Here is a 54,371-nt window from a genome sequence, read left to right as displayed (position 1 = left end):
TCTGCGCCGAAGGCCGGCACATGGCCAACCAGCTCGCCGTTGGCGGGGTTATGGATGGCGATCGCGTGGCCTGCTTTGGCCGGCAACCATTGCCCGTCGATATAATTGGCCTCGCGGAACAGCGTGGGGTCCTTGAGGGTAGCGCTGATGCTGGTGCTCATTGGTCTCTTCCTTTGCTGAGTTCAATAGAATGGTCTATCCCATACGGCTACCCTTTACCCTAGCAAACTTTGCCGTCGTCGTTTGCCAGCGTGGCGACAAGATGAGCGTTTTCTTTATGCGCACCTTCTGTACAAAAAATATCCGCCGTCGGGCCGATACTGAAAGAGCAGGCATATGACCCTTTTCGATGTGATTAAAAGGAGTGTGCGAATGATGAAATCAGTGGACAGACATCTCGCGGCCTACGGCAGCGAAATGGATTTTTTGGCGTCGAGTATCGCCCTGATGGAATGGCAAGGGCGGCAGATTGACGCCGGGCAGGTGGCCGGCAATATGTCGGAACAGCAAAGCCGCCTGTTCTTTGCGCGGTTGAGTTATTTTCGTCAGCTTTATCAGGCCGCAGCGGCGGCCGAACACAGCCTGTAATTTCCCGATTCAGCCCCGCCGCAGCGGGGCTTTTCATTTCAGCGGTGCCACACCCCGGTCGCCAGCGTCGCCGGTGAATACTCCAGATCGCGTCCCCGCCACGGCAGCGCCGCCGCAAAGCGCCAGGCGCGGTGAACGTCAAACCGCCAATAGCGTTCCGCCCCTTCAACGCCGGGATCCCCTTGCGCCTGCCAGAGGATCTGCGTTTTTCCTTGCAGGTGCAGCACGTCGCCGCGATCGAAATCGATGAACAGCAGCGCCGCCCGCGGTTCGGCCAGCAGGTTGCCCAACGTATTCATATAGCGGTTGCCGCGAAAGTCCGGCATCCACAGCGTGTCGCCTTCCAGATGGATAAAGCCGGGGCGCCCGCCGCGATGGGAAATATCGACGCCGCCCTGCGTCAGTTCCAGGTGCGCACCGCTGGCGACGAAGCTGGTGTCTGCGGTGCGGATCAGCGCCTGCGCCGCCGCATCGAGCGTCGCTAAATGCTCAACCGGCTGTGGCCGGCTCTCCACCGGGTAGAGTTCGCGGCGCTGAATGTACTGCGGGCAGTTGCCGAAGCTTTGGTGAACGACGATCTCCACCCGGTTTTTATCGGTGCGGCCGACGGTGCCGTTGGCGCGGTTGCGCCGCCGGTTGCTGAAGTCGAGCCCGAGCGCGCCGACCGGTTTGCCGGGCAGCAACAGCGCCTGGGCGGGATCGTCGCTGCGGCGCGGCGCGCTGATGCGCAGGTGCGTGTCGTCCGGCGTGCGTAAAAATCCGGGCGGGCCGCTGAACAGGGTGGCGATGGGCCAGCCCTGGTCGTCCAGCGTGGCGACGAACAGGTAGGGCAGTGCGGCGAAAAACGCGCGGTGCTGATCCGGCATCGCGGGGTAGATGCCACCGCTCACGCGATCGAAACCGGCCAGCGTCTGCGCGCGCAGCTCATCGGGGTGGAACCGTTGCGGGATCATGGCGTCAGCTCGCCGCCGGTGCCGGCAGGGCCGGCATGGCGAAGAAGCCGGGAAGCGTCGCGATGCTCGCCACCCAGCGCCGTATGGCGGGGTAAGGCGCCAGCGAAATGCCGCCTTCGGCCGCGACCGCCACATAGCTGTAGCAGGCCAGATCGGCGATGGTCGCCTGTTCACTGGCCAGATAGCCGCGCTCGCTCAGGTGCTGTTCCATCTGCGGCAGAAAACGATCGCTGATTGCCCGCGCCGCCTGATAATCCTCCGGCACCGCGAACTGGGCGATCAATCGGCAGGAGGCCGGGCCGTAGCGGACTTCGCCGGCGGCTTTGGAAAGCCAGGCCTGCACCCGCGCCGCCGCCGCCGGCTGTTCCGGCAGCCAGTGGCTGTCCGGTGCATAGCGTTTCGCCAGATAAACCAGAATGGCGTTGCTGTCGGCCAGCGTCAGATCGCCGTCCTGCAAGACCGGGATCTGGCCAAACGGGTTGAGCCGGCGAAAGGCCGCGCTCTGCCGCACCTCCGCCGAGGCTTCTACCCATTCATAAGGCAGCGCCAGCATGCGCAGCAGCAACGCCACGCGGTGAACGTGGCCGGAAAGCGGGGTGCCGTAGAGGGTGATGGTGGACATGGCGTTTCTCCTCAGTGCTTTTTTTTCAGCATACTCTTGCGTTGAATGAGCGGAATCCGGCAATGTGGAAATTGATAATTTCACTTATCGGAAGAGTCTATGGATCGGTTAGACGAGTTGACCATCTTCGTGGCGGTGGTGCAGCAGGGCAGCCTGGCGGCCGCCGGGCGCAAACTGCGGCGCTCGGCGCCGGCGATCACCCGGGCGATCGCCGCGCTGGAACAGCGGTTCGGCACCCGGCTGGTGGAGCGCACCACCCGGCGGCTGGCACCCACCGAGGCGGGCGTGCGGTTGCTGGAGCGCGCGCAACAGCTGCTGCAGGATTATCAGGCGGTGGTGCAGGATACCGCCGAAGCGCAGCTGAGCGGCTTGCTGCGCGTTACTTCGCCGGTGCAGTTCGGCCGCCGCTACGTGGCGCCGGTGGTGATGGCGTTTCTCGATGACTACCCGCAGATGCAGATCGAAATGGTGTTGAACGATCGCAATCTCGATCTGATCGACGAAGGGCTGGATATCGCGGTGCGCATCGGCCATCTGCAGGACTCTTCGCGCGTGGCGCGGCGGCTGGGGCAGGTCAGCCGGGTGACGGTCGCCAGCCCGGCTTACCTGGCGCGCTGCGGCGAGCCGCGCTCACCGGCGCAGCTGGCGGAGCATGCCACCATCGTCGGCACTCAGCGGCCGTCGCTGCGTGAATGGCGCTTCGGCCCGCAGGAAAACGGCGAGCGGGTGCGCTTGGCCCCCCGACTGTTGCTCAACGATGTGGAAGCGCAACTGCTGGCGGTGCGCGCCGGCAAAGGCATCGCCCGCCTGCTCTCGTATCAGGTGGCGGACGATGTGGCCGCCGGTACGCTGGTGCGGCTGCTGGCGGACCATGAACCGTTGCCGATGCCGGTACAGCTGGTGGCACAGCAGGCGCAGCGCATGCCGCTGAAGGTACGTGCCTTCTGGGATTATGCGTTTGAGCGGCTAAGCGCATTGCCGCAAATTCAGCCGGACGTGCGGGGAAAATAAGCGCAAAAAGTTTCATGGGTTAAACTTTTTCGCTGCCGGTGTTGTTTTATTTTACCGGGCGCGCATTGCTGATAGACCCGTCTTGACAATAATGTTGCCGGTGCTAATAGTTAATTCATATTTTAAATAATAAACGAAGTTTAATATATGAAACAACTTGCGGGGAGCTATGACAACGGCGCTGCGGTGGATAATGAAGACGCTATTTTGGCTTCATTTCAGACCCGCAGTGCGGCTATTTATCATCAGACGAAACATGAAAAGAATATTGCGTATGGCGAAAGCGAACGCGAGACGATGGATTGGCTCTATTCTGCAAAGCAGCACCAGGGGACGTTAATTTTTATTCACGGCGGCTATTGGCAATTCTGCGATAAGGCGGATTTCGCCTTTATCGCTGCCGGGCCGTTGGCGTTGGGTTTTGACGTGGTGCTGGTGGAATATGCGCTGGCGCCGGCGGTTAATCTTGACGCTATTTGTCGCCAGGTGGGGGCGGCGCTTGATGCTATTCAGCGCCGTCTGCCGCCGCACTATGCCCATCCGGTGCATCTGTGCGGCCATTCCGCCGGCGGGCATCTGGCGGCGTTTTGGCAGCAGCATGCGTTGGTGGAGGCGGTCTTTCCCATCAGCGGCCTATTCGAACTGGCGCCGCTGCAAGAGAGCTATGTGAATCGGGCGCTGCAGCTGACCGCGCGGCAGATTGAAACGCTAAGCCCGGCGCGCCACCCGCCAGCGCGCAGTAAGCCGCTCACGCTGTATTACGGCGCAGCTGAGCTGCCGGAGCTGATCGGTCAGTCGCAACACTATCACGCGGCGCTGCGCCAACGCGGGTTGCCGGCCGAACTGGTCGCGGTGCCCGGCGCCAATCATTTCACCATTCTGGATGCGTTGTTCGCCGCCGACGGCGCGCTGCTTCGCCAACTTGACCACCACGGGAACCACTGACATGCGCGAGATCGTAGAAACCGGGCTGCCGGACATCGGCCAGCCTTTTTCCTGGGCCACCCGGGGCGGCGGCATGCTGTTTACCGCCCATGGCCCGGTGCGGGCGGATGGCAGCATCGAGACCGGCGCGCCGGAGCAACAGATTGCGTTAACCTTCGATAACCTGGCGCAGACGTTGAAGGCGGCGGGCAGCCACAGCGATAAGGTACTGCAGGTGATCGTTTATCTTACCGACGTCAACGACGTTAAATTGCTCGATGATATTTACCGGAAATACTTTAATTATCCTTATCCCAATCGTTCCACGGTTATTGTCGAAAAACTGGTGGTGCCGGGAATGAAAATAGAAATCACCGTCAGCGCCACCGCCTGATTTAATTTTTATTAAGTCTGTCTTCATATTAATTCAATAACGAGTTAAGGATGCGTCATGTTTAAACAGATTGCACCTTCTGCAGCCGATCCTATTATGTCGCTGATGGAAGCCTATTTGCAGGACCCCAATCCGAAAAAAGTGAATTTAGGCATTGGGCTCTATTACGACCGGCAGGGGAATATTCCGCTGATGCAGGCGGTGGAGGCCGCCGAGCAGCGGTTGCTGGCGTTGCGTCGCCCGCACGGTTATCCGCCGATCGAAGGTTCGCCGCAGTTCGCTCGCCAGGTGCAGGCGCTGCTGTTCGGCGAGCAACAGGCGGCCGAGATCGCCACAGTGCAGACCGTCGGCGGCTCCGGTGCGCTAAAGCTGGCGGCGGATTTTTTGCGCCACTTTCTGGCGCGCGGTGACATTTGGGTGTCCGATCCCACCTGGGCCAATCACTGGGCGATATTTGAAGGCGCCGGGCTGCGGGTGAATACCTATCCCTACTTTGACGAAGCGGCGGGCGGCCTGCGTTTCGCCGCCATGCTCGACGCGCTGGACAGCCTGCCACCCGGCAGCGTAGTCCTGTTGCATCCTTGCTGCCATAACCCGACCGGCACCGATCTGACGGCGGAGCAGTGGCGCGCCACGCTCGCCGTGCTGCAGCGGCGTAAGCTGCTGCCGCTGTTCGATCTCGCCTATCAGGGCTTCGGCGACGGGCTGGAGGAGGACTGCTTTGCGTTGCGCGAAGCGCTGAAAACCGATCTGCCGTTTTTGGTCTGCAACTCATTTTCCAAAAACGTGGCGCTGTACGGCCAGCGGCTGGGCGCGCTGTCGGTGCGCTGCGCCGATGCGGAAAACGCCGCCAACGTCAAAGGCGCGTTAAAAACGCTGATCCGCCGCAGCTACTCCTGCCCGCCGACGCACGGCAGCCAGATCGTGGAGACCCTGCTCGGCGACGCCGAACTCGGTGAGCTTTGGCGCAATGAGCTGGCGGAAATGCGCGTGCGCATCAAGCAGATGCGTGAGCAGCTGGCCGCCGGCCTGGCGCGGGGCGGCTCTTCGCTGGAACACCGGCGCATACGCGATCAGCGCGGCATGTTCAGCTATACCGGCCTGAACGAAGCGCAGCTGCAGACCCTGCGGCAGCGCTACGCCATCTATCTGGTTTCGCCCGGCCGCATGTGCCTGCCGGGGCTCAACCCCGGCAATATCGACTACGTGACCGCCGCCATTCTCGACGTCACCCGTACCGCCTAACTTCGCTCGGGAACACAGCCATGCCACAGATGAATGATTTTGAGCATATCGCCCGCCGTCAGGGCGGGTTGAACAAGCATCTTACCGCCGGGCAGATGTCGATGCTGGCGATCGGCGGCGCCATCGGCACCGGGCTGTTTCTCGGCAGCGCCTACGCCATTCAGATGGCGGGGCCGTCGGTATTGCTGAGCTACCTGATCGGCGGCGTTATTGCGCTGCTGTTGATGGGCAGCCTGGCGGAAATGACCTCCGAACACCCGACGCCCGGCTCGTTCGGCGACTACGCCGAATTCTATCTTGGCCCGCTGTTCGGTTTTCTGGTGCGTTATTCCTACTGGTTTTGCGTGGTGCTGGCGGTGGGCACCGAAGTTACCGCCATCGGCATGTACATGCAGTTCTGGTTCCCGGCGACGCCGACCTGGCCGTGGGTGCTGCTGTTCTCGGCGGCGGTGATCGTCATCAATGTGATCGGCGTGAAGTCGTTCGGCCAGGTGGAATACGCGCTGTCCACCGTCAAAGTGACGGCGATCGTGGCGTTCATTCTGATCGGCATCGGCATTCTGGCGTTCTCGGGCAACCCGGCCTACGGCCTGCGCAACCTGACCGCCGGCGGCTTCATGCCGTTTGGCGTCAAGGGCATGTGGTTCGCGGTGATCGTGTCCATCTTCAGCTACCTGAGCATTGAAATGATCGCGGTGGCCGCCGGCGAGGCGAAAAATCCGGTGATTGCGGTGAAGGCAGCGTTCAAGGGCACCATCGTGCGGCTGTTTATCTTCTACATGCTGTCGATCGCCCTGATGCTGGCCATCGTGCCCTGGCGGCAGTCCGGCACCGGCGAAAGCCCGTTCCTGATGGCGATGAACGTGATCCATCTGCCCGCCGCCGCCGGTATTTTCAACTTTATCGTGCTGGTGGCGGCGCTGTCGGCGATGAACAGCCAGCTGTATATCACCACCCGCATGATGTTCTCGCTGTCGCGCGCCGGGCAGGCGCCGGCGGCGTTGGGGCGCGTCAGCCGGCGCGGCATTCCGGTCAATGCGCTGGCGATGTCGTGCATCGGCATCGTGGTGTCTATCGTGCTGAGCCTGGTGGCACCGGAAACGTCGTTCGCCGCCATGATGTCTATTTCGGTGTATGGCGCCTGCTTTACCTGGCTGATGATTTTCGTCACCCACCTGTTCTTCCGCCGCCGGCACCGGCAGACCCACCTGAAGTTCCGCATGTGGGGGTTCCCCTATACCACCTTGCTGGGCGCCGGGCTGATGGCGGCGCTGATGATCTCGACGGCGTTTACCGAATTTTTCCGCATGACGCTGTGGTTCGGTATTCCGTTCACCTTGCTGCTGGTGGTGGCTTATCACGTCCAGAGCCGCCGCGCGGCCGTGCCGTCGCCGTTCAAGGCGCCGGAGGTGGAGTAATAAGGGAAGGGGCTGAGGCGTTCCTCAGCCCCGGGGATTACAGCTGGCTTTTCGGGATCAGGTGGTCGCCGAAGCTCAGGCGTTGGCGGCCCGGTTCGATTTCGGTCAGCGGCGCCACTTCGTGCAGCGAGGATTTGCAGCGCTGTACCAGATCCTGATACTCGCGGGTGCCGGCGATCTTCCAGGCCAGCTCCTGTTCGGTCAGATCGCGCAGCACGCGTGCCGGGCTGCCGACCACCAGCTTGTTGGCTTCGATCACCGCCGCGGCTTTGACGAATGCCATCGCACCGACGATGGTGTTCTCGCCGATCTCCGCGCCGTCCATCACCACCGCGTTCATGCCCACCATCGCATTGCGGCGAATGCGGCAGCCGTGCAGGATGGCGCCGTGGCCGATATGGCCGTCTTCTTCCACCACCGTGTCCTGCTGCGGGAAGCCGTGCATCACGCAGTTATCCTGAATGTTGGCGCCGTCACAGATCACCAGGCGGCCAAAATCGCCGCGCAGGCTGGCATTCGGGCCGATGTACACGTGCTTGCCGACGATCACGTCGCCGATCAGCACCGCCGTCGGGTGCACGTAACTGCTGGGGTCGACGACCGGCGTCAGGCCGTCAATCTGATACACAGGCATAGCGTGAGTTCCTTAAAATGTAGGGTCGCGCGGCAGGCCGCCGAAGCGCCGATAGTAGCCGGCGGCCGGCGCGGGCAGGGCGCCGATGGTGGTTTCCGCCAGCGCGCTGACGTACTCCGTCGCGGCGCGATCGACCTGCTGATAAAGATTGATGCACAGGTTGCGGGCGATCTGGCCCTCCCACTGCGCGGGCAGCAGCGCGTCCGGCAGCAGCGGATCTTTCAACACCACGCGACGGAAGAAGTGAATCAATAATAGCTTAATCTGGAAACAGCGCAGCGGCGTCAGCGCCGCCGGGTCGACTTCGCGCAGCAGCGCCATCAGCGGCCGGAAGGAGACGATAAATTCGTGATAGCCAGCCGCCACCTCGTTTAGCGACCAGCAGTCGGCCACCAAGTTCTGCAGGGTTTGCTCGGAGCGGTTATAGGGATAATCGGCGCGGAAGTAAATCACCTGCTCGCTGGCGTTCAGCTCGCCGAGCAGCGCCGTCACGTCGGTTTGCGCATGGGTGGGGGCGGCCATCAGGTTGCTGGCGATTTGCCCGAACCCGAGCCAGCCCAGCTCTTTTTTCAACCGCGCGCGCTCGTTTTTTTCGGCGCTTTCCAGCAGCAACAGCTCCCACTTGCCGTCCCAGGCGGGCTGCTCGCGCAGATAGATTTTCGATTCGGCGTGGCGGAACTGGCGCATCCCTTGCTCGGTCACGCGGTAGAAGCTGCGGCGGCCTATTTTCTCCACCGCCAGCCAACCCTCTTTCTGCAGGCGGAACACCGAGGTGCGCACGAAGCGATCGCCGAAGCCGAAGGCCTCCAGCAGCGCGCTCAGGCTGCCGAGCCACACTTCGCCGCCGCGGTGGCTGAGCGCGTCGCCGTACAGCGAAATGATCAGCGAGGTGCCGCTGATCGGCTGCGCGTCGACGGCATGGCGAATGAACTCATCCAGTTTATGTTCCATATTTTTCCATGGGTTAGCCTTCGATGAGCCATAACATTACGCCTAATTTGGGGCGGCGTCATCCGTGACGCCGTGCGCCTCAGCGCGGCCGCAAATCGACCACGCGCTGCGCTTTGCCTTCCGAGCGCGGAATATCGCCGCAGTTGGCGATGCTGACGTCGGTGCTGACGCCCACGATCGATTTGATGTGGTGGCGCAGCTGGTGGCAGATGTCGCAACGCTGCTGGTGGCTGAGGCTGAGCGCCGACTCCTTGAGCTCGACGCGCACCGCCAGCGTGTCCAGGTGCCCGCTGCGGCTGACCTGCAGCTGGTAGTGCGGCGACAGCTGCTCGAACTGCATGATCTGCTCTTCCACCTGCGACGGGAAGACGTTGACGCCGCGGATGATCAGCATGTCGTCGGAGCGGCCGGTGATCTTGCCCATGCGGCGCATTTGGCGCGCGTCGCCCGGCAGCAGCCGGGTGAGATCGCGGGTGCGGTAGCGGATCACCGGCAGCGCTTCTTTGGTCAGGGTGGTGAACACCAGTTCGCCGTGTTCGCCGTCCGGCAGAGCAATGCCGGTTTCCGGGCAGATGATCTCCGGCAGGAAGTGGTCTTCCCAAATGGTAGGGCCGCCGCCGCTCTCCAGACACTCCATCGCCACGCCCGGCCCCATCACTTCCGACAGGCCGTAAATATCCAGCGCCTTGATGCCCATGCGGGTTTCGATCTCGTGGCGCAGGGCTTCGGTCCAGGGTTCAGCACCGAACACGCCGAGCCGCAGCGAGCAGCCGCGCGCGTCGCCGCCCATCTTGCGCTCCAGCTCGTCGATCAGCGTCAGGCAATAGGACGGCGTCACCATGATGATGTCGGGTTTGAAATCGAGGATCAGCTGCGCCTGGCGTTCCGTCTGGCCGCCGGACATCGGGATCACCGTCGCGCCGAGCCGCTCCGCGCCGTAGTGTGCGCCCAGGCCGCCGGTGAACAGGCCGTAGCCGTAGGCGACGTGCACCTTGTCTTTGGCGGTGGCGCCGCCGGCGCGCAGACAGCGGGCGACGATATCGGCCCAGTTATCGATGTCGCGCTGGGTGTAACCCACTACCGTCGGGCGGCCGGTGGTGCCCGAGGAGGCGTGGATGCGCACCACCTGTTCCATCGGCACCGCGAAGGTGTCGAACGGGTAGTTGTCGCGCAGATCCTGCTTGGTGGTGTAGGGGAAGCGCGCCAGATCGCTCAGCTGTTTGAGATCGTCGGGGTGCACGCCGGCCTGGTCAAATTTGCGTTTGTACATCGGCACATTGTCGTAGGCGTGGTGCAGCGTCCACTTCAGACGCGTCAGCTGCAACGCTTCAATCTCATCGCGCGAGGCGAATTCGATCGTTTCGAGGGGCTGTGGATTTATTGTCATGGTTAGCCTCAGGGGTCAGACACGCTCAATGATCATGGCGATGCCTTGGCCGACGCCGATGCACATGGTGCAAAGCGCGTAGCGGCCGGCTCGCCGTTCCAGTTCAAACAGGGCGGCCAGCGCCAGGCGCGCGCCGCTCATGCCCAGCGGATGCCCCAGGGCGATCGCGCCGCCGTTGGGGTTGACCTGCGGGGCATCGTCCGGCAGGCCAAGCTGGCGCATCACCGCCAACGCCTGGGCGGCGAACGCTTCGTTCAGTTCGATAACGTCCATCTGCGCCAGGTTCAGCCCGGCGATTTCCAGCACCTTGCGGGTGGCCGGCAGCGGGCCGATGCCCATCAGCCGCGGCTCCACGCCGCAGGTGGCGGTGGCAACGATGCGCGCGCGCGGCGTCAGCCCCTGGCGCGCCGCCATCGCTTCGGAGGCGACGATCAGGGCCGCCGCACCGTCGTTCAGGCCCGAGGCGTTGCCGGCGGTGACGCTGCCGGGCTGACGGAACGGGGTTTTCAGCGCTTGCAGCTGATCAAAGGTGGTGTCGGGGCGCGGGTGTTCATCCAGGCTGAACAGCGTCACCGCGCCTTTTTTGCCGGTGAGGCTGACCGGGGCTATCTCCTGCGCAAGGTGGCCCAGCGCCTGCGCCCGGGCGGCGCGCTGCTGGCTGCGCAGCGCAAAGGCGTCCTGATCGGCACGGCTGATGTTGAACTGCGCCGCGACGTTTTCGGCGGTCTCCGGCATTGAATCGGTGCCGAACTCGGCCTGCATCCGCGGGTTGACGAAGCGCCAGCCGAGGGTGGTGTCGTACAGCTGCGCCTGGCGGCTGAAGGCACTGTCTGCCTTGCCCATCACCAGCGGCGCGCGGGTCATCGATTCCGCGCCGCCCGCCAGCAGCAGCCCGGCGTCACCGGCCTTGATGCTGCGCGCCGCCATCGCCAGCGCATCCAGGCCCGAACCGCACAGGCGGTTCACCGTGGTGCCGGACACGCCGACCGGCACGCCGGCCAGCAGCAGCGCCATGCGTGCCAGGTTGCGGTTGTCTTCCCCGGCCTGGTTGGCGCAGCCGAGGATCACGTCGTCCAGCTGCGCCCAATCGACCTGCGGATGGCGTTCCAACAGCACGCGCAGCGGCAGGGCGGCGAGGTCGTCGGCGCGCACCTGGGCCAGCGCGCCGCCATAGCGGCCGATCGGGGTACGCACGCCGTCGCAGATAAATGCCTGATTCATGCCTGATCTCCTAAAATGCTGTGGCCGAGGCGGTGCGCGCGGCCGCGGAACCAGGCGACGGTTTTGCCCCGTTGGTTAACGATTTCGACGTCATACAGCCCGGTGGCTTTGCCCTGATGGCGCATCTCCGCGCTGGCGGTGAGGCGATCGCCGGCCAGCGCCGGGCGGACGAAGTCGATGCTGCAGCCGGAGGCCACCGCCGCCAACCCCTGGCTGTTGCAGGCGTAGGCGAAGGCGGTGTCCGCCAGGCTGAACAGCTGGCCGCCGTGGCAGGTCTGGTGGCCGTTGAGCATCTGCGGGCCGACGGTCATGCTGACCTGAGCGTACCCGGCGTCGACGGCATCGATGTGCATCCCCATCGCCTGAGCGCAGGTATCTTGTTGGAACATCTGTTCGGCGCAGCGCTGAGCCAGCGCGCGTGGCGTATTGGCGTTCATCGTTCGGCTCCTGGGAAAGAGGCGGGGGAAGCGTAGCGGCGCAGCAGCGGCATCGGGCGATAGCGCGCTTCGCCGTAATAGCGTTGCAGGTTTTCCAGCGTAGTCAGAATGTGGCGCCAGCCGAGCGCGGCGCCCCAGGCCAGCGGCCCGCGCGGATAGTTGACGCCGCGCAGCATCGCCAGATCGGTATCTTCGGCGCTGGCGACGCCTTTATTCACCACGTCGAGCGCTTCGTTGGCCAGCATGGCCAGGGTGCGCATCGTCAGCAGGCCGGGGTAATCCGGCAACGGAATGACCTGCTTGCCGAGGGACTGCAGCAGGCGAATCGCTTTGGCATTGTGTTGCGCATCGTTTTGCGCCGCGCAGCTGATGGCGATGGCGGAGGCGTGCGCATAGTCGGCACAGAGATCGAACAGCACCACGGGCGTTCCACGTTCGTCGGCCAGTTGGCCGGCGGTTTTACCATTGGTTAACATCAGTGTAACGTCGTCGATCGTGACGTGTGGGCTGGTCTGGCCAGGTTGTTTGATCGCCCCCGCATTTTCGCTTAACAGCTGCGCCAAATCGGCCAGCGAAGACCAGTCGCCGTGCAGCGTAACGCGTTGCGGCAGTGCGCCCTGCGCCGGTGGCGCAAAGGCGATCGCGGCGGCGGATCGCGGCGCGTCGTAGCGGTAGAAACCGCGGCCGGATTTACGGCCGAGGTGTCCGGCGGCCACCAGCTCCTGCTGCACCAGTGAGGGCGTGAAGCGCGGATCCTGATAGAAGGCCTGATACACCGATTCGGTCACGGCGTAATTGACGTCCTGGCCGATCAGATCGGTCAATTGCAGCGGGCCCATGGCGAAACCGCCGGCGTCGCGCAATACCGCATCCAGCGTGGCGGCGTCGGCCACCTGTTCCTCCAGCGCGCGCAGGGTTTCGGCATAGAACGGCCGCGCCACGCGGTTGACGATAAATCCCGGCGTCGAGCGGCACACGACGCTCTGCTTACCCCAGCGCTGTGCCAGGGCCTGCAGCGCGGCGAGGGTCTCGGCGCCGGTCTCCAGGCCGCTGACGATCTCCACCAGCTTCATCAGCGGCGCCGGGTTGAAGAAGTGCAGCCCGGCCATGCGGGCCGGGTGTTGCAGTGCCCCGGCGATGGCGGTGATCGACAGCGAAGAGGTATTGCTGGCGAACAGCGTCGTGGGCGAGCAGAGCGCCTCCAGATCGCGGAACAGACCCTGTTTGATCGCCAGATTTTCCGCCACCGCTTCAATCACCAGCGTGCAGTCGGCCAACTGCACGAGCGAGTCGGCGCGTTCGAGGCGCGCCAGCAGCGCTTCGGTGGTCGTGGCGTCGGCCTTGCCGTCGTCGACCCGCTGGCGCAGGCGGCGAGCGAGATCGTCGATCGCGTGCTGGGCGGCGGCGGGCGCGATATCGAACAGCCGCACCGGGTGGCCGGCGGCGGCGGCCACCTGGGCGATGCCGATGCCCATGGTGCCGGCGCCGATCACCGCCACCTGGCCGTTAAGAAGGGGCGCGTTCATGGCTATTTCCCGCTGAAGTTTGGCGTGCGTTTGGCAAAGAACGCGCTGACGCCTTCGCGATAGTCGTCGCTGCGGCCGCCCAGGCGCTGCAGATCGCGCTCCAGATCGAGCTGCTGATCGAGGCTGTTGGTGGCCGAGCTGTAGAGGGCTTTCTTGATCAGCCCCAGACCGTAGGTCGGCTGGGTGGCCAGATGGCGCGCCAGCGTTTGCGTGCGGTCGGCCAATTCATCCGCCGGCACCACCTGCCAGATCATGCCCCACGCCAGCGCCTGTTGGGCGCTGATTTTGTCACCCAGCATGGCCATGCCCATCGCGCGGGCGTGGCCGGCCAGCCGCGGCAGGAACCAGCTGCCGCCGGAGTCAGGTACCAGCCCAAGACGGCAGAACGACTGAATGAAGCTGGCATTGTCGGCGGCGATGACGATATCGCACGCCAGGGCCAGCGCGGCGCCGGCGCCGGCCGCCACGCCGTTGACCGCGCACACCACCGGCTTCGGCAGGGCGGTCAGGCGACGGATCAGGGGGTTGTAGAAACGTTCGACCGACAGGCCGAGATCCGGCGCCTGTTGATCGGCGCTGACGTTGCGATCGTTGAGATCCTGCCCGGCGCAGAAACCGCGCCCGGCGCCGGCGATCAGCAGGCAGCGCACGCTGTCGTCGCGCTCGGCTTGCGTCAGCGCTTCACTCAGCTGGCGATGCATCTCGTCGTTAAAGCTGTTGAGCCGATCCGGCCGGTTGAGGGTCAGCGTCAACACGCCGGCGTCGAGATGGCTGAGAATCAATGCGTTATCCATAAATCAGCGCCCCTGATAGTTTGGCGTACGTTTTTCGAAAAAGGCGGCGATGCCTTCGCGGCGATCGTCGGTGGCGGCCAGGGTGACGAACTGCTGACGCTCCATCGTCAGCCCCTGGCTAAGGCCGATTTCCTCGGCCTGTTTCAGCGCCTGTTTGGCGGCGCGCAGCGCAAGCGGCGCCTGACGGCTGATGCGATCGGCAATCTGCTGCGTGCGTTCCAGCGTCAGGGCATCGACGCACACTTCGCTGATAAGGCCGGCCTGCAGCGCGGTGCGGGCGTCGATGGGCTCGCCGGTCAGCACCATCTGGCTGGCGCGCGACTTGCCGACGCAGCGGATCAGGCGCTGGGTGCCCCCGGCGCCCGGCATCAGGCCGAGGGTGATCTCCGGCAGGCCGAAGCGGGCGCTTTCGCCGCCGATGACGATGTCGCAGGCCAGCGCCAGCTCGCAGCCGGCGCCCAGGGCATAACCGTTCACCGCCGCCAGCAGCGGCTTGCTGAACTGCGCCAGCCGCTGCCACAGCTGCGGACGGCGATCCGCCAGTGCGGCCGGCAGATCCTGCTGTTGCAGTTCGCGCAGATCGGCGCCGGCGGCGAAGAAGCGCGCCGCACCGGCGATCACCACGGCGCCCACGCCGCTGTCGGCGTCGGCCTGCTCCAGGCGAGCAACCAGATGTTCTAGACACGGCGTGCTCAGGGCGTTGCGCGCCTCCGGGCGATGCAGCGTCAGCGTGACCACGCGGTGCTGCTGCTGATGCAAAATAAAGGGGGTGTCCATCGCGGCTCCTAGACGTCGAAGTCCAATACCACGCCGTCGCCTTTCGGCCACGACTGGCAGCTCAATACGTAGCCTGCCGCCAGCTGATCCGGCTCCAGGCTGTAGTTAACGCCCATCTCCACCTGGCCGGCCTTCAGACGGCATTTGCAGGTGGCGCATACGCCGCCTTTGCAGGCGTAGGGCAGGTCGGCGCCCTGGCGCAGCGCGGCGTCGAGAATGCTGTCGTCCTGTTCGCCGACCTCGATATCCAACCGGCGGCCGTCGAGCAGGATCGCCACTCGGGTGGCGTTGCGATCGCCGCTGCTTCGCGGGCGGACGACCAGGCCGCTGGTGTTGAAGCGTTCACTGTGGATGTGGTTGGCCGGGACGCCGGCCTGTTCCAGCACGGTTTGTGCGTCGTCCATCATCGATTCCGGCCCGCAGATAAAGGCGTGGTCATAGTCGCGGAAATCCAGCAGCGCGCCGCCGATCGCCGTCAGGCGTTCACGGTCGATGCGGCCGCTGAGCAGCGGGCTGTCGAGACTTTCCTGGCTGAACAGATACAGCTGCTGAAAACGCTGCGGGTAGCGATTTTTCAGATCCGACAGCGCCTCTTTGAACATCATCGTACGGCTGTTGCGGTTGCCGTAGATCAGGGTGATGCTGCTGCCCGGTTCGAGCAGCAGCGTCGCCTTGATGATCGACAGCATCGGCGTGATGCCGGAGCCGGCGGCGATCGCCAGGTAGTTGCCGTGGCGCTCTGCCTGCGGCTGGTAGCCGAAGCGCCCCTGAGGCACCATCACCTCCAGCGCGTCGCCGACCTTCAGCATGCGGTTGACGAAGCCGGAGAAGCGCCCCTGGTCAATCGCCTTCACGCCGATCTGCAGCAGGCCTTCCTGCGGCGAACTGCAGATGGAGTAGCAACGCCGCAGCTCTTCGCCGTTGACCAACGCCTTGAGCGTCAGGTGCTGGCCGGGGGTATAGCGGTATTGGTTTTGCAGCTCTTCGGGCACCCGCAGGGTGATGGCTACGGCGTCCGGCGTTTCGCGCTCGATGGCGGCGACGTTCAGGCGATGAAAGACCGTCATGGTGTCAGCGCTCCTATATGCATTTGAAATAATCGAACGGTTCCCGGCAGTCGCAGCAGCGGTACAGCGCTTTACAGGCGGTGGAGCCGAACTCGCTGATCTTCTCGCTGTGGGTGCTGCCGCAGCGCGGGCAGGCTACCGGGCCGTGGGCGTGCGGCCGATCGCAGGTGTGGCCCTGCGGTGGCGCTACGCCGTATTGCCGCAGCCGCTCGCGGGCGTCGGCGTTCATCCAGTCGGTGGTCCAGGCCGGGCTGAGGCGAATGTCCACCTGCACCGGGCTGAAGCCGGCGGCCGCCAGCCGCTGCTCGATGGCGTTGAGCAGAAATTCGGTGGCCGGGCAGCCGGAGTACGTCGGGGTGAAGGTCACGCGCCAGCCCGCGCCGTCGCGCGCTACGTCGCGCACCATGCCCAAATCGGTGATCGACAGCACCGGCAGTTCGGGATCGCTGATCTGCTGCAGGCAGTGCCAAATCTGCGGGATTTCGGCGGGTTGCAAACGGGTGACGTTCATCGTGGCCTCCTACCATTGACCGTTTGGATAGGCGCGCTGCAGGAACTGCATTTCCGCCAGCAGAGGGCCGAGGTGTTCGCTGTGCCGGCCTTGCTTGCCGCCGTGCCGGAACGCCTGCTCGGCAGGCAGCGCCAGCGTCGCCTGGCGCAGCGTCTCTTCCACCTGCGCTTGCCAGGGGGCCTGCAGTTCGCGCGGATCGACGGCGATGCCTTGTTCTGCCAGTTCCAGCTCCAGCGCGTCGGCGTGGAACAGCTCGGCGGTGAACCGCCACAGGTTATCCAGCGATTGCTGGATCTTGCGGTGGCTGACGTCGTTGCCGTCGCCCAGGCGGATCATCCAGCCGTGGCTGAAGCGCAGGTGATAATCGGCCTCCTTCAATGACTTGGCGGCGATGGCGGCGATCTGCGCATCGCGGCTGCGGCTCAGCGCCTGGTGCAGCTGTACGTGGTAGGCATCGAGCAGGAACTGACGCACCAGCGTGTCGTTGAAACCGCCGTTCGGCTGCTCCGCCAACAGCAGGTTATGAAACTGGCGCTCGTCGCGGCCGAAGGCCAGGCTGTCTTCGCTGCAGGGCGGGCCGGCCAGTTCGGCGGCGTAACCCAGAAAGTTGCGCGCCTGGCCGAGCAGATCGAGCCCGATGTTGGCCAACGCCAGATCGATTTCCAGCTCGGGCGCGTGGCCGCACCAGGCGCACAGGCGCTGGGCGAGGATCAGAGGCGTGTCGCCCTGGCGGAGCAAATAGCTGATGCGCGGATCGTTAACCGTCATGGTCGCCTCTACATGTTCTTGATGCCGTCGGGAATGGTGTAAAACGTCGGATGACGGTAGATCTTGTCTTCGGACGGATCGAAGAACGCGCCGCGATCTTCCGGCTGCGAGGCGATCAGATGGCGCGACTGCACCACCCAGATCGAGCAGCCTTCGTTGCGGCGCGTATAGGCGTCGCGGGCATTTTCCAGCGCCATTTGGTCGTCGGCGGCGTGCAGGCTGCCGACGTGGCGATGCGCCAGCCCTTGTTTGCTGCGGATAAACACTTCATACAGCGGCCATTCAACGTGGCTCATGATCTCGTTTCCTTATGTTGGCTATGCGGCGGAGGCGGCGTTTTTCGCGGCGTGGGCCATGGCGCCGTCGCGTACCCAGGCGCCGTCTTCCCAGGCGCGGCGTTTGGCCTGCAGGCGTTCGTGGTTGCATTGACCGCGCCCTTTGATCACCTCATGCAGTTCGCTCCAGTCGATCTCGCCGAAGCGATAGTGGCCGGCGGCCTCGTCCCAGGTAAGGCTCGGGTCCGGCGCCGTCATGCCCAGCGCCTCAAGCTGCGGCACGGTGTTGTCGACGAATTTCTGCCGCAGCTCATCGTTGCTGTGGCGTTTGATTTTCCACGCCATGCTCTGGGCGCTGTGGGGGGAGTCGGCGTCGCTCGGGCCAAACATCATCAGCACCGGCCACCAGAAGCGATCGATAGCGTCCTGCAACATGGCGCGCTGCGTGTCGCTGCCGTTGGCCATCGCCATCACCGCCTCGTAGCCCTGGCGCTGGTGGAAGCTTTCCTCTTTGCAGATTTTCACCATCGCCCGCGCATAGGGGCCGTAGGACGCGCGGCACAGCGCCACCTGGTTGACGATGGCGGCGCCGTCGACCAGCCAGCCGATCACGCCGATATCCGCCCAGTTGAGCGTGGGGTAATTGAAGATAGAGGAGTACTTCATCTTGCCGTCGAGCATCTTTTGGTAGATGTCCTGGCGCGAACAGCCGAGGGTCTCGGCGGCGCTGTAGAGGTACAGACCGTGGCCGGCTTCGTCCTGCACCTTGGCCAGCAGCACCGCCTTGCGGCGCAGCGTGGGGGCGCGCGTCAGCCAGTTGGCTTCCGGCAGCATGCCGATGACTTCCGAATGGGCGTGTTGGCCAATCTGCCGAATCAGGTTCTGACGGTAGGCGTCCGGCATCCAGTCTTTGGCCTCAATGGCGATGTCCGCCGCGATCTTGTCGTCGAAATGCTGCTGATACTGTGCGTCAGTTGTCATGCTTGCCTCTTGGTGATTCGTATTTTTCACATTGAACATAAAAATGTGAATCACTTTAACTAACCATAAGGCTACAAACTGATAACAAAAAGATCAAACGTAATTCATGTGGTTTTGCGAGGTTACTCACAAGGTGATTTGTTATTTTGTTGATTTTATTTGATAAATAAAGTGATTAATTCCTTGTTTATAGCAGGTCAAATGCCCCGAAAGCGCCTTTTGTTTTCTTTTTGTTAAAATTTGGTTTGGCGTGGGCTGGCATTTATGTGATACGTAATTAAGCTATAGGGTGAAAATTTATGAATTTCGGAGGGCACATGCAGCAGTTACACAGTTATCTTTCTGGCGCCTGGGTGTACGGGCAGGGAGAGGGGCGCGAGATCCGCCATGCCGTGACCGGCGAGGCGCTGTACCAGGTCTGCTCCGACGGCCTGCCGTTGGCGGCGAGCCTGAGCTATGCGCGCAGCCACGGCGGCCCGGCGCTGGCGCACATGACGTTCCAGCAGCGCGCCCAGATGCTGAAAGCGGTGGCGAAACACCTGCTGGCGCATAAAGAGGCGCTGTATCACATTTCCTATCAAACCGGCGCGACGCGCAGCGACGGCTGGGTTGATATTGAGGGCGGCATCGCCACGCTGTTCGCCTATGCCGGCATGGCCGGCCGCGATCTGCCGGACGATACCCTGTGGCCGGAAGACGAGCTGATCCCATTGTCGAAACAAGCGCAGTTCGCCGCCCGCCACGTGCTGACCTCGCGCCCCGGCGTGGCGCTGCACATCAACGCCTTCAACTTCCCGTGCTGGGGCATGCTGGAAAAACTGGCGCCGACCTGGCTGGCGGGCATGCCGGCCATCATCAAGCCGGCCACCGCTACCGCGCAGCTGACGCAGGCGATGGTCAGGCTGATCGTCGACAGCGGGCTGGTGCCGGAAGGGGCGCTGCAGCTGGTTTGCGGCGGCGTCGGCGACATGTTTGCGCACCTGGATTACCAGGATGCGGTGACTTTCACCGGTTCGGCGCAGACCGGACAGCGGCTACGGGCACACCCGCGCCTGCTGGAGAAATCGATCGCGTTCACCATGGAGGCGGATTCGCTCAACTGTTGCGTGCTGGCGGAAGACGTGACGCCGGAGATGCCGGAGTTTGCGCTGTTCATCAAAGAAGTGTGCCGTGAAATGACCGCCAAGGCGGGGCAGAAATGCACCGCGATCCGCCGCATCATCGTGCCGGCGGCGCAGGTGGCGGCCGTGCGTCAGGCCTTGTTGCAGCGCCTGGCGGGGGTGACGGTAGGCGACCCGCAGCTGGAGCAGGTGCGCATGGGGGCGTTGGTCAGCCACGAGCAGCGTGATGATGTGCAAAGCAAGGTGGATTTCCTGCTGCGCAACGGCTGCGAACCGCTCTGTGGCGCGGCGCTGGATAAGCTGGAGGTTCTGGGCGACGGTGCGCGCGGCGGGGCGTTTTATCCGCCGACCCTGCTGTATTGCGCCGATCCGCTCACCCATCAGGCGGTGCACGGCACTGAGGCCTTCGGCCCGGTGGCGACGCTGATGCCGTATGCGGATACCGAGCAGGCGATCGCGTTGGCGTTGCTGGGGCAGGGCAGCCTGGCGGGATCGCTGGTAACTGCCGATCCGGCATTGGCCAAGCGCTTCATTCGCGCGGCGGCCTGCGCTCACGGCCGCATGTTGATTTTGGATGAGCAGGCGGCGGCGGAGTCCACCGGCCACGGTTCGCCGTTGCCGATGCTGGTGCACGGCGGCCCGGGGCGCGCCGGCGGCGGTGAAGAGCTGGGTGGGCTGCGCGCGGTGAAGCACTATATGCAGCGCACGGCGATCCAGGGCAGCCCGGCGATGCTGGCGGCCATCGGCGGTGAATGGGTGCGCGGCGCGCCGGTCGTCGAGCATCCGGTGCATCCGTTCCGGAAATACTTCGAGCAGCTGCAGCTGGGCGACAGCCTGTTGACCGCGCGCCGCACCGTGACCGAAGCGGATATCGTCAACTTCGCCTGCCTGAGCGGCGACCATTTCTACGCGCACATGGACAAGATCGGCGCCGCCGACTCGCTGTTCGGCGAACGGGTGGCGCACGGTTACTTTGTGGTGTCCGCCGCGGCCGGGCTGTTTGTTGACGCCGCCGTCGGGCCGGTGATCGCCAACTACGGCATGGAGAATCTGCGCTTTATCGAGCCGGTGAAGATCGGCGACACCATTCAGGTGCGGTTGACCTGCAAAAAGAAAATCCGCAAGCCGCAGAAAACCGCCGAAGATCGCCCGCACGGCGTAGTGGTGTGGGATGTGCAGGTGTTGAATCAGGAACAGCAGCCGGTGGCGCTGTACAGCATTCTGACGCTGGTGGCGCGCCAACAGGGGGATTTCGAGGCGTGATGCGCGTTTGCCGCCGCCGGTAACACCGACGGCGGCAAATCAGTCAGATCAACGGCTGGCCGCGCAGCTGTTCCAACACTTTCAGCGGTGAACGCTGCGGATCCTGCATTTTATTCACCGGCAGCAGGAAGGTCTGTTCCAGCATAAACTGGCCGCCCATCGCGGCGTGCGGCGTTTGGTCCGAGAAGCAAATCCAGCTGCTGCCCGGCGGGAACGCCAGCGCCAGCTGTGGGCCACGCTGCTGATAATCGCCATCGGCCTTCATGGCGTCATGCAACTGCAGCATCAGGTGGTCATAATGGCTGCGGCGGGTTTTGGTGATGCGCACCTGGTGCTGCAGCCAGCTGCTTAACGCCGAATAGCGGGCCAGACGCGGCATAAAGCGTTCCGCCAGCTCAGGGAACGGCTCGCCGACCCGCCATTGGCGATGTTCACCGTGCGGATTGATGTTGGTGAAAATGCGCAGAATGCGTTCGCCGTAGTTCGGGCGCGACGGGAAAGCGTCGACGTGCAGCCGGCTGTCGTCTTTGCGCCAGGAGCTATTGGCGCGCCAGGCGGAGACCGGATGCAAACGCAGGCTGCCGGTTGGGTGGTGCAGCGCCTCCTGATACTCGGGCAACAGCCCGGCGATCAGCTGACGGCACGACTGGTAATAGCGCTCCAGCAGTTGCTGAACCTGCTGTCGGCGTTCCGCCACGGCGACGCCGGTCAGCTTGCCGGACAGCGGCTGATAGCTGATGTTCTTGCGCTTCGGATCGACCAACGCCGGATCCAGCAGCGGCATTTCCTGCTCAGACAGGGTGAAGGCCAGCTCGGGCAGAAACAGCACCTTGCCCTGTTCCAGTTCGCTGACCGCGCTGGACGCTTCTTGCGCCGCCCATTGTCGCAACGGCAGCGTCAGAACGGCCCGTTCACGCGTAATATCGCCAGTAGGCATGAGATCTCCTTGCAAATCTATATCGCTTTATTCCCGTCTTTCAGGTTGCCGCGTGGTTGGCTGCACTGGCTTGCGCAGTGGCTGGCTGGAGCGGCGCCAGAAATTTTTGCGCCGGTCGCCCAATTGCAACGTGAAATTTGCGGGTTCTATTATGGATGAATCAGCAGGGCGCAGTGCGCCGAAGCGTGCGATGGCTTCCTGATATATAGAATAGTCCTGACAAGAGTATCACCGGCAACGCCAATAAAAAGTAAACGGGGGCTAAACGAGGCCTGGCGTAGGCACGAATAATCAAAAATGGCACGAATGGGTTGTTGAACGGCGTATTTTTTATCTTATTGAATTATATTAGAAATAAATACCCTGCTTATTTATTGGCGTTATTTCATTCAGAGAGCGGGGCGAGTCGGTGAAATAATGTTGCGGAGGGAAACTATTTCATTTTTGCCGGGTGAATAAATCGGGCCGCCAAATTTTGGTGACCCGATGATTGCTTAAGCGCCGTAAATGCAGTTTTTGCCTTTTTTCTTGGCCTGATACAGCGCGCTGTCCGCCTCATTGATAAAGCTGATCGGCGTATCGTTATACATATGCGGCACTTTGGCGCAGATGCCGATGCTGATGGTAACGATGCCGTGCGGGTTGCCCTGATGCGGAATTTTCAGATCTCGCACCGCCTGGATGACGCGTTCGGCGAAAATCAGCGCGCCCTGCACGTCGGTATCCGGCAGGATAATCCCCATCTCTTCGCCGCCGTAGCGCGCCAGAATGTCGTTGCTGCGGCACGCCAGCCCCTTCAGCGTTTGGCCGATTTGCTGCAGGCACTGGTCGCCGGCGACGTGGCCATAGCTGTCGTTGTACTGCTTGAAGTAGTCGATATCCAGCATCAGCAGCGCCACGCTGCGGTAGTTGCGCGAAGCCCGCGCCAGCTCGTTCTTCAGCGCGATATCAAACTGGCGGCGATTGGCCAGACCGGTCAGGCCGTCCAGCAGCGCCAACTCTTCGAGCATCTGGTTGATGCTGGTCAGCTGATCGCGGGTGCGCATCAGCTCGGCTTCGGTTTGCATGCTGTGCTTGATTTGCCGCAGCAGTACCATGCCCATCGCCAACAGGATCATCAGCAGAGAGAGGCCGCCGGCGGCAAACAGGCCGGCGTCGGTGCGCCAGTCCGCCAGCGCGTCGCGCTTCGACAGCCCGGCGGCGATCACCAGCGGAAAGCGATTGACCCGCGAATAGCCGTAGATGCGCTCCACTTTGTCGTACAGCGAGGTGATGGTGGCGTTGCCGAACTCCGAATGCGGTAAAATTTCGCTGAACAACACGCCCTTGGCGATGTTTTTACCGATCGAGGCCGCTGAGTAAGGGCGACGGTAAAGGATGGTGCCGTCCGCCAGCAGCAGGTTCAACGAGGCGTCGGTGTTGAGGGCGAAGCTGTCGTAAAACTGGCGGAAATAATCGACGTACAGCGTCGCCAGCACCACGCCGCCAAAGCTGCCATCCGGGTTGTTGAAGCGCCGTGATACGGGGATGATCAGATCGCCGCTAGTGCGGCTGCGGATCACCTTGCCGATGTACAGACCGCCGCCGTCGCGGTTTTGATGGTATTTGAAGTAATCACGATCGGCGTTGTTGGCGTTCTTGATGAACTTGCCCGAGGAGGTCGCCAGCCAGCGGCCGCGCGCATCGTAGATAAACAGCCCATGCAGCTGCGGTAGATTGCCGACCTGCGTCTGCATGACGCGCTGCAGCCGCGTCAGCTGCGATGGGCCCAGCCCGTCGTTCTGGAGACGTTCGGTCAGATCGAGCAGATTGCCGTCCACCTGCATGAAGGTATCGTCGGCGTGCTGCGCCAGCGAGCGGGCGAGGTTGGCGGATTCATGCTCGGCGCTGCGCAGATCGCGCTGGTGCGCGTTCCAGATTTGCCAGCTGTTAAAGAGGATCAGCGCGGCGGCAACGATGATGACAAACACGCCGGCCTGAAATAATAATGGGGAGCTTTTAACGCTGCGCGGCGGCACGGCATCCTGTATGGGTTGCTGCTGAGTCATGTCACCCTTGTTGTTTGATTACTATTCAATTTGAGTTAAGAGCAATCCTATATTTTATGCATAAATGCGCCAGACCTCTAGCCCTTAACGAGGCGATACGGAGAAAGGCATGCCGCAATCTGCCTCTGTGGCGGTGTGAAGACTACGGAGTAAAGAGTCAATGTCGGATTACATCATGATCGTTTTACTGACGCTGGCGGTGTATTACCCCCTTACGCTGGGGGCGCTGGCGGGGATGATGTACATCGCCTGGCGGCGCCGCCGATCGCCCTATTGGCGGTTGGGGTTGGTGCTGTTGACGCTGCTGTTCGTGCTGTTCGCCAAGGCGGCGTATGACTGGCACCGCTATAGCTAGCGGCGCCATGGCGGGTTATTCGACGTTGATCATCCAGTTGACGCCAAATTTATCGGTCAGCATGCCGAAGCCTTTGGCCCAAAAGGTGGCCTGGTAAGGCATCGTCACCTGGCCGCCCTGCGCCAGATTATCGAACAGCTTGCGCCCTTGCTCCGCATCGCTGGGGTTCAGCGACAGCGAGAAGCCTTTATGGGAAGCGCCGCCGCTGTCGTCCTGCGGGCAGCCGTCGGAGGCCATCAGCACGCCGTCGCCGATCAGCAGGCGCGCATGCATGATCGCCTCCGGGTTGACGTCCTGTGGCCCGCCTTGCCGAGCCTCTTCGGGCATGTCTTTGTAACGCATGACCATTTCAATTTTGGCATTCAACTGCTGCACGTAGAAGTTAATCGCTTGCTCACAGTTACCGCTGAAAAACAGATAGGGTTGTACCAGCATGACATTGACCTCGGTTGTGACCCGACAGGCAACGACCGGCCCGCGGGCAGGAAGAAATGGTTGCTGGCGGCAATGATTGCCGTCGGTGACTTATTAGTGTAGTTCCCTTGGCGAAGAATGCTTGTGCGAGGCGAGCGCGCCTTCGCCAGCGGTGTGGCGGGCGAAGGCACGAGGGCGTTAATACAGCGAAGGTTCGCCGGGCGGACGGGTTTTAAACCGGCGGTGCAGCCACATGTACTGATCGGGTGCCAGCAGCACCTGTTCTTCCACCACGCGGTTCATCATGGCCGCCGCGCGCGTTTCATCGTCCAGCGGGAAGTCCTTCAGCGGCGGCTGTACGATCAGCTCATAGCCCTGCGCATGCGGCAGCCGGCGCGGCACGAAAGGCACGATCGACGGCCGCCCCATGCGCGCCAGGATAAAGGTACCGGTTGTCGTGGCGGCGTTTTCAACGGCGAAGAACGGCGCGAACACGCTGCTTTGCGGACCGTAATCGTGATCCGGCGCGTACCACAGGATTTCCCCCTGTTTCAGGTTGCGGATCATGCCTTTGATATCTTTACGATCGATCATGAACTTATTCGAGCGCAGCCGGCCGCGGGTCTGGACCCACTCCATCAGCTTGTTGTTATGCGGGCGATGCACGCCGATGCCGGGATTTTGCATGCCGAAAATGCGCGCGCCCAGTTCCAGCGTCAGGAAATGCAGACCGATCAGCAGAACGCCTTTGCCGTCCTGGCGTGCCAGCTGCATGTTTTCCATGCCGCTCACCTTGAACCAGCGGGCGATGCGCCAGTCGGGCCAGAACCAGGCCATGCCGACTTCGAACAGGCCCATGCCGACGGACTCAAAATTTTTGACGATCAGCGCCTCGCGCTCGGCGGCGGGCATTGCGGGGAAGCAGAGTGCTAAATTGCGGCGCGCTATTTTTACCCGGCGTTTCATCAGGCGCATGGCTATTCTGCCGAGGCCGTGTCCAAGCCGATATATGAGCGGGTAGGGCAGTAACACCAAGAGATAGAGCATTCCTAGCCCTATCCACAGCAACCAATAACGAGGGTGCAAGAATTCGCGCTCAAAGCGTTGGTTTGAAAGCATTTTTCCTGTTCTTCCTTTTCTTTCCCAATGGGACCTTAACCCAAATTGTTTTACGGCGAATGATAGAACATTTGGTGCTAAATAGGGTTTTCCATTAATGCTTTTTTTTGCGCTTTATTTAGCAACGCACGGATAACGGGGCAAGTTAGGATTTTTACCGAGGAAAAGGAGGATATTTACCGCTATTTCAACCGGCTGACGCAATTGAAAAATAAAGACACAATTAAGCGCATCGCAAAAGTGACAACCGCTATGTAACCTTAGAGAAACAGTAACGCGGCGGAACCGTCCCAAACGGCGGCCAGCGCGTACAGCAGTGCGAGAATCAGGATGAACGGGGCATTGAACATGGGCGTTTCCTCCCGGAGATTTGTTTAAAGTTTAGTCTGTCGAGATGACAGCAGGATGAAATTAGATCGTTTTTTGTACGGTGAAATTCAGACGGACGGAAATGGGTAAACCGCTGATTTTTTACTATAGTCATAGTGTGAAGTTGTGCGTTTGTCGCCGTAAGCCCTGCATTGAGCGGCAGCGGGCAGATTGCCCGGAGCAAGATCGCGGGGCGGGCGGTGCCGGGCGTGAAACATGTGACGCAATTCTCAGAGGGTTGGTCTGTAAGGATTTGACATGTCATATGAAAATGACGTTCTAAACGGTGTTGAGCAACCGAGCGACTACGTGAAAACCACCGCCTGCGAAGTGCGCAGCGGTGTAAAAGCGGCGCTCGAGCAATCATGTGCCTGCATCAAGGATAATCCTTGGGCGGGGATAGGCGCCGGCGCCGTCGTGGGCCTGGTAATAGGATTTCTGTTAGGCAAAAGGTAATAGGGAGAGTAAAGATGGGCATCATTTCCTGGATCATTTTTGGTTTAATCGCCGGTATCCTGGCCAAATGGATTATGCCGGGCAAAGACGGCGGCGGGTTTATTATGACCGTGGTACTGGGGGTCGTGGGCGCCGTGGTCGGCGGCTATATCAGCACCTTCTTCGGTATGGGTCGCGTTGACGGTTTTAACCTGGGCAGCTTTGTGGTGGCGGTAATCGGTGCCCTGGTGGTGCTTTTTGTCTACAGGAAGATCAAAGGCTAAGCAGCCGTTGCTCAACAGGGTCGCTGCGGCGGCCCTTTTTCGTGAAATCAATCCGGCGGTGCGGCGCGGGCCGTATCGGCTGAAAGGGGAATATCATGGGTCTGTTCGATAGCGTATTGGGTAACATTCTGGGCGGCGGCGCCAACGGTGGCAAAGGCATCGATTACATCGCCATTATGCAGTGGGTTGAGCAACAAGGTGGCCTGCAGGCCATTTTAGACAAGTTCCGTCAGGGGCAGTTCGGCGATATCGTCGGCTCCTGGCTCGGCAATGGCGAAAACCAACCGATTACCGGCGATCACGTACAGCAGGCGTTGGGTAGCGATGCGATTAATCAGCTGGCTGAAAAGCTGGGTGTCGATCCGGCTCAGGCCTCCAGCACCATTGCACAGTTCTTGCCAACGGTCGCGGATGCCGCTTCGCCAAATGGCGAAGTGCAGCAAGACAGCAACGAACTGGGCGACATGGTCGGCAAACTGTTCAAATAAGGCTTATGCTCCCGGCGTCTGGCCGGGGGCATTCACTCCGCTAATTCCCTCAATCGCCGTCAACGCCTGTTGCAGATGCGCCACCCAGGCGCGCACTTTCTCCGGAATAAATCGTAATGCGGGATAGACCGCGTGCAGCGCCATGGGCGGATAGCGGTATTCCGGCAATACGGGCACCAGCGCCCCTGTCGCCAGCTGCTCGCCGATCAACGGCCGCTGAGCGCCGCCGATACCAAGCCCTGCCTCGATGGCCGTCAGCAGCGATAGCGTATTGTTGGCGCGGAACGTGGGCCGCAGCGCCACTATTTCGGGGCCGTGCGGGCCGATCAGGGTGAGCGTATCCCCGTCGTTCAATCCGCTGTAGCGAATGTGCGCATGTTTTGCCAGCTCCGCCGGCGAGCGTGGCGCGCCATGCTCTGCCAGATACGCCGGTGACGCCACCAGCAGGCGTTGCAGTTCGCCCAGCCGTTTCGCCACCATGCCGGGCGCGTGCAGTTCGCCGAAGCGTAGCGCCACGTCGATGCCTTCGCCGATCACGTCGGCGCGCCGATCGTCCAGCAGCAGCTCGATGGTGAGGTCCGGATGGCGCTGCTGGAAAGCGATGGCCAGCGGCGTGACGTGCCGCTGGCCGAATCCGGTCGGTGCGTGAAGGCGCAGGTTGCCCTGCAGCCGGTGGCGCTGGCCGTGCAGTGCCTCTTCCGCTTCGTCGACCGCCGCCAGAATCGCTTTGAGGCGTTGATAATAACCGCTGCCGGCCTCGGTCAGGGAGACTGCCCGGGTGCTGCGAAACAGCAGCTGCGCCCCCAGCTCCTGCTCCAGACCGGCGATTTGCTGACTGACCGCCGGCTGCGTCAAGCGCAGATCGCGAGCGGCGGCCGACAGGCTGCCCAGCTCCGCCACCCGCATAAAGGTTTTCATTGCGTTCAGCTTATCCATGTCGATCTTGCCTATAGGTTTTTCTTATTAGTGTTAGTGGAGGTTCTCGTCTACCGCAAGCAGTGCTAATCAATAACACTCGGGGCATCGACAACCCGAGGAGTGACAAGATGAACGCAAAGCGACAGGCGTTAGTGATCGGCGCCAATGGCGTGATAGGGCGCCGTTTGATTGAGGAACTGACCGGCCAGGGCTGGCCCGTGGTGGGCGTCTCGCGCCGGGGTGGGCAACCGGCGCCTGGTGTGCGCCACCTGCAGGTGGATCTGCTGGATGCGGTGGCGACGCGCGACGCGCTGCGGCCGCTGAGCGCGGTTAGCCACGTTTTCTATGCCGCCTATCAGGATGCGCCGGATTGGGCGGGCCTGGTGGCGCCCAATCTGCAGATGTTGCAAAACGTCGTCGAGGGGCTGGAGCCGATCGCGCCGGCGTTGGAACATATCAGCCTGATGCAGGGCTATAAGGTATATGGCGCTCATTTGGGGCCGTTTAAAACGCCGGCGCGCGAAAGCGACGCCGGGCATATGCCGCCGGAGTTTAACATGGCGCAACAGCAGTATCTGGCGCAGCGTCAGGCCGGCAAACGTTGGCACTGGAGCGCCATTCGCCCGAGCGTGGTGGGGGGCTTCTCCCTCGGCAATCCGATGAACCTGGCGTTAAGCATCGCGGTTTACGCGTCGATCAGTAAAGCGCTTGGGCTGCCGTTGCGTTTCCCCGGCAAACCGGGCGCTTACCACAGCCTGCTGGAAATGACCGATGCCGGGCTGTTGGCGCGTGCCACGCTCTGGGCGGCGACCGAACCGGCGGCGGCCAATCAGGCGTTTAATATCAACAATGGCGATCTGTTTCGCTGGAGCGAGATGTGGCCAAAAATCGCCGCTTACTTCGGGCTGGAATGCGCGCCGCCGCTGCCGATGCCGTTGGAGAGCATGATGGCGGACAAAGCGATGCTGTGGCGAGAGCTGGTGCAACGGCACCAATTGACCGAACCGGACTATCGCGCGGTGGCCGGCTGGCGTTTCGCCGACTTCGTCTTTTCCTGGGACTATGACATGTTCGCGGACGGCAGCAAGGCGCGGCGTTTCGGTTTCCATCAGTTTGTCGAAACCGAAGCCATGTTTTTCTCGCTGTTCGATGAGTTCCGCCGCCGCGGCATCATTCCCTGAGCGCGGCATCGGTTTCCCCGCAGCGCAGGCTGCGGGGAACGGTTTCAGAACGTCAACATGATCTTGCCGATGTGCTCGCTGGACTCCATCAGCGCATGCGCGGCGGCGGCCTGCTCGAGCGGGAAGGTTCTAAAAATTTGCGGCTTCAGCACGCCGCGCTCCAGCAGCGGCCAAACCTTCTCGTGCAGATCGGCGGCAATCTGCGCTTTGTCCGCGACGCTGCGTGAGCGCAGCGTTGAACCGGTATGGGTCAGGCGTTTCAACAGCAGCGGCATCAGATTGAGCTCTTTTACCACGCCATTTTGCGTGCCGATTTGTACGATGCGGCCTTCCATTGCCGCGGCCTGATAGTTCTTGGCCAGATAGTCGCCGGCGATCAGATCGACGATCACGTCGGCGCCTTTGCCGTCGGTGGCGTCTTTGGTGCGTGCGACAAAATCTTCGCTGCGGTAGTTAATCGCCACGTCGGCGCCCAGCGCCAGGCTGGCCTGGCGCTTCTCTTCGGAGCCAACGGTGGTGATCACCTGCGCGCAGAAGGCTTTTGCCAGCATGGTGGCGACCGTGCCGATGCCGGAGGTGCCACCGTGGATCAACACGGTTTCGCCGGCTTTGAGGTGGCCGCGCTGGAACACGTTGACCCAGACGGTAAAGAAGGTTTCCGGCAGCGCGGCGGCCTCGGTCAGGCTCAGGCCCGCCGGCACCGGCAGCGCATTGCTTTCATGCACGGTGCAGTATTCGGCATAGCCGCCGCCGGCGATGAGGGCGCAAACCCGATCGCCGAGCGCGAAGTGGGTCACGCCTTCACCGATGGCGACGACTTCGCCGGCGATTTCCAGGCCGGGGATATCCGAAGCGCCGGGCGGTGGCGCATAGTTCCCCTGGCGCTGCAGCACGTCGGGGCGGTTAACGCCGGCGGCGGCGATTTTCACCAGGAGTTCGCCCGCTTGCGGGGCGGGCACCTGGCGTTCGGTGACGACCAGAACCTCGGGAGCGCCCGGTTGGCTGATCTCAATGGCTTTCATCGTGCCGGGCTGCGCTGCATTTGTTGACATGCTCATTCTCCTCATCGTGGCGGACGTGGTTATCCAGGCGGAACGCCCGCAATAAAGTCTGCTGTTAGCTTAGCGAAATCGAATGAGGTGCGCGTGGTCGAATAGAGCTGTTTTGCGAGGAAGGGAGGACGCCGCCGCGATGGGCGGCTGGATATCAATCGTTAGGGGGGATGCGGAACCCTTTTAACGAGACGATAAAGTGTTCTTTCCCTTTGGAGATCTTGGCGCCTTTATCGCACCACAGGCTGGCAAGCTGGAAGAAGTCATCGCTGCCGATATCGTAGGCCAGTTCGATTTTCTTGGCTGTGCCGGCGCGGATGAGCTTTTCTGCTTCCTGATGGTTTGCAGCTTTAATTATGGTCATGGGCGAAATCCTTGGTGTTAAGCCAGAGCGGATAATCGCGAATCATCATATGGCCATAGTGTGACATTTTTGTGATGAAAACATGACGGTCCACGAAGGCGCGGCGTGCGGCGTGCCGCGCCTTCGCGGTGTAAACACGTTATCGATTACCGATCGTGCGGGCGAACGAATGTACTTTTCTTCTGAGATTTGAAGTGTTTATAGAGCGAATAGCCCGCAATGCCGGCCAAGGCAGCCAAGAGGGCAAGGGATCCTGTGGCCATGAACATCACCTCCGAATAAGAATGGCAAGGAGGCGTATTTGTGACATTCATCACTTTACGGGGCAATGAGAGCAATCTGTAATCGGGAAACGGGCATGAGGGAGGAGCAAAAAAAGCGCCTATAGGGAGGCGCATAAAGATTTGCAACACAGCTTGTTGTGTTCAACACCAGGAGGAGTGGTGAACTGGCGCTATTTTATGCAGCGGCGAGGGTGGCTGATATAGGTATTACTCCGAAAGCGCCGCTACCACTCATAGCCCAACTGAATGTTGTAATCGGGATCCTGATTGGTGGAGTAAGGATCGGATTGGCGGCGGCGATCGGTTTTCTTCACCGGGCCTTCATAGGCGGGATAAGGTTTGGCGCGCGGCTTGCTGCAGCCTGGATGATCGCATTCGATATCGACGCGAAAACCGTTCTTGTCGCGTGCCTCTGCCCAGGTAATCGGCGGTTTCGCCGCCTTGGGGGGCGGCCCCGGCGGAGCCACCGGTTTTGGGGGCGGGGAAACGCTGGGCTCTGGGGGCTGATAATTCAGCTCCAGCGCGCCCAGCGGGGCGCTGCAAGCGGCAAAGGCCAGCAGGGCGGTAACGCTGGCGGCCGGTAATGTGAGCCATCTCGGCATGGTGAATCTCCCTGAATGATTTCTTTGTGCAACTATAAAACAGCGTAACGATAATTACTATCATTTGTCTTGGCCGGTAAGGAGAAGACGCTCGGCGATAGCGTCGACAAACAGGGTCAAATCCTGTGCGTTTAGCCGAGGTAAACGGCACGACGAGGCGAAAAGAGTTGCTATTGCCGCCCGCTCGTGAGTTAATGCTTACCGGCCTGTGGTACAGACCTATTTATGCACGACATTTTGAGTAAAGTAGTTCAAATTAAAAGCGTTATCCCGGATAGCCCTTCTCTGACGAATTTCCTTTCCAGTGCCTCCATAAGTAACTGATGACCGGCTATATCGCCCATAGCGGCTTACATTTATTATTGAAGGAAGATAGACATGTCTAACCTGATCAAAGGTCAAGTGAAGTGGTTCAACGAAGCTAAAGGTTTTGGTTTCATCACCCCAGCAGACGGCAGCAAAGATGTATTCGTACACTTCTCTGCTATCCAGGATCAAGGCTTCAAGACCCTGGCTGAAGGCCAGAACGTACAGTTCTCTATCGAGAACGGTGCGAAAGGTCCATCTGCGGCTAACGTTACCGCTATCTAATTGGCGTCTACCGCTGATTGAAAAAAACCCGCCGCGGCGGGTTTTTTTATGCCTGCAATTCGGCGGTGCGCAAAAAAAAGCCCGCAAGTCTGCGGGCAAAAGTTCCTTGTTACTTCTTCATTTGCGAGCGCTTCTCTGGGGGGGAAACGCCTGAAGACAGGCTACGTGAGGCCGGCTTAAGATTCTGCGGCCAAACCGTTAAGAAAGTGAAAATCCGGGCGGCGGCTACGCTGAGAGCGAGGCCGGATTGGTGCGGGGCGGTGTCCTTCCCTATGGGTTTTGTCATACACTGATGCCAATCGCAAATGATGGGGAACGGTATGCAGGTTAACGATCGAGTGACGGTAAAAACAGACGGCGGCCCGCGGCGCGAGGGCGTCATTCTGGCCGTAGAGGTATTCAACGAAGGGACTATGTATCTGGTTTCTCTTGAAGACTATCCGGCGGGCGTATGGTTTTTTAATGAAATCGACAGCCGTGACGGGACGTTTGTGGAGCCATGTCGCGAGCATGGGCAGTAACATCGGTTAATCTCATTAATTTGCTAATGAAATTGTCCATTTTGAGATTATTTCATTACGGTAAGATTTTTTTTATCGCCGGCAAAAAAATACCCGCTGCGCTAGCGGGGGGATAGCGCAGCAGGTATTCTTTTGGTGGTTCCAGTATCCGATATCCCGGTGACTTTATCCCCGGATATTTAACGGCCGACAAAACAGAGTGGGGGCATTCTCTGCGGCTCAACGGCTATTGACAAATATTCCACTGGTCAGCGTATCGGTCAAACGAACAACGTGGTAAATGATCTGCTTGTTGTGCGTCTTTATTTTCCGCTTGATGTTTCCCTTGTGGGAGGAGACCGTTTTGGCCTTTATTTGCATCTGGTCTGATATCTGGATGGTGCCTTGACCGGACATCCACATGCGTAACATGTTCGATTCGGTCTGGCTCAGCGTTACCGGCGTTTGGTCCAGAGAGGACTTCTCCGCCCGTAGGGACGTTCTCTCGAGATAGTGACTAAGTAGCTGATTCATAGTCTCTGGTTTGATGGATTTTGACGATATGATGACGTTCTTGCGAACATATAAATAATCGTCGAAATGTACATTGGTAATAGCCATGAAGATGAAGAATAACGTATCCGGGTGCAGTGAAATCACCCGTTTTATTCGCTCGGTGGCGTTTGCTTCGTGGATGAAGCAGTCCTCGTTAATAAACACCAGGCTCGGATTCAACTTGCTGCATTTTTCATGCAGGCTGTCAATATCCTCGATGGCATTAATATGGCGTTTTTTCACGCCATGCGAAGTCAGATAGTCGGTTAATCCCAATCTGGTATAGCTACATGAATCCATGATGATCGTTGGCATATCGCACCCCCACTTAAATCCGTTTTACTGCGGTAATATGAGAAAAAGCCTAAAAAGCCGAAAGGCAAAATGGAGCAATAATTCAGTGTAGCCAGTGTTCTATCAATAAACACGACGGCACTCAATGATATTTTCATACTAAACTTATTAATCACATGAATCTATAAGTTTGGCTTAAGTCAGCGAGATTTGCTGCCCGCTCGGCGTTGACGCGATCGGCCTGACTTGCGCTTGGCGCCCGCGCTTGCTGACATTGCTTGCCGAGATTCTGTTCATCATGTCACGAAACAAAATTTTAGTTTGCTAGGAAAAGTCTTAAAAAAAATTCATGTGTTGGCTTTTTGAAGTTTTTCAGTGCGCTTTTTGAGCGCTTAAAAAGTGTTCTTTTGGTTTCTTTGTTTTTTTAACGATAAAAATCATTAAGTTGAATCCTATCCTTCCTCACCTGTTAATGATAATCACTTCTTTTTTTATCATAACAACCAACAAAAGTTAACGTTGTGGCTGAAATGTGTAGCTTAATTGTTGCTATAAATCACCGTTTTACAATGAGTTATCTGGATATTTATTTTGATTGAAATAATTTTGGTGAATATTTAACAGTGATTGAGTTGTTTTTCTAAACTATCATCCTGTTGCCCGCGCCAGCGGGGCGGGGGGCAGGTCGGAGTTGTCTCCGGCCCGCGTTGGTTTTAACTTGCCTTTCCACCTTTCAAAAGCAGGATGTCGCAGTGAGACAGAATCAGTATGGGCAGCCAATAGGCGATGCCCTTCCTCATTGGCAGCCGGCAGGCCTGCCCGGGCACAGGTTGCTGCAAGGGCGGTTTTGCCGCCTTGAACCCCTTAGCCTCGAGCGCTGGGGGGATGAGCTCTATCGGGCTTACCAAACTGCCGAGGACGACCGAGACTGGACCTATCTGTTTTGGGAACGGCCGCAGACGCGCGAGGATTTTCAGCGTTACCTCCAGGCTCAGGCGTCCAGCGCTGACAGGAACACGATGGTGGTGGTCGATCAGGCGAACGGGCGCGCCGTGGGGACCTGCGCTTTTTTGCGCATCGATCCCGGCAACGGCGTGGCCGAACTGGGCACCATCAACTGGTCGCCGCTGATGAGGCGCAGCGCGCTGGGCAGCGAGGCGATTTTCCTGATGCTGCGGCATCTGTTTGACGATCTTGGCTATCGGCGCTGCGAATGGAAGTGCGATAGCCTCAATTTGCCTTCGCGCCAGGCAGCCGAGCGTTTGGGGTTCCGGTACGAAGGCACTTTCCGCCAGGCGGTTGTCGTCAAAGGGCGCACGCGCGACACCGATTGGCTGTCGATCATCGACGCGGAATGGCCGGCGCGACACGCCGCCTTTGCCGCCTGGCTGTCGCCGGATAACATCAGCGATGACGGGCGGCAAGCGCGGCGTTTGCAGGCCTTCCAACTCGGATAGCGCCGCGCGCCTTAGGCCGTCTCTGGCAGACAGTGGCGCAGCGAGTCCAGCGCCAGCCGGATGTCCCGTTCCTCCGTCATCCAGTTGACCAGCGCGGCGCGGATTCCCGGCTGATGGTTATAGGTCGTTGGGGTGCAACGCACCACGCCGTGCCGGTTAAGGCGCTCGAGAAAGCGATCGCGCGCCGCTTCGCTGTCGCCCAGCGGGCGGCTGAGCGCGAAGCACACCACGTTCAAATTCACCGGCGCCAGCAAACGGAAGCCGTCGTCGGCCGCTAACGCCGCGCCCAGCGCCTGCGCCAATCGGACGTTGCGCTCGACGATATCCCGTATGCCGCTGCGGCCATAGGCTTTCAGCGTCAGCCAGAGCGGCAGGGCGCGAAAGCGCCGCGAATTTTCCGGCGTCAAATGCAGATAGTTGTCCGGCCGCGGCGTCGGCGCTTCCAGGTAGGCCGAATGGTTCTGAAATACCTGCATCTGCAGATCCAGATGGCGGGTAAATTGGATCGCGCTGTCATAAGGCACGTTCAGCCATTTGTGCGCATCGACGGTGATGGAGTCCGCCTGTTGCCAGCCTGCGAGTCGCGGTGCATACAGCGGCGAACAGGCCGCCACGCCCCCGAAGGCCGCATCGACATGCAGCCAAAACGGATAACGCTCCCGCAGCGCCAGCAGACGCGGCAGATCGTCGAAAGCGACGGTGTTGACCGTGCCGGCGCTGGCCAGCACCAACGTGGGGCGGCCCTCGCCGGCGGCGAGCTGCCGCTCCAGCGCCGCCATATCCATGGCCTCAGACTCCGGCAGGCTGGCGACGGTCGTCAGCGCGTCGCGGCCGATGCCGAGCATGCTGAGCGCCTTTACGCTGCTGGCGTGCGGATTGGCCGCCAGCACCCGGATGGGCCCCAGCGCCGCCAGGCCCCGTTGGGCAATATCCACGCCGTGCTGTTGGCCCAGCCACTGCCGGCCAATGGCCAGCCCGGCGAAATTGGCCATGGTGGCACCGCTGACCAGGCTGCCGCTGAACGCTTCCGGCAGGCCCAGCAGGGATTTCAACTGCGTCACGGCGGCCAGCTCGATCGCCGCGGCGATCGTATCATGACTGAGCTGGCTATTTTGGTCTGTCACGCTAACCAGCCAGTCCGCCGCGACCGCCGCCGGGGTGCCACCGCCGGTGACGAAGCCGAAATAACGCGGGCCGGCGCTGGCGGAAATGCCCGCCTGATAACGCTGCCAAAAGTCATCCAGCGCCGCCAGGGCGCCTTCACCGTTTTCCGCCAGCCGATCGTCACCGGGTTGCAACTGCTGTTGCGCGAGCGGTGGGCAGACCGATCGCTGCTGCAGCCCGGCCAGAAAATCTTCCGCCAACTGGCGGGTGTGGTCGAGGATCTGCGGAAACTGGGTAAGATCCTGTTGTAAACGTGGGTGCATGGCGGCTCCGAAAGCATCAGGGATAGATGGCATAAACATAGAACAGTTGCCTGCAGGTCAAAATCGATGAAAAATAACCTTTTTGGATAACCCGGCTAACCAGTGATGAGTGAACGCCTTCCCCTGCATGTCTTACCGACCTTCGTTATCGCCGCCAGGTTGGAGAATTTGCGCGCCACGGCGCAGCAGGTGCATTTAACGCATGGTGCGGTCAGCCAGCAAATCCAGCTGCTGGAGCAGGCGGTCGGCTACCCGCTGTTTGAACGGCGCGGGCGCGGTGTGCGTCTGAATGCGGCCGGGAAAGAGATGCTGGCGGCGGTAGAGCCGGCGCTGCAGGCGCTGCAGCAGGGCGTTGCCCGCGCCCGGCGCGCCGCGGCAAGCCAGACGCTGCGTATCAGCGTGCTGCCGTCTTTTGCCCATTACTGGCTGTTGCCGCGCCTGCCGGCCTTCCATGAAGCCTGCGCCGATATTGCGCTGGATATCGATGCGTCGCTGACATTGCAGGATCTGTCGCAGCGCGGATTCGATGCGGCGATCCGCATCGGCAACGGCCAGTGGGCGGGGCTGCAGGCACAGCGCATCGCGTCGGGCGATGTGCTGCCGGTCGCCTCGCCGGACATGGCGCGGCAATGGGGAACGGCATTCGAGAACGGCGGCGACGTTCCCTTGCTGGAGCACGACGTCAGCCCCTGGCGCGACTGGTTCAATGCGCAAGGGCGCTCGCTGTGCGGGCGGCAACAGGCGTTGTTCAACGATGCCGGATTGTTGATTCGCGCGGCCGAGCAGGGGTTTGGCATCGCGCTGGCGAAAAAGCTGCTGGTGCAGGATGCGATCGCCGCCGGAAGGCTGGTGGCGCTGGCCGCGCCCTGTCGCCTGAGCGATGACGACGTTTATCTGGTGTGGCCGCAGACCGCCGGGTTGACGCCGGCGGTCTTACGTCTGCTGCAGTGGCTGCAGCAACAGTTGGCGGCTATTTAACGGCGCAGCCACGCCGGCTGCGAGGTGCCGAGCGCGGTCGCCGGCAGCGCCCATTGCAGCGCCGTGCCCTGCAGGCTTAACGGGGCGCGCAGACGTTGCGCGGCGCCCCAGTCGGTCAGTTCCGCTTCCGGGTTTTCGTCGGTGGGGCCGGCCGGCGTCAGGGCTTGTGGCCGATAATGCGCCGGATAGGGATGCGCCAGCAGCAGTTGCGCCGTGCGCGCCAGCGACAGCCTTGCGTGGTAGCCGGTGCCGCGGCTCAGGCGCTGCGCCATACCGGTCAGCACCGCCGCCGCCATCAAATAGCCGGTGGCGTGGTCCAGAGCCTGTACCGGCAGCGGCACCGGCAAACTGGCGCTGCGCCAAACCATGCCCGCCTCCGCCAACCCGCAGCTCATCTGCACCAGGCTGTCAAAACCGCGCCGGGTGCGCCACGGCCCGTTCCAGCCGTAGGCATTCAGACAGACGTCGATCAGGCCCGGCGCCAGCGCGCGTCTTTCCTCCGCGCCATAGCCCAACTTCTCCAGCGCCCCGGCACGGTAGCCATGCACGATCACGTCGGTGTTTCTCAGCAGATGTTCAAACGTATGGCGATCGTGCGCATTGGTCAGGTTGAGGCGTGCGCTGCGCTTGCCCAGCATCACCTCGTGCTCGACGCCGGGTTCATCCCAACCGTAAGGATCGATGCGCAGCACGTCGGCACCCAAACCGGCGAGAAAACGGGTGGCGATCGGCCCGGCGAGAATGCGCGTCAGATCCAGCACCCGCACGCCGTGCAGCGGCCGGGCTATGGGCAGCGCCCAGCCCGGCGGCGGTGCTTCCGGCTGCAACGAGGTGTGGATCAAGGGTTCGAGCGCCACGCTCTTGCCCTGAATATGTTGCCGCCACGCGGCCGCCGAGCGCATTTGGGCCGCGCAGCCGCCGGCCTCGATCACTGCCTGCTCCAGCTCGCTTTTTTTCCAGCTCAGCACGCGTGCCGCCAGCGTACCTTTATCCGATGCCGGGCCCAGCACCTGTTCCACCGCCCGCCGATGGTGCGGCGCATTGGTATGCAGGCGTATCCAGCCGTCTGCCGTCTCGTAGTCGCCGGCCAGGGCGTCCCAGGCGGCAGGCAGCGTCCAACCGAGGGGACGCAGCGTCCAGCCAAACCAGAGCGAGGCCAGGCGCTGATCGATCCAGACCTGCGGCGCCTCGGTTGCCTTGCGGAGAAGCAATTCGGCGCAGGCCAAACCGGCGGCGCTCCAGGCGGCGGTAGCCAATTCGGTGACGGGAAAAGCCGAAGGCAGTGCGCCGGTACCGCTTACGGTTAACCGGTCGCAGGGCGCGGGGCGCTGCCCGAGGCTTTGCCAAATCTCGTCAAGCAGAGTGTGGATCAGAGGCGTCATTGGCCACTCCTTGCGGGTCGTCGGAAATATAGCCTAGCGTAGCCCACCGCCGGCGGCCTTGCTAAGGCGTAACGTCGAACGTGCGGCCGTCGGCCAGCTTGGCACGTAGGCTGTGGGCCGCTACGCCGGCGAACGGCTGCGCGCTGAAGTTGGCGGTCAGCGTCGACCCGTCGCTAAACGTCGTCTGTTGCACCCAGCCGTCCCGATCGAGCCAGCGGAAGTCGGTCAGCGCTTTGTCCCACAGGGCCTGATGCAGCGGCCGGAAGGCGACGTCGGCGCGTTTGATCGCCGGCAGGCGGGCCGCCAGGGTGGCGCGGCTCAGATGGAACATCGGCGCAGTGTTGTACAGCTGGCTGAGCAGACTGCGGGTGGTCTGAACGTCGCTGAACTTCAGGTTATCGTAATTCCAGTGGTGGCTGCTGACGATCGCATCGTGGAAAACGGCCTGGTACAGCGGCAGGCGGTAACGCGGATCGAATTCGACGGTGCGGTAGGGCTGTTTCACCTTGGCGGGGCGGAAGAAAAACGCCGGTTGGGCGTTGGGCCACCAGGCGCCGAGATAATAGGGCGAGGATTTATCCTGATTCATCTGTTTATCGCCCCAGCCGAATCCCCAGGTTTCCATGCCGTGGGCGAACATCAGGCTGCGGGCGGTCACCGCATTGCCGTCCTCCGAGCCGAGCGGCAGCTTAAGGGTGGCGCTGAACCAGGCCAGCCTGGCGTTGCGCGCTTCGGCCATTTGCGCCGCGCCGGTCGGGTGGTCGGGCTGATAGTCGTCGGAGACCATGCCGGTGCCGTCCACGTCGAGAAACAGGCTGTTCAACCCGGCCAGTTGCACCAACTCGCGCATGCGCCGTTGAGAATAGGGCAGGACGCAGCCCGGATTGAGGTAGTAACCCTGTTTGCCGAAGCCGGGTTTCTTGCTGCCGTCGGCGCGCACGATGGCGCAGGTTTCCCGCAGCGTCGTCGGCAGTTGCGCGGTGAGCCAGCTGTCGTTCACGCCGCGTGGAATGGCGGTATCGTAGGAGTCGTAGCTGGCGATCAGATAGCCGGCCGCTTTGGCGGCGGTTACCGCCTGCGGGTGCAGGAAGGCGGCGGTCCAGTTATCGGTGCCCAACCACAGGCGCGGCAAACCCGCCTGGCGCAGCGCATCGATCACCGGTTTGGCCAGCCCTTGCCCCCAACGGTCCACCGGGGTTAACCAACGCCCCAGCTCTCGCTGTGCCCGCTCCCGCACCGCAGCGGCCTGGCGCTGCTGTGCCTGCAGAAAATCGGCGTCATCCGGCGTGGCGTCCAGCGGAATTTGCGCCGTCAACGCCTGGTTGATGCCGTCGATCAGGGGCTGTTGCTGCCAGCCCTCCGGTGTTTTGCCCGCCAGCTGCAGCAGGAGCTTTCTGCTCTCGGCATCCATTTGTTGCCGCAGCCCGGCGGCGGCCGGAGAGGCAAGGTAGTGCAGCAACCCCGGCCAATCTTTGACGTCTTCCGCCGCCAGCAGTTTGTCGCCCCACAGGTAGACATGGGTGGCACCGATCAGCTTTTCGCCTTCGGGCGCCTGCTTTATCTTCTCGCGCAGGCTGCTGAACTGGCCGCTTTGTTGCAAATAGTCGCGGTAGCGGCGGGCGCCGGACAGCGGGGTGTCGCCGACGTGCAGCAGCACCTCGAATGCCTGCTGTTGGTTGAGGCGGTTGAACTGATGCTCGGCGCGCATCTCCAGCTTTTCCTGCGCGGCGGCGAAGGTGACCCGGTTGCTGAACGGCGTCAACATCAGCCAGCTGTAGACCTTGCCCTGGTATTGCTGGCTCCACAGCGGCAGCTTCAGATCCCAGTTGGTATCCAGCGGCGTCATTTCCGCCGTCAGGTAATGGCGCCAGACCGCGTTGTCGAGCGGAATGCGGCTGCCTTCGCCGATCGGCAGCAACAGCGTTTCCGCCTGCGGCGGCAGGTGATACCAGTTCAGAAGCTGTGGCCGGTCGCTGCTGAAGCTCAGGCGCAGATCGCCGTCCTCCAGCCTGGCGCTAACCTTGACCGCGCTCTGTGGCCAGCGCCAGCTGGCGCGTTGTGGCGACGCAGTGAGATCCGCCACCGGTTGCGCGGGCTGCGCCAGATTGACCGGCACAGCGCCGGCGGCAACGCGCAGCGTGGCGGGATCGAGTTCAAACTGCGCGTCGCCTTGCTGCAGCAGCAGGGCATCGGCGGGAAAGCTGACGAGCAGCGCGAGCGCGAGCGGGGAAAGCCGGTGTTTCATCGGGGGCGTCCTTGAAAGATGAAGGAGGACAGTTTACCGATAAGCGCACTGGCGCCCAACGTTGTCGCTGCCTATTTGTGACATCGAAATATGATCGCGGTATTCCAGTTTATTTTTCGTTTAATAAATTAGCCTTTACTTCATTACCTGACGTCACTATACTCAGCCAAAATTTCGGTGGAGAAACCCAATTGGACAGTTGTAGTTGTAATAAAACAAATAAGGCAAGCTGACCAATTCTCTTCTGATTTGTTGCTTGCCGTTATCGGCGGGCAGCACCCCTCTCCAGTTATTCCTGAGCTGTGCATACCCGAATAAAAAACGTGTCCTGAGGCCTGGCGGTTTCAGGTGAATTGAGTTGGACGTTATTATGGTGTTCTGCAGCCACAGCCTTTTCCCTCCAGGCACAGCACGCTGATTCGCTGATTTATTTTCGGCGCGACTTTGCGTGTGCTAAACAGCACATGATTTTATCTCCTGCGGTTAATTAAGGGGACAGTCATGGCTATGACTCCTTTCGTTTTAAATTTATTGCTGGCAATGTGCCTGGGCGCGGTGATTGGCGCCGAGCGCCAGTGGCGCCAACGTATGGCCGGCCTGCGCACCAATGCGCTGGTAGCGACCGGCGCGGCGGTCTTTATTCTCAGCTCCATGTCCACCGATCCGGCCAGCGCCGGCCGCGTGGCCGCGCAGATTGTCTCGGGTATCGGCTTCCTCGGCGCCGGCGTTATCATGCGGGAAGGGCTGAACATTCGCGGCCTCAACACCGCCGCCACGCTGTGGTGTTCGGCGGGGATCGGCGTCCTGTGCGGCCTGGGCCAGCATTGGGATGCGGTGGTCGCCACGCTGGTGATCCTGTGCGCCAATATCCTGCTGCGCGAAGCCGCGCAGCGCATCAACCTGCAGCCGCATCAGCAGGCGACCGATCTGGAACTGTGCTATCGCATTCAGGTGACCTGCGGCGAACAGGATGAAATTCTGGTGCGCACCCTGATTCTGCAGGCGCTGAACGGCGTCGCCTTGCGGCTGCAGTCCTTGCGCAGCGCCGATATTTCCAGCCCGGGGCAATTGGAAGTGTGCGCGGAAATTACCGCTACGCCGGCTGCGCAAAAAGAAATTGAGGGTATTGTCTGCCGCGTCAGCCTGGAAAAAAGCGTGAGTGCCGTTCGCTGGCGCGTCGCGTCTGAATTACCGGTCTGATTAATTATATAAATATTTACTAACTTGATTATATGTTCAGGTTTATTCAGGTACGCCTGAATAACGCGGAACATTAAGGAGGCGTTATGGACGATGACCCCGGAAGGGAAATGATTTCTGCGTGGCTGACAGGGTAATCACGCTATTCAGTCACGCTAATTAAAAAATTCCACTCTGCGCACAGTCACCTGTTTATCGGGCGGGATATCCCTGTGCGCAGAACGAAAATAAGAGAATAGCGTTATGACTCAGATTAATGAAAGAACGCGTCGCCGTGATAAAGACGCGGTGACCTACGCCATTGCGCAAGAGGCGACCAACAGCATCGCCCAAACGCTGGCGAACCTTAAGTGCAACCGCAACGGCTTGACCCAGGACGACGCCGATGAGCGGTTGGAGCAGTTCGGCGCCAACCAGGTCGCCCACGACAAGGCGCCGCATGCTTTGATTCAGCTGATCAAGGCCTTTAACAACCCGTTTATCTTCGTGCTGATGGTGCTGGCTGCGATCAGTTTCTTTACCGATTATTGGCTGCCGCGCCAGAGCGGTGAAGAAACTGAACTCACCGGCGTTATTATCATTCTGACCATGGTCACGTTGAGCGGGCTGCTGCGTTTTTGGCAGGAATACCGCACCAACAAAGCGGCGGAAGCGTTGAAGTCGATGGTACGCACCACCGCCACGGTGCTGCGCCGCAGCAGCTACAGCGCGCATCCGCTGACGCTGGAAGTGCCGATCCGCGAACTGGTGCCGGGGGATATCATTCAGCTCTCCGCCGGTGACATGGTGCCGGCCGACGTGCGTCTTATCGCCTCGCGCGATCTGTTCATCAGCCAGGCGATTTTGACCGGCGAAGCGATCCCCATCGAGAAATACGATGCGATGGGCAACGTGGCGCAGAAGTCGAGCGACGGGGAGGTATCCAGCGAGAACGCGCTGCTTGAGCTCTCCAATATCTGCCTGATGGGCACCAACGTCGCCAGCGGCACCGCCACGGCGGTGGTGGTGGCGACCGGCGGACGCACTTACTTCGGCTCGCTGGCCAAGTCGATCGTCGGTTCGCGGGCGCAAACCGCGTTCGATCGCGGGGTGAACAGCGTCAGCTGGTTGCTGATTCGCTTCATGCTGGTGATGGTGCCGGTGGTGTTGCTGATCAACGGCTTCACCAAAGGCGACTGGAGCGAGGCGGCGCTGTTCGCACTGGCGGTGGCGGTTGGTCTGACGCCGGAAATGCTGCCGATGATCGTCAGCTCCAACCTGGCGAAAGGGGCGATCGCCATGTCGCGCCGCAAGGTGGTGGTGAAGCGCCTGAACGCCATTCAGAACTTCGGCGCCATGGACGTGCTCTGCACCGACAAGACCGGCACCCTGACCCAGGACCGTATCATTCTCGAGCACCACATCGACGTCACGGGCGCCAGGGATAACGAGGTGCTGCACCTGGCCTGGCTGAACAGCTTCCATCAGAGCGGCATGAAGAACCTGATGGACCAGGCGGTGATCCGCTTCGGGCGCGGCAAACCGGGGATCGAAGCCCTGGGCCGTTTCAGCAAGGTGGATGAGCTGCCGTTCGACTTCGTGCGCCGCCGGCTGTCGATCGTGGTGGCGGATGAGAATGGCAAGCAGCAGCTGATCTGTAAGGGCGCGGTAGAGGAGATGCTCGAGATCGCCACTCACGTGCGTGAAGGCGACAAGACGCTGGAACTGGACGACGCGCGCCGTGCGGCGCTGCAGGCGCTGGCCCGCGAGTATAACGAAGACGGCTTCCGCGTGCTGGTGCTGGCGACGCGCGAGCTGGATGCGCAACGCCCGGCCGACCCGCTGAGCGTGGCCGACGAGCGCGACATGGTGGTGCAAGGGCTGCTGACCTTCCTCGATCCGCCGAAGGAGAGCGCGCAGCAGGCGATCGCCGCGCTGCAGGAAAACGGCGTGACGGTGAAGGTGCTGACCGGCGACAACCCGGTGATCACCTGCAAGATTTGCCGCGACGTTGGGCTGGAACCGGGTGAACCGCTCTCTGGACTGCGAATTGAACAGATGGATGACGAAGAACTGGCGCGCGAAGTGGAGCAGCGCACGGTCTTCACCAAGCTGACGCCGCTGCAAAAATCGCGGGTGCTGAAAATGCTGCAGGCCAACGGCCATACCGTCGGCTTCCTCGGCGACGGCATCAACGATGCGCCGGCGCTGCGCGACGCCGACGTCGGCATTTCGGTCGACACCGGCACCGACATCGCCAAGGAGTCGGCGGACATCATCCTGTTGGAAAAGAACCTGATGGTGCTGGAAGAGGGGGTGATCAAAGGGCGCGAGACCTTCGGCAATATCATCAAGTACCTGAACATGACCGCCAGCTCCAACTTCGGCAACGTGTTCTCGGTGCTGGTGGCCAGCGCCTTCATCCCGTTCCTGCCGATGCTGGCGATCCACCTGTTGATTCAAAACCTGATGTACGACATTTCTCAGCTGTCGCTGCCGTGGGACAAGATGGATAAAGAGTTCCTGCGCAAGCCGCGCAAGTGGGACTCCAAAAACATCGGGCGCTTTATGCTGTGGATTGGGCCGACCTCGTCAATCTTCGATATCACGACGTATGCGCTGATGTGGTACGTGTTCGCCGCCAACAGCGTGGAACACCAGGCGCTGTTCCAGTCCGGCTGGTTCATTGAGGGGCTGCTGTCGCAAACGCTGGTGGTGCATATGCTGCGCACCCAGAAGATCCCGTTCATTCAGAGCACCGCGGCGCTGCCGGTGTTGCTGACCACCGGGTTGGTGATGGCGCTCGGCATCTACATTCCGTTCTCGCCGCTCGGCGCCCTGGTTGGCCTGCAGCCGCTGCCGTGGGAATACTTCCCGTGGTTGGCCGCTACGCTGGTCAGCTACTGCGTGGTCGCGCAGTTGATGAAGCGTTTCTATATCCGCCGCTTCGGCGAGTGGCTCTAAGCCGCCTCGGCGTTCACTTCGGGGGCGAAATTCTTCGCCCCCGCACCCCTACAGCAGTTTGTTGACCAGCAGGCCGAGCATGATGGTCAGCGTGAAGGAAAACAGCGTGCCGAGCAGCACATACTCGGTGCGCATTTTATCGTCGCTCTGGCGCAGATCGCCGAAACGGAAGATGGATTTGGCCGCCAGCAAAAAGCCGATCGCCGGGATTTGCCCCAGCAGCACAAAGGTCAGGATCAGCGTTCTTTCCAGATAGCCAATCTGTTTGCCCGCGCGCAGCAGCGAGTCGTTGTCGGCCTTGGCCGCAGGCGGCATTTGCGGCGTCCAGCGCGCCAGCAGCTGCCCGATCAGCAGGCTCATCGGCAGATAAATCAGACTGTAGGCCACCAGCACCAGGCCGGTTTGCCAACGCCCCAGTTGCCGCCCCAGCGCAGCGAGCAGTTCACCGGCGTTCGGCGTCAGCCCCAGCCACAGCAAGGCGATCACCGCCAGATGCAATCCCTGATCGAGCAGGAAACTGCGGGCCGGGCTCAGGCGGCTCATCGCGGTGACTTTCAGCAGATCGACCAGGTAGTGGCTGACGGCGATGACCAGCAGGCTGGCCAGCACCTGAAATGAGGAAAGCCCGCCGTGCAGCAGGCCGAAACCGGCCACCACCCAGGCGGCCAGCACCCCGTGCAGCAACGCGTGCAACACCAGAAAACGTGAACGTGCGCGATGTTGGATTTTATCTTCCACCCAACTCAGCGGCTGCAGCGGAAAATCCGCCAGCAGGTGGACGAGCAACAGCCAGGCCAGCAAAGGCGCATAGGTCAGATCCATAGTCAGACGATCCTGTTAATGGCGTGAATAAACCGCATAATTTCCTCGTAGGCCGCGCGTTTTAGCGCGGCGGAAACCGTGGAGGCGGCTTTCTGCAGTTGCTCCGCCACGGCGGCGCCGCTGTCGGCGAACATTCTCGCCTGAACGATGCGCGCTTCGGCCTGTGACAGGCGGCCAATCACATGATCTAACATCGGCAGCAGATCGCTGACAATGGCGTTTGTCCGATCGTTGTCGGTTTTCAGAGCCAGCCGGCAATTTTTTGCCATGGCGTCCAGCGCGCTGCCGGAATTGATAAAGGCGCTGCCGTAACCGGCGGCGTCGGGCCGTTGGCTGCCCAGCCCGATGGCGATGCGCGCATCCCAGTGCGTGGCACCCATCGCCCGCAGCGCGAGGCGAATGTACACCGCCAGCAGCAGCCCGTCCTCCGGGGCGGCCTGCGCCTGGAAGGCATCGCCGCGAAAGATTTCCACCTGATGCAACCGCCCGTCGCGCCGTAGCCGATCGAGCAGGCTATGCAGCCCATTGAGGTAGTTGACGGTGTCTGACCGGCGAGAATCGACCAGATCGCCGCTGATAACGCTGATTGGCGTCGGCATGGCGTGTTCCGTTGTTTGCAGAGGGATGACTATAAATTCGCACCTGGATGCGAATATGTCAATAATTCGCCTGTAGATACGAATTTATCAGGTTTTCGCCTGTGAAGACGAAACGAGGTTGGGCGAGCAGTGGGGGATGAACGGCCGGGAATGCGCGGGCCTGTCAGGCTCGCCACCGGCGGCGTAGAGGGAAAGTGGCCGGCGACCGGCCGTTCAGAAGCTTTTAACCAGCACCTCACGCGGCATTTCGCTGCCGTGTTTCAGCAGGTGCTCAAACGAACGTTCGCTGCTTTTCAGCTGTTGCAAAAACTCTTGCGGCGACAGATCGTGTTTTTTGCCGCTCATGTAAGCCAGCGCCAGTTCTTTTGCCTGATAGCGGGAGAAGTTGTACATGGTGTCCTCGATACGGTGAATGTCAGTGCTCACGATTGTAGCGAAAGAGCACATAATGAACAGTGGCTTTAGCGTATGGAATCGATAGCTGAAACTTAACTTGCCGGCTGCAACAGCTCGTCGCACAGGCGCTTGATCACCTGAGCCTGCGGCAGGCCGTTGTGCAACATCTGACGGATATGCTCCGAATCGCTGATGCCCTGGCGGACATGGCGCTCGACCGCCTGCAGCACGGCCCGATCCTCCTGCCGTTCGGCGCAATCGCTCAGCGCTTCGAGCGTGTGCAGGATGTGGGCGGTCAGGCTGCTGCGGCGCAGCGTCGCGGGATCGACGTATTCGGCGGCGAAACCGCTGCGATAGGCGTTGATCTTGTTGTAATGGGTGAAGGCATCGTATTCCGGCGCGATCGGCGTCCGGCGCCGCAACAGAAAATCAGCCAGCAGACGGCAGTAACCGACCAGCAGCACGGCGTGCGCGAGGCGCAGCGGCGTATCGCAGATGCGGATCTCCACCGTACCCAGCTCCGGTTTCGGCCGCGCATCCCAGTAAATATCCTTGACGCTTTCAATCACGCCGGCGGCGTTCAGCCGTTCGTAGTAGGCGTTGAATTCGCGCCAGCTGTAGATGTGTTCCAGGCATCCGTAGTTGGGGAAGGAATTCTGGGCGCTGAAACGGGAGCTGGCAAAGTGCGTGTCGACGCCCTGATACAGCGGCGACGAAGCGCTGAGCGCGATCAGCTGCGGAAAATAGGGCGTCAGCGCATGGCACAGGTACATTGCCTCGTCCCCGTCGTTGACGCCGAGGTGAATATGTTGGCCGAACACGCAGGCCAGCTTGGAGAGATAGCCAAAGCGGCTGGCCAACTGCCTGTAGCGCGCGCTGTCGCTGATGACCTGCTTGCGCCAGTCGTTGCTGAGATGGCGGCCGCCGCCGCAGACGTCGCAGCCCAGGCGCTGTGCGCTGCGCCGGACGGTTTCCGTCAGGGCGCGCAGCTCGGCGTGCAGCTCATCGAGATCGCGATGCACCGAACTGTTCAGCTCCACCATCGATTGGGTGAGCTCATGTTTGACGCGCCGGCGATCGCCGACCGCGCTGACCACCCGATCGGCCCGATCGGTGAGGTCGTAGCGCTCGTCATCGACCAGCTGCAGCTCTATTTCAGTGCCGATGGAGAGCCTTTCCGAACGTTTGAATGTGAGCGGCATGGCGCCTCCCCCCAATACGCAACGTTAATTCAGTATAAGTCGCGGGGGGAGGCTTTGCCGCAGAAGGAGGGCTTAATGCAGTTCGGCGCCGCTGCGGTCGGCCAGCGCTTCCAGCAGCGGAGCGGAAGGCACGAAGAACAGGGTGCCGGTCACCGCGTGGCTAAAATCGAGCAGCCGATCGTAGTTGCCGGCCGGGCGGCCGATAAACATGTTTTCCAGCATCTGCTCGATCGGCTGCGGGGAGCGCGCATAGCCGATAAAGTAGGTGCCGAATTCGCGCAGGCCGGGGCGGCCGAACGGCATGTTGTCGCGCAGAATTTTCACCTCGTTGCCTTGCTCGTCGGTGATGGTGGTCAGCGAACTGTGCGATGACGACGGTTTGACCGCTTCATCCAGCTCGATGTTGGACTGCTTATGGCGACCGATGATCTTCTCCTGCGTTTCCACACTGAGCGAGTTCCAGCCCTGCATATCATGCAGGTATTTTTGCACCAGCACATAGCTGCCGCCGCTGAACGCCGCGTCTTCGTCGCCGATCACCGTGTAGTCGAAGGCTTCGTGCCCCTCCGGGTTCTCCGTACCGTCGACGAAGCCGATCATGGCGCGCTGATCGAAGTAACGGAAGCCGTGCACCTCTTCAATGACCGTCACGGCGTCGCCGAGCTTGCCGACCAGCTGCGAGGCCAGTTCGAAACACAGATCCATTTCATCGGCGCGGATGTGTAGCAGGATGTCGCCGGGCGTGGCGACGGCGACGCGTTCCCCGCTGCCGATCGGGCTGAACGGATGCAGCTGGCGAGGGCGCGGCGCGCCAAACAGCGTATCCCAGGCTTCGGAGCCGAAGCCGCAGACGCAGGTGAGGTTGCCCGCCGGCGCGCGTTTGCCGACCGAGCGCACCACGGCGGCAATGTCGCCGCACCAGGCGCGCACCGCCGCCAGATGGGCGGGAACGGGCGACAGGGTGGCGACGATGAAGATGGCATGGCGCGTCACCGGCGTGAATACGGCTTGCGGCAGAGGGTTATTTGCATTCATTGCATTCGGCTCCAGTGTGTTCGGGTGAAATCGTCAGATCAAATTAAAGTGCTCGTCGGGTTTCATCGGCGGCGGCAGCGGGCTTTGGTCGTTCATTTCCAGCAGGTTGCGCTCGATGGTGTTGCAGATGGCGTTTAACGGCAGATGGTTGGCCGACACGCCGAACGGATCCTCCAGCTCTTCGGCCAGTGAGTCCCAGGATAAGAAGGTATAGGAAATGAACACCGAAACAAACGGTGTCATGTAATGCAGGTCGGTCACCAGGGCAAAAGGCAACAGGCTGCAGAACAGGTAAACGGTGCGCTGCAGGATCAGGGTATAGGCGAACGGTACCGGCGTGCTGGCGAGCCGTTCGCAGCCGCCGAGGGTGTGCGACAGTTCGCTCAACTTATCGTCGATCAGCCCGTAGGTAATGTCGCTCAGCAGCCCCTGGCGGCGCAGCTTGCCGATCTCCTGGCCCAGCATCAGCAGGATGCGGTTGGTCGGCATCGGGCTGGCGATCACTTCCGCCAGCTCTTTGCTGGTGAGGTTGTGGTACAGATCGGCGGTCGGATCGGTGGCGCGCAGCTGATGCTTCAGGCTCCAGCTGAAGGCGATCAGCAGCTTGGCGACCTTCTGATGCACCGCCGGTTCGTCCGGCAGCAGGCTTTTGATCTGGCGCAGCAGGGATCGCTCAGTAATCAGCAGCGAGCCCCACAGGTTGCGCGCTTCGACAAAGCGGCTGTAGCCGGCGTTATTGCGAAAGCCGAGAAAAATGGCGATGGCGATACCCAGCAGGCTGAACGGCGCGATGGTTAAATGTACGCCGAGCTGCTCGTACCATTGATAGCTGATCACCGCCACTATCGACATCAGTACGTTCAGCGACAGACGAAAGGTGATCTTTGACAGCACGGAACCGTGCCAGGCGAACAGGCGAATAAACCAGTTCTGGTTCGGGCGAATGATCATGACGTGGGGCTTCCTGGTGTTCTGCTATTGAGAATAGTCGATTCTTGTCCGGCGGCGTTAGGCCGCCGGCGTCGATTGCCAGAGCCGCTGCGGATGCGTATAGACGGTAGCGCGCCCCGGCTTGCTGAAGCCCACCAGCGTCAGGTTGCTGCGCTCGGCCACCTCGACCGCCAGGCGGGTGGCGGCGGAAACGGCGAACAGGATCTCGACGCCGCACATGGCGGATTTTTGCACCATTTCATAGCTGGCGCGGCTCGACACCAGCGCCGCCCCCTGCAGCCACGCCTGTTGGCTGCGGTAGCCCAGCAGTTTGTCGAGCGCCACGTGGCGGCCGACGTCTTCACACCCGCCGCTGAGTGCGCCGTCCGGCTGGATCCAGGCCGCCGCGTGGGTGCAGCCGGTCAGTTTCCCCACCGTTTGCACCTCCTGCAGCTGCGCCAACGCCCGGTCGAGCAGGGCCAAATCGAAGCGTTGCGTGAAGGGCAGCGGCGCGATGGGTTGGGCGACCTCCTGCAGCTGCTCCACCCCGCAGACACCGCAGCCGGTGCGGCCGGCCAGGCTGCGGCGCTTCTCTTTCAGCTGCATAAAGCGGCGGCTCGAGAGTTCCACATGCACTTCAATGCCGTTGCAGGCCGGCTGTTGGCGAATGTCGTAGATATCGTCGGGGGAGGCAATGATGCCTTCGGACAGCGAAAAACCGATGGCGAAGGCCGCCAGATCTTTCGGCGTCGCCATCATCACCACGTGGGAAATGCCGTTGTACACCAGGGCGACCGGCACTTCTTCCGCCAGCCAATCCTGTTGCGCCTGAGCCAGATCGTTGCGCTGCCAGACCGCGTGGCGCGACAGGCATTCCTGTTTGATATCGTCGGTTTCTGCGAGGAGTAGGTGCTTGTTCATAACGTTCTCGTGACTGTCGGTGACGAGGCGCCGACGGGGATGAATTCTTATTAGCAGGTGTGGGGATTATACAGGATTCTGATCCCGCTCGCGTAGGGAATCACGCCCTGCAGGTTATCCACAGTTTTAGTGGATAACGTGTGTGCAAGGCGGAGTGAAACCGTTAGCAGGCGTAAAAAAAAATCGCTCAGAAAATTATTATATTACGCGGGAAAGCGCGATCCGCAGTGGGATAGGGGGTTGCATGCGTTCGCATTTTGTTTACGCCTTACTGTATAAATATACAGTTTGGTTATGATTATGCTGAGCAATTCAAGGTTGTATGCTTTTTCACCAGGTGACCCCCTGACGTTACCGCTGTTTGCCGATCGCGTGGCCTGCGGCTTTCCTTCCCCGGCGCAGGACTATGTCGAGAGCAGGCTGGATATCGGCAAGCTGCTGGTGCGGCACCCCAACGGCACCTACTTCGTGCGCGCCAGCGGCGAGATGGAGCGTGCAGGATGGATCAGGCACTACCGACAGATTAAGAAACTGAGCATCCGAGAAACAGCAGACGCGACAGGCTACAGTACTTCCCAAGTTTGTCGCATTCAGGCCTTCTCTAAAGAAGTTGAGACTGATTAAAAAGCAGCCTTAATGTACAATAATTTTCGATATCCAAACTGACCCCATGAACAATCAATGAGTTAGAGGTAAAAGATGATTTCATACAAAAAAAACATACCTGCTCTTGTCATATTCGCTTTATCTAATGCTGTGGCATATGCGAATGATTTCGACAAATCAAACGAAGCGATGGCAATTTCAGCAATAGGTTTTTCTGGCTCAAATGCTCGTGTTGCACATGATGTTTGTGGGGCACCCAATGAGAAAATTGATAAATATAAAAAACAAATAAAAGACTCATTAACTAGAACATTAAAGTATGAACAGTCAGGATTCGATACGCATTGGGATAATGGTTGGAAAAATGCTGATTTTTTGGTTAAGTCATTAAGTAATGATGAAGCCTATAAAAAAGAATATTGCCGAGAGGTTTTAGATGGGATTAATAATCCTGAAATGAATTAAGGATTATTCCTTATTCGGGGTTCTACGCCGGAACTCCAGATTTTTCCGTCCGCTAAAATTATCCCCGGTGAGCAGCTTTATACCGTCAGCTCGCAGTGGACCATCAGGGGAAATGTGGCGGTACAGCGTTTGTCGGGTTATCCCAAGCTCCTGGCATAACGTACTGACTTTCGTCTCTGGCCGTCCCATTGATGCCATTGCCAGTCGCAATTTTATTGGCGTCATTTTGTAAGGCCGTCCGCCGTTCCTCCCGTGAGGCAAGGCCTGCCGCTGTTCTTTGCGGCGCTGTACGCAGCAGAGACCGACGGCCGCGCGCGACTGGCTCGACACCCGCTTAGTCCCGCTCTCTGGTCAAATGCAGGCTGACGTGTACAGCCTGCAGGCAGAGGATTTCGTCTGGCAACCGGTATCGCCCGCCGTCGGCGCCGTTCGCAATGACAATCCCTCATTCATCCTGCCCATCGATACGCCAACGGTCTGAGTGCCGCATTATCCACAGTTTTGGTGGGTGTCATGTGTGTAAACACACGCGAAGAACGCCAAAAGCTGCAGGAAAAATCACTCAGAAAATTATTATATTACGCGGGAAAGCGCGATCCGCAGGGGGATAGGGGGTTGCATGCGTTCGCGTTTTGTTTATGCTTAACTGTATAAATATACAGTTTGGTTATGATTATGCTGAGCAATTCAAGGTTGTATGCTTTTTTACCAGGTGAACCCCTGACGTTACCGCTGTTTGCCGATCGCGTGGCCTGCGGCTTTCCTTCCCCGGCGCAGGACTATGTCGAGAGCAGGCTGGATATCGGCAAGCTGCTGGTACGGCACCCCAACGCCACCTATTTCGTGCGCGCCAGCGGCGAGTCGATGATCGACGGCAATATCCAGGATGGCGATCTGCTGATCGTCGACAGCGCCCTGACGCCGGAGCACGGCAATATCGTGATCGCCGCGGTGGACGGGGAATTCACCGTCAAAAAGCTGCAGCGCCACCCCGACGTGCGGCTGTTGCCGATGAATCCCGCCTACGCGCCGATCGTGTTCGACGATGAGGCGCAGCTGGAGATCTTCGGCGTGGTGACCTTTATCGTCTACGCGGCGCGGTGACTTCGGTCCTTTTTTTCATTTTTTTCTGCCCGATCTTTTCGTTGGCGTGACCTCTCTACTGAGTTTCCAGTTCAATACACTCAGGGGAATCCTTCATGGCCATAAAAAACAAGAACGGCGCAGGGCGTACGTTCACATCAGCCAAACGCATTACCGGGAAACGCGTCGCTATCGGGATAGGATGCGCACTATCGGGCATGCTCACCTCCGCGATGGCGGCGCCCGATGCGTCGGCACCACCCTCGGCGGTCGAACAGCCCGCTATCCTTTCCTTCGCCATTCCCGCCGGTGATCTGGCGCCCGCCTTGCAGACGGCGGCCGCTAAGGCCGGCGTGATAGTGATTTTCACGCCCGAACAGACGCGTGGAAAAAGCACCGCGGGCCTGCAGGGACATTACCGCCTCACCGACGCGTTCAATACGCTGTTGGCGGGCAGCGGATTGCGCGCTCAGCAAACCGCACAGGGATATCGGTTGGTCGACGCCGGGCCGGTTCAGCCTTTGACGATACCGGAACTGTCGGTGGTCGGCGGTTTGTCCGACAGCGTCGCCGCCGGCCGTTCGGTACTGGATAAAGAAGACATCGAACGCGTACAGGCCGATAACATCGCCAGTTTGCTTGATCGCTTGCCCGGCGTAGGGATGGCGGGATCGCCGCGCCCGGGCGGCCAAAGCCTGAATATCTGGGGCATGGGCGACATGGAAGATGTGAAGGTGGTGCTGGACGGCGCGCCGAAGGGATTTGAGAAATATCGGCAGGGTTCGGTATTCATCGAACCCGAACTGCTGAAAAAGGTTGAGGTCGATAAGGGGCCGCACAATCTGTTGAACGGCAATGGCGGCTTTGGCGGGACCATTACGCTGGAGACCAAAGATGCCGGGGATATGCTGCTGCCGGGCGAAGACTTTGGCGGCTTGCTGAAGTACAGCTACCACACCAACGATCGCCAGGGCATTTACAGCGGCGCGTTGTACGGCCGTACGCCGGAAGGATTTGCCGAC

At 60.9% G+C, this 54,371-nt stretch carries 56 protein-coding genes and 2 pseudogenes (2 of these 58 only partly in view); 23 read left to right on the top strand and 35 right to left on the bottom strand.

Annotated features, from left to right (window positions below):
• A protein-coding gene (gene gabD, locus ACJ8QI_RS11500) for an NADP-dependent succinate-semialdehyde dehydrogenase (protein ID WP_442532514.1) crosses the window boundary here: on the bottom strand, positions 1–161 show its beginning. 1,315 nt of this gene lie to the left of the window's left edge; only the first 161 of its 1,476 coding nucleotides appear in the window; the start codon lies at positions 159–161; the stop codon falls past the left edge of the window.
• Positions 162–372: 211 nt separating this feature from the next.
• Here gabD and ACJ8QI_RS11495 point away from each other — a divergent pair, with 211 nt between their 5' ends.
• Entirely contained in the window at positions 373–588 is a 216-nt protein-coding gene (locus ACJ8QI_RS11495; protein ID WP_049201387.1) for a glycogen synthesis protein, read from the top strand.
• A 38-nt stretch (positions 589–626) separates the two neighbouring features.
• On the opposite strand, the gene ACJ8QI_RS11490 is transcribed toward ACJ8QI_RS11495, so the two are convergent.
• Both ACJ8QI_RS11490 and ACJ8QI_RS11485 read right to left on the bottom strand, forming a co-directional pair.
• A complete protein-coding gene (locus ACJ8QI_RS11490; RefSeq protein WP_070914599.1) occupies positions 627–1,541 on the bottom strand; it encodes a pyridoxamine 5'-phosphate oxidase family protein in 915 nt (304 codons plus the stop codon).
• Positions 1,542–1,545: 4 nt separating this feature from the next.
• Positions 1,546–2,163 carry a glutathione S-transferase family protein gene (locus ACJ8QI_RS11485; RefSeq protein ID WP_442532513.1) on the bottom strand — a complete coding sequence of 206 codons (618 nt, stop codon included), beginning with the start codon at positions 2,161–2,163 and terminating at the stop codon, positions 1,546–1,548.
• Positions 2,164–2,262: 99 nt separating this feature from the next.
• Here ACJ8QI_RS11485 and ACJ8QI_RS11480 point away from each other — a divergent pair, with 99 nt between their 5' ends.
• The 5 genes from ACJ8QI_RS11480 to ACJ8QI_RS11460 all read left to right on the top strand — a co-directional run bounded on the left by ACJ8QI_RS11480 (position 2,263) and on the right by ACJ8QI_RS11460 (position 7,155).
• The gene (locus ACJ8QI_RS11480) at positions 2,263–3,174 is read left to right on the top strand and encodes a LysR family transcriptional regulator (RefSeq protein ID WP_442532512.1); all 912 of its coding nucleotides are present in this window, start codon (positions 2,263–2,265) and stop codon (positions 3,172–3,174) included.
• Positions 3,175–3,321: 147 nt separating this feature from the next.
• Positions 3,322–4,119, top strand: coding sequence for an alpha/beta hydrolase (locus ACJ8QI_RS11475; RefSeq protein WP_442532511.1), 798 nt, complete (start codon positions 3,322–3,324; stop codon positions 4,117–4,119).
• A 1-nt stretch (position 4,120) separates the two neighbouring features.
• Complete coding sequence (locus tag ACJ8QI_RS11470; protein ID WP_442532510.1) at positions 4,121–4,492, top strand: RidA family protein; 372 nt, start codon at positions 4,121–4,123, stop codon at positions 4,490–4,492.
• A gap of 57 nt (positions 4,493–4,549) precedes the next feature.
• A complete protein-coding gene (locus ACJ8QI_RS11465; RefSeq protein WP_442532509.1) occupies positions 4,550–5,737 on the top strand; it encodes an amino acid aminotransferase in 1,188 nt (395 codons plus the stop codon).
• Between the two features lie 20 nt (positions 5,738–5,757).
• Positions 5,758–7,155 (top strand): amino acid permease, encoded by a 1,398-nt coding sequence (locus ACJ8QI_RS11460; protein ID WP_442532508.1) that lies wholly within the window; start codon positions 5,758–5,760, stop codon positions 7,153–7,155.
• A 37-nt stretch (positions 7,156–7,192) separates the two neighbouring features.
• Here ACJ8QI_RS11460 and paaY read toward each other — a convergent pair whose 3' ends face one another.
• The 13 genes from paaY to paaA form a co-directional block, all read right to left on the bottom strand.
• On the bottom strand, positions 7,193–7,789 hold the full coding sequence (gene paaY / locus ACJ8QI_RS11455; protein WP_021505794.1) for a phenylacetic acid degradation protein PaaY: 597 nt from the start codon (positions 7,787–7,789) through the stop codon (positions 7,193–7,195).
• A 12-nt stretch (positions 7,790–7,801) separates the two neighbouring features.
• On the bottom strand, positions 7,802–8,740 hold the full coding sequence (paaX, locus tag ACJ8QI_RS11450; protein ID WP_060439657.1) for a phenylacetic acid degradation operon negative regulatory protein PaaX: 939 nt from the start codon (positions 8,738–8,740) through the stop codon (positions 7,802–7,804).
• Between the two features lie 79 nt (positions 8,741–8,819).
• The gene (gene paaK / locus ACJ8QI_RS11445) at positions 8,820–10,127 is read right to left on the bottom strand and encodes a phenylacetate--CoA ligase PaaK (RefSeq protein WP_049201370.1); all 1,308 of its coding nucleotides are present in this window, start codon (positions 10,125–10,127) and stop codon (positions 8,820–8,822) included.
• 15 nt (positions 10,128–10,142) lie between these two features.
• Positions 10,143–11,348 (bottom strand): 3-oxoadipyl-CoA thiolase, encoded by a 1,206-nt coding sequence (gene pcaF / locus ACJ8QI_RS11440; protein WP_442532507.1) that lies wholly within the window; start codon positions 11,346–11,348, stop codon positions 10,143–10,145.
• Entirely contained in the window at positions 11,345–11,785 is a 441-nt protein-coding gene (paaI, locus tag ACJ8QI_RS11435; RefSeq protein ID WP_047730362.1) for a hydroxyphenylacetyl-CoA thioesterase PaaI, read from the bottom strand. Before paaI ends, pcaF begins: the two co-directional genes overlap by 4 nt.
• Positions 11,782–13,311, bottom strand: a complete 1,530-nt coding sequence (locus tag ACJ8QI_RS11430) for a 3-hydroxyacyl-CoA dehydrogenase (RefSeq protein ID WP_442532506.1) — start codon at positions 13,309–13,311, stop codon at positions 11,782–11,784. Before ACJ8QI_RS11430 ends, paaI begins: the two co-directional genes overlap by 4 nt.
• Before the next feature lie 2 nt (positions 13,312–13,313).
• Entirely contained in the window at positions 13,314–14,105 is a 792-nt protein-coding gene (paaG, locus tag ACJ8QI_RS11425; protein WP_033635102.1) for a 2-(1,2-epoxy-1,2-dihydrophenyl)acetyl-CoA isomerase PaaG, read from the bottom strand.
• Between the two features lie 3 nt (positions 14,106–14,108).
• Positions 14,109–14,882 (bottom strand): 2,3-dehydroadipyl-CoA hydratase PaaF, encoded by a 774-nt coding sequence (gene paaF / locus ACJ8QI_RS11420; RefSeq protein WP_442532505.1) that lies wholly within the window; start codon positions 14,880–14,882, stop codon positions 14,109–14,111.
• 8 nt (positions 14,883–14,890) lie between these two features.
• Entirely contained in the window at positions 14,891–15,949 is a 1,059-nt protein-coding gene (gene paaE / locus ACJ8QI_RS11415; RefSeq protein ID WP_442532504.1) for a 1,2-phenylacetyl-CoA epoxidase subunit PaaE, read from the bottom strand.
• Between the two features lie 13 nt (positions 15,950–15,962).
• Complete coding sequence (gene paaD, locus ACJ8QI_RS11410) at positions 15,963–16,460, bottom strand: 1,2-phenylacetyl-CoA epoxidase subunit PaaD (RefSeq protein WP_033653577.1); 498 nt, start codon at positions 16,458–16,460, stop codon at positions 15,963–15,965.
• Between the two features lie 9 nt (positions 16,461–16,469).
• On the bottom strand, positions 16,470–17,228 hold the full coding sequence (gene paaC / locus ACJ8QI_RS11405; protein ID WP_033635097.1) for a 1,2-phenylacetyl-CoA epoxidase subunit PaaC: 759 nt from the start codon (positions 17,226–17,228) through the stop codon (positions 16,470–16,472).
• Positions 17,229–17,236: 8 nt separating this feature from the next.
• Positions 17,237–17,524, bottom strand: coding sequence for a 1,2-phenylacetyl-CoA epoxidase subunit PaaB (gene paaB / locus ACJ8QI_RS11400; protein WP_004935173.1), 288 nt, complete (start codon positions 17,522–17,524; stop codon positions 17,237–17,239).
• 21 nt (positions 17,525–17,545) lie between these two features.
• Entirely contained in the window at positions 17,546–18,484 is a 939-nt protein-coding gene (gene paaA, locus ACJ8QI_RS11395) for a 1,2-phenylacetyl-CoA epoxidase subunit PaaA (protein ID WP_033647856.1), read from the bottom strand.
• A 317-nt stretch (positions 18,485–18,801) separates the two neighbouring features.
• Here paaA and paaZ point away from each other — a divergent pair, with 317 nt between their 5' ends.
• Positions 18,802–20,868, top strand: coding sequence for a phenylacetic acid degradation bifunctional protein PaaZ (gene paaZ, locus ACJ8QI_RS11390; RefSeq protein ID WP_442532503.1), 2,067 nt, complete (start codon positions 18,802–18,804; stop codon positions 20,866–20,868).
• Positions 20,869–20,911: 43 nt separating this feature from the next.
• Here paaZ and ACJ8QI_RS11385 read toward each other — a convergent pair whose 3' ends face one another.
• Together ACJ8QI_RS11385 and ACJ8QI_RS11380 are read right to left on the bottom strand one after the other, a co-directional pair.
• Positions 20,912–21,805 carry a Kdo hydroxylase family protein gene (locus tag ACJ8QI_RS11385; RefSeq protein WP_060420598.1) on the bottom strand — a complete coding sequence of 298 codons (894 nt, stop codon included), beginning with the start codon at positions 21,803–21,805 and terminating at the stop codon, positions 20,912–20,914.
• Between the two features lie 494 nt (positions 21,806–22,299).
• Positions 22,300–23,853 carry a sensor domain-containing diguanylate cyclase gene (locus ACJ8QI_RS11380; protein WP_442532502.1) on the bottom strand — a complete coding sequence of 518 codons (1,554 nt, stop codon included), beginning with the start codon at positions 23,851–23,853 and terminating at the stop codon, positions 22,300–22,302.
• 160 nt (positions 23,854–24,013) lie between these two features.
• Between ACJ8QI_RS11380 and ACJ8QI_RS11375 the strand changes: the two genes are divergently transcribed.
• Positions 24,014–24,208, top strand: a complete 195-nt coding sequence (locus ACJ8QI_RS11375) for a hypothetical protein (protein ID WP_336842519.1) — start codon at positions 24,014–24,016, stop codon at positions 24,206–24,208.
• Positions 24,209–24,223: 15 nt separating this feature from the next.
• Here the strand turns inward: ACJ8QI_RS11375 and ACJ8QI_RS11370 are convergent, their stop codons facing one another.
• Positions 24,224–24,643: a VOC family protein gene (locus ACJ8QI_RS11370; RefSeq protein ID WP_047730371.1), complete on the bottom strand. Its 420-nt coding sequence runs from the start codon at positions 24,641–24,643 to the stop codon at positions 24,224–24,226.
• 177 nt (positions 24,644–24,820) lie between these two features.
• The gene (locus ACJ8QI_RS11365; RefSeq protein WP_442532501.1) at positions 24,821–25,741 is read right to left on the bottom strand and encodes a Kdo(2)-lipid IV(A) acyltransferase; all 921 of its coding nucleotides are present in this window, start codon (positions 25,739–25,741) and stop codon (positions 24,821–24,823) included.
• A gap of 627 nt (positions 25,742–26,368) precedes the next feature.
• On the opposite strand from ACJ8QI_RS11365, the gene ACJ8QI_RS11360 reads away from it, so the two are divergent.
• The 3 genes from ACJ8QI_RS11360 to ACJ8QI_RS11350 all read left to right on the top strand — a co-directional run bounded on the left by ACJ8QI_RS11360 (position 26,369) and on the right by ACJ8QI_RS11350 (position 27,317).
• Complete coding sequence (locus ACJ8QI_RS11360) at positions 26,369–26,566, top strand: DUF883 family protein (protein WP_442532500.1); 198 nt, start codon at positions 26,369–26,371, stop codon at positions 26,564–26,566.
• A 14-nt stretch (positions 26,567–26,580) separates the two neighbouring features.
• Positions 26,581–26,829, top strand: coding sequence for a GlsB/YeaQ/YmgE family stress response membrane protein (locus ACJ8QI_RS11355; RefSeq protein ID WP_019453501.1), 249 nt, complete (start codon positions 26,581–26,583; stop codon positions 26,827–26,829).
• A gap of 95 nt (positions 26,830–26,924) precedes the next feature.
• Positions 26,925–27,317, top strand: a complete 393-nt coding sequence (locus tag ACJ8QI_RS11350; protein WP_049201337.1) for a YidB family protein — start codon at positions 26,925–26,927, stop codon at positions 27,315–27,317.
• 3 nt (positions 27,318–27,320) lie between these two features.
• Here the strand turns inward: ACJ8QI_RS11350 and ACJ8QI_RS11345 are convergent, their stop codons facing one another.
• The gene (locus ACJ8QI_RS11345) at positions 27,321–28,253 is read right to left on the bottom strand and encodes a LysR family transcriptional regulator (protein WP_084827612.1); all 933 of its coding nucleotides are present in this window, start codon (positions 28,251–28,253) and stop codon (positions 27,321–27,323) included.
• A gap of 110 nt (positions 28,254–28,363) precedes the next feature.
• Between ACJ8QI_RS11345 and ACJ8QI_RS11340 the strand changes: the two genes are divergently transcribed.
• Entirely contained in the window at positions 28,364–29,416 is a 1,053-nt protein-coding gene (locus tag ACJ8QI_RS11340) for an SDR family oxidoreductase (RefSeq protein ID WP_442532499.1), read from the top strand.
• A 44-nt stretch (positions 29,417–29,460) separates the two neighbouring features.
• Here ACJ8QI_RS11340 and ACJ8QI_RS11335 read toward each other — a convergent pair whose 3' ends face one another.
• The 3 genes from ACJ8QI_RS11335 to ACJ8QI_RS11325 all read right to left on the bottom strand — a co-directional run bounded on the left by ACJ8QI_RS11335 (position 29,461) and on the right by ACJ8QI_RS11325 (position 31,718).
• Positions 29,461–30,468, bottom strand: coding sequence for an NAD(P)H-quinone oxidoreductase (locus ACJ8QI_RS11335; protein WP_419722758.1), 1,008 nt, complete (start codon positions 30,466–30,468; stop codon positions 29,461–29,463).
• A gap of 154 nt (positions 30,469–30,622) precedes the next feature.
• Positions 30,623–30,832 carry a hypothetical protein gene (locus tag ACJ8QI_RS11330; protein ID WP_004935132.1) on the bottom strand — a complete coding sequence of 70 codons (210 nt, stop codon included), beginning with the start codon at positions 30,830–30,832 and terminating at the stop codon, positions 30,623–30,625.
• Positions 30,833–31,340: 508 nt separating this feature from the next.
• Entirely contained in the window at positions 31,341–31,718 is a 378-nt protein-coding gene (locus ACJ8QI_RS11325; RefSeq protein WP_060430257.1) for a hypothetical protein, read from the bottom strand.
• 378 nt (positions 31,719–32,096) lie between these two features.
• Between ACJ8QI_RS11325 and cspE the strand changes: the two genes are divergently transcribed.
• On the top strand, positions 32,097–32,309 hold the full coding sequence (cspE, locus tag ACJ8QI_RS11320; RefSeq protein ID WP_049201327.1) for a transcription antiterminator/RNA stability regulator CspE: 213 nt from the start codon (positions 32,097–32,099) through the stop codon (positions 32,307–32,309).
• A 320-nt stretch (positions 32,310–32,629) separates the two neighbouring features.
• On the top strand, positions 32,630–32,830 hold the full coding sequence (gene dsrB, locus ACJ8QI_RS11315; RefSeq protein WP_038877309.1) for a protein DsrB: 201 nt from the start codon (positions 32,630–32,632) through the stop codon (positions 32,828–32,830).
• 219 nt (positions 32,831–33,049) lie between these two features.
• On the opposite strand, the gene rcsA is transcribed toward dsrB, so the two are convergent.
• Positions 33,050–33,679, bottom strand: a complete 630-nt coding sequence (gene rcsA, locus ACJ8QI_RS11310; protein WP_033635078.1) for a transcriptional regulator RcsA — start codon at positions 33,677–33,679, stop codon at positions 33,050–33,052.
• Positions 33,680–34,473: 794 nt separating this feature from the next.
• Here rcsA and ACJ8QI_RS11305 point away from each other — a divergent pair.
• Positions 34,474–35,115 carry a GNAT family N-acetyltransferase gene (locus tag ACJ8QI_RS11305; protein ID WP_102985022.1) on the top strand — a complete coding sequence of 214 codons (642 nt, stop codon included), beginning with the start codon at positions 34,474–34,476 and terminating at the stop codon, positions 35,113–35,115.
• Positions 35,116–35,126: 11 nt separating this feature from the next.
• On the opposite strand, the gene ACJ8QI_RS11300 is transcribed toward ACJ8QI_RS11305, so the two are convergent.
• Positions 35,127–36,542 (bottom strand): pyridoxal phosphate-dependent decarboxylase family protein, encoded by a 1,416-nt coding sequence (locus tag ACJ8QI_RS11300; protein WP_442532498.1) that lies wholly within the window; start codon positions 36,540–36,542, stop codon positions 35,127–35,129.
• A gap of 102 nt (positions 36,543–36,644) precedes the next feature.
• Between ACJ8QI_RS11300 and ACJ8QI_RS11295 the strand changes: the two genes are divergently transcribed.
• Entirely contained in the window at positions 36,645–37,520 is an 876-nt protein-coding gene (locus tag ACJ8QI_RS11295; protein ID WP_070914613.1) for a LysR substrate-binding domain-containing protein, read from the top strand.
• Here ACJ8QI_RS11295 and ACJ8QI_RS11290 read toward each other — a convergent pair.
• Entirely contained in the window at positions 37,517–38,902 is a 1,386-nt protein-coding gene (locus ACJ8QI_RS11290; protein ID WP_442532497.1) for a CoA transferase, read from the bottom strand. The genes ACJ8QI_RS11295 and ACJ8QI_RS11290 overlap by 4 nt on opposite strands.
• A gap of 61 nt (positions 38,903–38,963) precedes the next feature.
• Complete coding sequence (locus ACJ8QI_RS11285) at positions 38,964–41,147, bottom strand: glycoside hydrolase (RefSeq protein WP_442532496.1); 2,184 nt, start codon at positions 41,145–41,147, stop codon at positions 38,964–38,966.
• 501 nt (positions 41,148–41,648) lie between these two features.
• On the opposite strand from ACJ8QI_RS11285, the gene ACJ8QI_RS11280 reads away from it, so the two are divergent.
• Positions 41,649–42,347 (top strand): MgtC family protein, encoded by a 699-nt coding sequence (locus tag ACJ8QI_RS11280; RefSeq protein WP_025303346.1) that lies wholly within the window; start codon positions 41,649–41,651, stop codon positions 42,345–42,347.
• A 243-nt stretch (positions 42,348–42,590) separates the two neighbouring features.
• Entirely contained in the window at positions 42,591–45,290 is a 2,700-nt protein-coding gene (gene mgtA / locus ACJ8QI_RS11275; protein ID WP_038876668.1) for a magnesium-translocating P-type ATPase, read from the top strand.
• A 48-nt stretch (positions 45,291–45,338) separates the two neighbouring features.
• On the opposite strand, the gene ACJ8QI_RS11270 is transcribed toward mgtA, so the two are convergent.
• From ACJ8QI_RS11270 to fdhD, 7 genes are all read right to left on the bottom strand, one after another.
• A complete protein-coding gene (locus ACJ8QI_RS11270; RefSeq protein ID WP_442532495.1) occupies positions 45,339–46,112 on the bottom strand; it encodes a DUF3307 domain-containing protein in 774 nt (257 codons plus the stop codon).
• 2 nt (positions 46,113–46,114) lie between these two features.
• Positions 46,115–46,711 (bottom strand): hypothetical protein, encoded by a 597-nt coding sequence (locus ACJ8QI_RS11265; RefSeq protein ID WP_442532494.1) that lies wholly within the window; start codon positions 46,709–46,711, stop codon positions 46,115–46,117.
• A 213-nt stretch (positions 46,712–46,924) separates the two neighbouring features.
• A complete protein-coding gene (locus ACJ8QI_RS11260) occupies positions 46,925–47,104 on the bottom strand; it encodes a hypothetical protein (protein ID WP_019453520.1) in 180 nt (59 codons plus the stop codon).
• 95 nt (positions 47,105–47,199) lie between these two features.
• The gene (locus ACJ8QI_RS11255) at positions 47,200–48,309 is read right to left on the bottom strand and encodes a YbdK family carboxylate-amine ligase (protein WP_442532493.1); all 1,110 of its coding nucleotides are present in this window, start codon (positions 48,307–48,309) and stop codon (positions 47,200–47,202) included.
• 72 nt (positions 48,310–48,381) lie between these two features.
• Complete coding sequence (locus ACJ8QI_RS11250) at positions 48,382–49,344, bottom strand: Dyp-type peroxidase (protein WP_442532492.1); 963 nt, start codon at positions 49,342–49,344, stop codon at positions 48,382–48,384.
• A 33-nt stretch (positions 49,345–49,377) separates the two neighbouring features.
• Positions 49,378–50,295 (bottom strand): bestrophin family protein, encoded by a 918-nt coding sequence (locus tag ACJ8QI_RS11245; protein ID WP_442532491.1) that lies wholly within the window; start codon positions 50,293–50,295, stop codon positions 49,378–49,380.
• Between the two features lie 57 nt (positions 50,296–50,352).
• Positions 50,353–51,195, bottom strand: a complete 843-nt coding sequence (gene fdhD, locus ACJ8QI_RS11240; protein WP_089186118.1) for a formate dehydrogenase accessory sulfurtransferase FdhD — start codon at positions 51,193–51,195, stop codon at positions 50,353–50,355.
• 294 nt (positions 51,196–51,489) lie between these two features.
• On the opposite strand from fdhD, the pseudogene ACJ8QI_RS11235 reads away from it, so the two are divergent.
• The 5 genes and pseudogenes from ACJ8QI_RS11235 to ACJ8QI_RS11215 form a co-directional block, all read left to right on the top strand.
• A pseudogene (locus tag ACJ8QI_RS11235) lies at positions 51,490–51,681 on the top strand (DNA polymerase V); the annotation flags it as partial.
• A gap of 213 nt (positions 51,682–51,894) precedes the next feature.
• Complete coding sequence (locus ACJ8QI_RS11230; RefSeq protein WP_442532490.1) at positions 51,895–52,266, top strand: hypothetical protein; 372 nt, start codon at positions 51,895–51,897, stop codon at positions 52,264–52,266.
• Positions 52,267–52,567: 301 nt separating this feature from the next.
• Positions 52,568–52,747 (top strand): annotated as a pseudogene (locus ACJ8QI_RS11225) (SOS response-associated peptidase family protein); the annotation flags it as partial.
• 188 nt (positions 52,748–52,935) lie between these two features.
• Complete coding sequence (gene umuD, locus ACJ8QI_RS11220; protein WP_060451656.1) at positions 52,936–53,370, top strand: translesion error-prone DNA polymerase V autoproteolytic subunit; 435 nt, start codon at positions 52,936–52,938, stop codon at positions 53,368–53,370.
• A gap of 95 nt (positions 53,371–53,465) precedes the next feature.
• Positions 53,466–54,371: the beginning of a TonB-dependent hemoglobin/transferrin/lactoferrin family receptor gene (locus tag ACJ8QI_RS11215; RefSeq protein ID WP_442532489.1), read on the top strand. The gene runs 1,632 nt beyond the window's last position; the window shows 906 of its 2,538 coding nt (coding positions 1–906); its start codon is at positions 53,466–53,468; its stop codon lies beyond the right edge, outside the window.

Source organism: Serratia sp. CY84636, from assembly GCF_052166245.1.
Taxonomy (GTDB): Bacteria; Pseudomonadota; Gammaproteobacteria; order Enterobacterales; family Enterobacteriaceae; genus Serratia; species Serratia nevei.
This window is presented reverse-complemented; position numbering and strand designations above follow the sequence as displayed.

Bases quoted from the DNA above. Each gene is read 5' to 3' on its own strand.
- ACJ8QI_RS11495 (WP_049201387.1), top strand. From the start codon at position 373: ATGATGAAATCAGTGGACAGACATCTCGCGGCCTACGGCAGCGAAATG.
- ACJ8QI_RS11490 (WP_070914599.1), bottom strand. From the start codon at position 1,541: ATGATCCCGCAACGGTTCCACCCCGATGAGCTGCGCGCGCAGACGCTG.
- ACJ8QI_RS11485 (WP_442532513.1), bottom strand. From the start codon at position 2,163: ATGTCCACCATCACCCTCTACGGCACCCCGCTTTCCGGCCACGTTCAC.
- ACJ8QI_RS11480 (WP_442532512.1), top strand. From the start codon at position 2,263: ATGGATCGGTTAGACGAGTTGACCATCTTCGTGGCGGTGGTGCAGCAG.
- ACJ8QI_RS11475 (WP_442532511.1), top strand. From the start codon at position 3,322: ATGAAACAACTTGCGGGGAGCTATGACAACGGCGCTGCGGTGGATAAT.
- ACJ8QI_RS11470 (WP_442532510.1), top strand. From the start codon at position 4,121: ATGCGCGAGATCGTAGAAACCGGGCTGCCGGACATCGGCCAGCCTTTT.
- ACJ8QI_RS11465 (WP_442532509.1), top strand. From the start codon at position 4,550: ATGTTTAAACAGATTGCACCTTCTGCAGCCGATCCTATTATGTCGCTG.
- ACJ8QI_RS11460 (WP_442532508.1), top strand. From the start codon at position 5,758: ATGCCACAGATGAATGATTTTGAGCATATCGCCCGCCGTCAGGGCGGG.
- paaY (WP_021505794.1), bottom strand. From the start codon at position 7,789: ATGCCTGTGTATCAGATTGACGGCCTGACGCCGGTCGTCGACCCCAGC.
- paaX (WP_060439657.1), bottom strand. From the start codon at position 8,740: ATGGAACATAAACTGGATGAGTTCATTCGCCATGCCGTCGACGCGCAG.
- paaK (WP_049201370.1), bottom strand. From the start codon at position 10,127: ATGACAATAAATCCACAGCCCCTCGAAACGATCGAATTCGCCTCGCGC.
- pcaF (WP_442532507.1), bottom strand. From the start codon at position 11,348: ATGAATCAGGCATTTATCTGCGACGGCGTGCGTACCCCGATCGGCCGC.
- paaI (WP_047730362.1), bottom strand. From the start codon at position 11,785: ATGAACGCCAATACGCCACGCGCGCTGGCTCAGCGCTGCGCCGAACAG.
- ACJ8QI_RS11430 (WP_442532506.1), bottom strand. From the start codon at position 13,311: ATGAACGCGCCCCTTCTTAACGGCCAGGTGGCGGTGATCGGCGCCGGC.
- paaG (WP_033635102.1), bottom strand. From the start codon at position 14,105: ATGGATAACGCATTGATTCTCAGCCATCTCGACGCCGGCGTGTTGACG.
- paaF (WP_442532505.1), bottom strand. From the start codon at position 14,882: ATGGACACCCCCTTTATTTTGCATCAGCAGCAGCACCGCGTGGTCACG.
- paaE (WP_442532504.1), bottom strand. From the start codon at position 15,949: ATGACGGTCTTTCATCGCCTGAACGTCGCCGCCATCGAGCGCGAAACG.
- paaD (WP_033653577.1), bottom strand. From the start codon at position 16,460: ATGAACGTCACCCGTTTGCAACCCGCCGAAATCCCGCAGATTTGGCAC.
- paaC (WP_033635097.1), bottom strand. From the start codon at position 17,228: ATGACGGTTAACGATCCGCGCATCAGCTATTTGCTCCGCCAGGGCGAC.
- paaB (WP_004935173.1), bottom strand. From the start codon at position 17,524: ATGAGCCACGTTGAATGGCCGCTGTATGAAGTGTTTATCCGCAGCAAA.
- paaA (WP_033647856.1), bottom strand. From the start codon at position 18,484: ATGACAACTGACGCACAGTATCAGCAGCATTTCGACGACAAGATCGCG.
- paaZ (WP_442532503.1), top strand. From the start codon at position 18,802: ATGCAGCAGTTACACAGTTATCTTTCTGGCGCCTGGGTGTACGGGCAG.
- ACJ8QI_RS11385 (WP_060420598.1), bottom strand. From the start codon at position 21,805: ATGCCTACTGGCGATATTACGCGTGAACGGGCCGTTCTGACGCTGCCG.
- ACJ8QI_RS11380 (WP_442532502.1), bottom strand. From the start codon at position 23,853: ATGACTCAGCAGCAACCCATACAGGATGCCGTGCCGCCGCGCAGCGTT.
- ACJ8QI_RS11375 (WP_336842519.1), top strand. From the start codon at position 24,014: ATGTCGGATTACATCATGATCGTTTTACTGACGCTGGCGGTGTATTAC.
- ACJ8QI_RS11370 (WP_047730371.1), bottom strand. From the start codon at position 24,643: ATGCTGGTACAACCCTATCTGTTTTTCAGCGGTAACTGTGAGCAAGCG.
- ACJ8QI_RS11365 (WP_442532501.1), bottom strand. From the start codon at position 25,741: ATGCTTTCAAACCAACGCTTTGAGCGCGAATTCTTGCACCCTCGTTAT.
- ACJ8QI_RS11360 (WP_442532500.1), top strand. From the start codon at position 26,369: ATGTCATATGAAAATGACGTTCTAAACGGTGTTGAGCAACCGAGCGAC.
- ACJ8QI_RS11355 (WP_019453501.1), top strand. From the start codon at position 26,581: ATGGGCATCATTTCCTGGATCATTTTTGGTTTAATCGCCGGTATCCTG.
- ACJ8QI_RS11350 (WP_049201337.1), top strand. From the start codon at position 26,925: ATGGGTCTGTTCGATAGCGTATTGGGTAACATTCTGGGCGGCGGCGCC.
- ACJ8QI_RS11345 (WP_084827612.1), bottom strand. From the start codon at position 28,253: ATGGATAAGCTGAACGCAATGAAAACCTTTATGCGGGTGGCGGAGCTG.
- ACJ8QI_RS11340 (WP_442532499.1), top strand. From the start codon at position 28,364: ATGAACGCAAAGCGACAGGCGTTAGTGATCGGCGCCAATGGCGTGATA.
- ACJ8QI_RS11335 (WP_419722758.1), bottom strand. From the start codon at position 30,468: ATGTCAACAAATGCAGCGCAGCCCGGCACGATGAAAGCCATTGAGATC.
- ACJ8QI_RS11330 (WP_004935132.1), bottom strand. From the start codon at position 30,832: ATGACCATAATTAAAGCTGCAAACCATCAGGAAGCAGAAAAGCTCATC.
- ACJ8QI_RS11325 (WP_060430257.1), bottom strand. From the start codon at position 31,718: ATGCCGAGATGGCTCACATTACCGGCCGCCAGCGTTACCGCCCTGCTG.
- cspE (WP_049201327.1), top strand. From the start codon at position 32,097: ATGTCTAACCTGATCAAAGGTCAAGTGAAGTGGTTCAACGAAGCTAAA.
- dsrB (WP_038877309.1), top strand. From the start codon at position 32,630: ATGCAGGTTAACGATCGAGTGACGGTAAAAACAGACGGCGGCCCGCGG.
- rcsA (WP_033635078.1), bottom strand. From the start codon at position 33,679: ATGCCAACGATCATCATGGATTCATGTAGCTATACCAGATTGGGATTA.
- ACJ8QI_RS11300 (WP_442532498.1), bottom strand. From the start codon at position 36,542: ATGCACCCACGTTTACAACAGGATCTTACCCAGTTTCCGCAGATCCTC.
- ACJ8QI_RS11290 (WP_442532497.1), bottom strand. From the start codon at position 38,902: ATGACGCCTCTGATCCACACTCTGCTTGACGAGATTTGGCAAAGCCTC.
- ACJ8QI_RS11285 (WP_442532496.1), bottom strand. From the start codon at position 41,147: ATGAAACACCGGCTTTCCCCGCTCGCGCTCGCGCTGCTCGTCAGCTTT.
- ACJ8QI_RS11280 (WP_025303346.1), top strand. From the start codon at position 41,649: ATGGCTATGACTCCTTTCGTTTTAAATTTATTGCTGGCAATGTGCCTG.
- mgtA (WP_038876668.1), top strand. From the start codon at position 42,591: ATGACTCAGATTAATGAAAGAACGCGTCGCCGTGATAAAGACGCGGTG.
- ACJ8QI_RS11270 (WP_442532495.1), bottom strand. From the start codon at position 46,112: ATGGATCTGACCTATGCGCCTTTGCTGGCCTGGCTGTTGCTCGTCCAC.
- ACJ8QI_RS11265 (WP_442532494.1), bottom strand. From the start codon at position 46,711: ATGCCGACGCCAATCAGCGTTATCAGCGGCGATCTGGTCGATTCTCGC.
- ACJ8QI_RS11260 (WP_019453520.1), bottom strand. From the start codon at position 47,104: ATGTACAACTTCTCCCGCTATCAGGCAAAAGAACTGGCGCTGGCTTAC.
- ACJ8QI_RS11255 (WP_442532493.1), bottom strand. From the start codon at position 48,309: ATGCCGCTCACATTCAAACGTTCGGAAAGGCTCTCCATCGGCACTGAA.
- ACJ8QI_RS11250 (WP_442532492.1), bottom strand. From the start codon at position 49,344: ATGAATGCAAATAACCCTCTGCCGCAAGCCGTATTCACGCCGGTGACG.
- ACJ8QI_RS11245 (WP_442532491.1), bottom strand. From the start codon at position 50,295: ATGATCATTCGCCCGAACCAGAACTGGTTTATTCGCCTGTTCGCCTGG.
- fdhD (WP_089186118.1), bottom strand. From the start codon at position 51,195: ATGAACAAGCACCTACTCCTCGCAGAAACCGACGATATCAAACAGGAA.
- ACJ8QI_RS11230 (WP_442532490.1), top strand. From the start codon at position 51,895: ATGATTTCATACAAAAAAAACATACCTGCTCTTGTCATATTCGCTTTA.
- umuD (WP_060451656.1), top strand. From the start codon at position 52,936: ATGATTATGCTGAGCAATTCAAGGTTGTATGCTTTTTTACCAGGTGAA.